The sequence below is a fragment of the Vibrio galatheae genome (genome assembly GCF_000967545.1).
Lineage (GTDB): Bacteria > Pseudomonadota > Gammaproteobacteria > Enterobacterales > Vibrionaceae > Vibrio > Vibrio galatheae.
This window is the reverse complement of record NZ_JXXV01000031.1, coordinates 1-48,292: the sequence shown is the minus strand read 5'-3', so window position 1 is coordinate 48,292 and position 48,292 is coordinate 1. Positions and strand designations below refer to the sequence as shown.

Sequence of the window (48,292 nt, the reverse complement as noted above, 5' to 3'; positions counted from 1 at the left end):
AGTCTCTCCTTCCGCACCATTTGGCTACGTAGCTCAGCTGGTTAGAGCACATCACTCATAATGATGGGGTCACAGGTTCGAATCCCGTCGTAGCCACCATATAATTCGATTAATAGCATTAAGCTAATAATCACGTAGTTTCAAGATGCGGAAGTGGCGGAATTGGTAGACGCACCAGATTTAGGTTCTGGCGCCGCAAGGTGTGAGAGTTCAAGTCTCTCCTTCCGCACCATCTCTTTTAAGTCTTTCTTTGGAAAGCACTGCAGGTCTATCGCCAAGCGGTAAGGCAGCGGCTTTTGATGCCGCCATTCCCTGGTTCGAATCCAGGTAGACCTGCCATATTGTTAGGTTCAGTGGATAACATCTTTTGATGCCTCGTCTATTGTCCCTGGTTCGAATCCAGGTAGACCTGCCATACAACTTCACACTGCTTTTACCAATTAGCATTGTGAATACAGATTATGTTGCGGAAGTGGCGGAATTGGTAGACGCACCAGATTTAGGTTCTGGCGCCGCAAGGTGTGAGAGTTCAAGTCTCTCCTTCCGCACCACTATTCAAAGAAAACCCAGCTTTTTAGCTGGGTTTTCTTTTATCTAGACCGCTCTCACAGTGACGTATTTAGCCCTATAATAGGATCTATATACAAGATTTGTGGTTACAAAAAACCCAGCCGTAGCTGGGTTTTTAATTAAGTCATGACTTTTGATTCCTAAAGATTAGCTCTTTAGCCTAAAAGCCCCAACGCTGAGTTGGGCGCTTGCTTTGCCTGTGCAAGAACTGAACTTGACGCTTGAGACAGGATCTGCGACTTAGTAAGCGCCGTCGTCTCTTTCGCGAAGTCTGTGTCTTTAATGCGGCTCTTAGATGCATTCACGTTTTCGTTAATGTTGTCTAAGTTATTGATAGCGTGGTTGAAGCGGTTTTGGAATGCACCCAGCTCCGCACGATGGCTATCAACAAATTTAAGCGCTGAGTCAACAATCGCTACCGCCTGCTGTGCACCGCCAACGTCTCTCACATCAATGGTGTCAACAGTCACTGCCTGAGCATCACCGATAGCAAGTTCGCCCGCTAAGCTGCCACTGAAAGCGGCTACGCCATCCACCTGATTATTGTCCGTGAATAACTGAAGCTTGCCGTCTTGGTCTACAGAAGCCGTTACTAAGTCTGTCTGACCATTAATGTAGGTAGCGAGCTCTTCGATATCATCACCTGTTTTCGCATTGATGGTAACTGTTTGCTCCTGGCCAAATTTATCAGTGAGCGCAATGGTCAGATCATTCGCGCCATCTTGTACAGCCCAATCTTTACCTTGACCATTGGCAGCAACATAGCTATTACCACCCATCATTGAGTTATCGCTACGCATATTGTTCATGGTTAGCATTACCGCTTCACCATTATCAGCACCGATCTGGAATGACTTAGTATCAAACGTGCCGTTAAGTAGCTTGTTACCACCAAATGAAGTGGTTTCTGCGATACGGTTTAGTTCGTCATTTAGAGCAGTGATCTCTTCTTGAATCGCAACACGCTCAGACTTAGAGTTAGAACCGTTGGCAGATTGAAGGGATAGATCACGCATACGTTGCAGAATGTTAGTCGTTTCGTTCATTGCACCTTCAGCAGTCTGTGCCATCGAAATACCATCATTTGCGTTACGTACTGCTACATCTAAACCACGGCTTTGTACGTTCAAGCGATTCGAGATTTGCAAACCCGCTGCATCATCTTTCGCGCTGTTGATCTTAAAGCCGGAGGATAGTCTTTCCATCGACGTTTGTTGGGCTGTTGTCGCACTGTTTAAATAACGCTGTGCTGTCATTGCCGAAACGTTTGTATTTACGTTAACCGCCATAGTGGTTTCTCCTATTGATTTTCGTACACCGGAGGTAAAGGTTTCCGACGTCTCGGCAAACCAATTAGTTCTCTCAAAGTAACCTTATTAGCGACGTAAAATTGATTAACTTTAGAGCAAATTGGAGATTAAATTCAAAAAGACAATGGAAATAGACAGATATTGATCGATACGACAGAGTTGACATGAATAGCTAAAGATTTGCTGATTTTGGTCGATAAAGCGCGCTGTTTAGACGTTTGCAAACAAACACAGCTATCACTGATACCAATCGGGATAAGTAGGTGCTCAGATAATTGCGCAGAAAAAATCCTTTAGATCGAGGCATAGATTGCAGCTAGCTATTTGACTTACCTACAAAATCTATAACGATTTTAACCAGCAAGAATGGCCAAGTATTTATTCTGAACGGCATTACATGTTGGGCGCGAAATTTAGATAAAGAAAAGCCCCTTTTCCTTTGAGAGAACCGGGGCTATTTGGTAGCCAATGCCTGTACGGAGATCGAGAGAAATGATCACAACCAGGCTACCGCGCTACATAAATGATTCCAGTGATGGAGCAGGTGTGAGAGAGAGCCCCAAAACCTTATCATTTATGTTTGCCGTCAAAACCGCACTGACCCTACGTCTAGGTTTATGTCAGTGAAGCGTTTGACTACTACTGCAATAGTGACATTGCAGAGTTTGGCAACTGTTTCGCTTGAGCAAGTATTGAAGTACCTGCTTGTTGCAGAATTTGTGCTTTCGTCATCGCTGTTGTCTCTTTCGCGAAATCAGTATCACGAATACGACTGTTCGATGCTTCAACGTTTTCTTGGATGTTAGCTAAGTTATTGATACTGTGGCTTAAACGGTTTTGTTTTGCACCAAGGTCAGCACGTTGTGAATCAACGTATTTCAGCGCAGCGTCAATGATACCTACCGCATTTTGTGCACCACCAACCGAGCGTACATCGATATTTTGCACTGTTGTTTGCACGCCAGGGCCACCGTTCAACCCAAGTTCACCAGCAAGGCCACCAGAAATATTCAGATTGCCTTCTAAGTTAGGTTCCGCGGCAAAAATTTGCAGCCTACCGTCTTGATCGACCGACGCTTTTAGTTTGTCAGTTTGACCATTGATGTAAGTGGCTAACTCTTCGATATCATCGCCTTCTTTAGCAATCACATCTAACGTTATCGCTTCGCCATCTTTGGTCGTGAACTCAAACTTCAAATCTTTGGCATTCGCAGGAACACCCCAATCTTTGTTCTTCGCCTGTTCAAGGTCAGAAATAAAGGTTTGGCCCCCCATACGAGGCTCATCCGCTCGAACACTGGTTAAACCCATGATGATCGCTTCACCTGAGCTCGCACCGATTTGGAAAGACGCTTCGCCAAACGAACCGTTAAGTAGCTTACGACCACCGAATGATGTGGTTTCAGCTATACGGTTTAATTCATCTTGAAGTGCCGCAACTTCTTCGTGCAGTGCTTGACGCTCTGACGTTGAGTTAGTGCCGTTCGCAGACTGCAAGGACAAGTCGCGGATACGTTGAAGAATCGACGTTGACTCATTCATCGCACCTTCGGCAGTTTGAGCGATAGAGATACCATCGTTTGCGTTACGCATTGCAACGTCAAGACCACGAGACTGAGCCGTTAATCGGTTCGAGATCTGCAAGCCCGCGGCATCATCTTTCGCACTGTTTATCTTTTGGCCTGACGATAAACGTTCCATGGAGGTGTTAAGTTCTCCAGTGGCCTTGTTCAAATAACGCTGAGCGGTCATCGCCGACACGTTAGTATTTACTGTAATGGTCATACTCTGCTCTCCTATTGAGTTCGCAAGTGCTTGCGAAGCGGCCAGCTTTGTCTCATTTGGAAGCACTGACCGTAATGACTTGCTAAGTAGCTCTATCGACTACTTAAAACGAATTTGTTTAACTCTGCACTAACCTAATTCAAGTTGTGTGCCAATTTTAAAACAGTTACCAAATAAATTAATTTCATCATATTTATTAGCAACTTATATAGTAAGTTTGTTTTTTGCTCATTTTGAGCAATTTACCTTCACGTACACCGGCAACCGCTTTGCCGCTCTTTTGCCACTCGATTGCCACTACTTATCAGAGATTGCTATCTCATCGGCAATATCTATCTCGCACTTATGGCATGGCACATAAGGCAGTGAGATTAGATATAGTTGAACAAAGTAAGATCTTTGGTTTTGCCAAATGCTTGCTGAGATGCCTGAAGCGCGCGTGAGTTTTCATTAAATTCAATGATCGCTTCTGCGTAATCTAGATCTTCAAAATTACTCTTGGATTTCGCCAACGTCATTTTGAAATCGTCATGCTGCTCTTCTTGAATATCCAGCGTATTTAAACGAGCACCAACATCGGTGCGAGCTTTGTTTAAATGAATAAATGCCGCATGAAATTCTTGGGTAATCTGATGTAACTGCGCGGTATTTGACACGTCAGAGACCGAACCCTTAGACAGTTCCATCGCATCTCTAAATGTTTCAAAAATGCTGTAAGTGCGCTTAGGTTCAAGGGTGATTTCATCCCCTTTATTGATTTGCCCTTTGACCTGAATTGACACGCCCTCATATTTGATGCCGACTGCGGGATCAAAGACATCGGCTTGCACTACAGAACCTTCACGCTCAAGTTGATAACCGTATTTACCTTCCGGCATATCAACAAAAGTCACTTTGTAAGTCGAGTCGTCATCGGGATCAATATTGATGGCTCTCTCAAGCAACAATTCTGATGCGTCCTGAAGGTTATAGTTAGGTTCAAAATCACCAAATGGGTTATCTATCTCCATGAACAATTTACTGCCAGGATCGTTAATCGGCATCTCTAAACTGTTCGAAATCTTCATTTTGCGTTGGTAATCATCACCGGCGTATACCACATCGCCATTTCTATCACGGAAAAATGGCTGGTTCTTCGGCTTAGTCCCCGCAAAGATGTAGTTCCCTGACTCGTCTTGAACATTAACCAGGTTCAAGAAATTACTTGCGAGTTCCTGAATTTCACGACTTTTTGCCTCACGGTCTTCGGGAGACAAAGCACCGTTAATCATCTCCATGACGGTACGCTTTGCTTCGTCTGTGAACGACTCTGCGTTAGAGATAATCACTTCATGGTGTTCTAGGCGGTTGCGTGAAAGCGTAATGGCATCAGTAAACTGGCGAAGCTGCTCTTTTTGCTGACCAATGTTTTGGATGTAGTGAGTGGCTAGTGGATCGTCACTCGCGCGCATCAGCTTTTTACCCGAAGCCAATTGAGCCTGGTTATGATGTACTTTCGCTTCAGAACGACGTAAATCATTCTGTACCGATTGATAATTATGGAAGCTAGAAATACGATTCATCATTTACGCCTCCTTATCTCAACGCAAGAATGGTGTTAAAGGTGTCATTCGCAGCCTGCATAATGCGAGATGAAGCCATATACGCTTGTTGAAACTTCATCATATTGGCGGCTTCTTCATCCAAGTTCACCCCGGCAATCGAAGCAACGCGTTCTTGTGCGGCTTCTTTCTCTAGACGTGAAACATCGGTGAGACGAGACGCCGTTGACATTTGCAGACCGACGTTGGTGTTGAGGTTGTGGTAAATATCGAGAACGGTCGACTCACCATCATTGAGCTTTTTATCGGTCTGGATATTTTGCATTTTCAGCAAGTTGCCGTTATCGCCTTCCGAGGGGACAAGGTTTGCCGTAAATTTATCATTCGCTAAAGCGCCATCGGTTAACTCAAACGAAGTCCCTTGCACGGTAACTAACCCTGACGGCGGATACGCTTGTGGCTCGAGCAGGATTTTGCCTTTGGTATCGGTAACGGCAAACTGAAGACCATCAGGAGAAATAATCACCTCAAACTCACGCAGGTCACCCGCTTTCTCGATATTGAACTTGGCACTCCCCTGTGCGAACGTAGTAGACGCCTCATAACTCTGTGCTGCAATGTCACTAGGATCGTTGGTCGCCATACGCATCTGAGCCGCGCCACTGCGAGTTGGTCGAATTAAAACGCGCTCTCCTGACTCGAGATCATTACGAATATCAATACGAATGCCATCTAAGGAAATCGAGTCATCGACAACAGGGACGATAAATTGTTCGCCTGACGGACGAGTAACATAATAATCACCGTCAACGTTCTGCAGTGAGTATTGCCCACCAACTAGCTGACTAGTGTCTTCAATGAACACGGCGAGATCTGCTTCTGAATTCGATGAGGTCACCACACGCGACTTGGCAACCACTTCCGAGTTCACATCGGTAAAAATCAAACCACCGATATTGCCTCTAAGATCTAAACCTTGAGATTGGAGCTTATTCACTTCAAAAGAAAAAGAGGTGGCAAGCTTGCCGAGCTCATCCATGATTTGCGGAATTTTCTCGTCGCGCATCGTCAGCATCGCGCCGATTTTGCCATCAATATCTTTGGTAGTGATCGCTTTAATGCCCTTACCTTCGATCATCGCCAAACGGCGTTGATGAACGTCTGGGTAGCCATCAATCATCTTCAGTTCACTCGCCTCAGTTCCTGAAACCAGTGTGTGACCATTACCGATGTGAATATTAAAGCCTTCGGCATTTTTTCGTGGCGTCACCGTAACCTTGGTGTACTCCGACAGTTCCGCCACTAATTTTTCATGGGTATCCATCAAATCGTTATGCGGCCCAGGAGTACGCATCATCAAGCGGTGCAAGTCACGAATCTCTAGAGCAAGTTGGTTCACTCGTTCAATACCCAAATCAAGTTTCTTGTTAGTCACATCAGACTGACGACGTACTGTTTCATGGAAGTCGTTGAGGTTTTGCGTGATCAAATTCGCTTTTTCAAGCACAACTTTGCGCGCCCCGACATCATTAGGACTGTCAGCAAGTGATTTAACTCCATCAAACCACTCGTTAAGATTTTCTGGTATTTTCTTGGATGCCACTGACGAAAGCATATTGGACAACATTTCCAAATTCGCCTCATCATCGACTTTATGCGCATAGCTGGTGGTGGAAACATTCAACTCGTTAACGGCAAACTGATCCCAAGAGCGGCGAACTTTTTCCACATGTACGCCCATACCATAGGTTTCCCCACCAAACTGGCGTGGCATATTTGTGCCTTGTATCACCGACTGACGGCTATAACCCTCTGTATTAACGTTAGAGATGTTATGACCGGTGGTGTTTAGTTGTCTCTGAGCTGTGAGAACGCTTTGCGAACCAAGATTCAGAAGATCAGACGACATATTGCCCCCAAGAAACCTTTAAAAATCAGTGTTACCTGAACATCTAAGTTAGGAATTGCAATATGTATGCCAATCGTGATTTTGGAAAGAATTTGATGCTAAGAAGAAAGCAAGACGAACTATTTTCCGTCTTACTTAGAAAAAGAAGCCGGTGAACTAGAGGGAAGTCGACAATCGATGAAGTCGTGCTATTCACTGGCTATAGATTGAAAAATTCACCGTTGCTTTAACATTCAAAAACTCACCCGGAGGTGAGTTTGTTTACATTTCATCAATTCGAGCTTTAACACTCAAAACCTTATCGGCATAGCTTGGGTCGGTCGCGTATCCCGCTTGGTGAATCCCTCGAATAAATTCTTCGTTGTTGCCACCGTGACGCAACGCCATGGTGTAGCGAGGATTCTCATTGAGGAAACGAACGTAATCGTTAAAGCTTTCTTCATAGTTTGAGTATGAACGGAATGCGGCATTCTCTTTAACGGGGACACCTTGGTGATACTCCAAGGTCTGAGTGGACACTTTGTTTCCCGCCCAGCTTCTATCCGCTTTGATATTGAATAGGTTATTACTGCTGCCGCGAGCGTTGTTCACCACCTTTTGCCCCCAGCCCGTTTCAAGCGCGGCTTGTGCGAGGAGTAACGAGGAATCAATACCTAACGCTCGTGCCGCTTTCTCGGCATAGGGTTTCATTGAAGTAACAAAAGTTTCAGGCGATTCAAAACGTGCAGGTTGTGTTTCAGTCGGCTTAGTGACGGTCGTCGAATCCGCGCGTTCATGACGAATACGATCAATTTTTTCCATCATGGTTTCAAAGTCATCATTGCGCGCTTTAGCACTTTGATTTTCCACGCCGCCAGTCGACAATTGTGCAACTATCATGTCGGCAAGACCTAACGATCCTGATGAGCTCAGTTCACTAGACATTTGCTCATCCATCATCTGGCGATAAAATTGCTGATTCTGGCTGTCCATCAGTCCCGACTCAAACGTTGCATTGGCATCGCGCATTGACTTAAATAGCATCGAAGTGAAGATCGCTTCAAACTGCTTAGCTGCTGCGGTTAGCGCCGCTTTTTCACTGCCTTCGTCGCCTTCAACTGCCTGCTTACGCAGTTTATCTAAGCCAGCTAGGTCGTGAATAAAACCAATGTCATTACCGTTGTTAATCATACTCGACTCCTTAGATAACGATCAGTTGGCCTTCAATTGCGCCAGCTTGTTTCAGCGCTTGTAAAATTGCCATCAAATCAGAAGGTGCAGCGCCGACTTCGTTCACAGCTCGAACAAGATCATCTAAGGTTAGACCCGGCTCAAATTTAAACATTTTGCCTTGTTCTTCGGTAATCTCAATGTCGGAATCAGGCACAACAACGGTTTCTCCGCCACTAAATGCATTGGGTTGGCTGACATTTAGACTCTCTTTAATTGCCACTGTCATACCACCATGCGTCACTGCGGCAGGTTTTAGTCTCACATGCTTGCCAACTACAATAGTTCCGGTGCGGGAGTTGACGATGATTTTTGCCGAACCTTCTGCTGGGTCAAACTCAATATTTTCGATAGCCGATAAAAATGCCACACGCTGAGTAATATCACGTGGCGCACGCACTTTAACGGAAGCGGCGTCAACCGCAGACGCCATTTGTGGGCCGAGGAAGTTGTTGACCGCATCAGCCATACGTTGGGCAGTGGTAAAATCGGATTCTAACAAGTTGAATGTGATGTAATCTCCACGGCTAAACGGGGTAGGAATTTCACGCTCAACCATAGCGCCACTTGAGATCATACCGGCAGTTGGGTTGTTACCGACAATTTTTGAACCATCGGCCCCTGTCGCACTAAAGCCGCTGACGACAAGGTTACCTTGTGCGACGGCATAAATTTGCCCATCGAGACCTTTCAGCATAGTTTGCATTAGGGTACCGCCACGTAGGCTTTTTGCAGAACCGATAGAAGAAACCGTCACATCAATGGTTTGACCTTGCTTTGAAAACGCAGGTAATTCAGCGGTAACAATCACAGCGGCAACGTTTTTACTCTTTGGCTTGGTACCCGGTGGCATTTGGATACCAAAATTTTGCAACATGGCATTAAAGCTCTGGTCGGTAAAAGGGGTCGATTCTCCTGTGCCCGGCAAACCTGTGACCAAACCGTAACCCACTAATTGGTTGCTACGTACCCCAGCAACCTGAGAAACGTCTTTGATACGTGCTGCCTGTGCTGATGCTGCCATCAACATCATACTGGTTAAAAGGAGAAACAACTTTTTCATGACCATACCCTTGTTCTAATCTTTATGCCCACTTTATGCGCTGCCAAAAAAGCGGCATCAGATGGATTTACAAAGAGACATTAAAGAATCGTGCCAAGAATCCAGGTTCTTGCATATCTTGGTTTGTTCCAGTGCCTGAATATTGAATTCTGGCGTTTGAAATACGATTAGAAGCAATCGTATTATCGTAATCAATATCGTCTGGGCGAATCGTACCACTGAGGCGAATATACTCATCACCCGTGTTCAACGTTAGCCATTTTTCGCCACGAATCACAAGGTTACCATTAGCCAACACTTCAATCACTTCGACCGTAATCGAACCTGATATGCTGTTACTTTGATTCGCTTCCGCACTACCGCTAAAGCTGTTGTCGTTGCTGAGATTGTAAGAGAAGTTGTAGTCTCCGACATTCAGTTGCTGACCACCGACTTCTAACGGATCCATAGAAGCATCATTATTTTTTGATAAGTCCGCATCTGAGCTTTTCGCTGCCTTGGTACTTTCATCAAGTGTGACGGTAATAATGTCACCAATTCCGTGTGGCTTTGAGTCATCATATAGGCTACTAGCACTGGCGCTATTGAATAGTGAACCTGTTTCCGCCGCATAATGCTCTGGCTTATGTTTAGGGTGAATAGGTGCCCAAGCCGGATCGCCTGCCACCGGGTCACTACGACCACGTAGTGTATCAATAATGCCGCTTTCGTCTTGATCGGCTTTATCCCCCTCAACAGCATCAACCGTGGTTGTGCCTTGAGTAATATCTGGCGTTTCAATCGGCGGCTCTAACATTGAACAGCCAGACATGGCAGCGACGGTAAGCAATGCAATTATTCGTTTCATTATGTTATCTCCAACCTAACCAGCGGCTACAATTGCTGATTAACGAAGCTCATCATCTTGTCTACGGCAGAGATGACTTTTGAATTCATTTCGTATACGCGTTGAGCTTCGATCATGTTGACCAGCTCTTCGGTTACGTTCACGTTTGATGTTTCGAGCATTGACTGTCTCACTTCACCAAAGCCATCAAACCCGGGAACGCCTTCTTGAGGGTCGCCACTTGCACCAGTCGGCAAGTATAAATTCTGACCAATCGGCTCTAAACCGCCAGGGTTGATGAAGTCGACCGTCGCGATCTGACCGACCACTTGGTTATCCTGCTGACCACGAACGCGTACTGATACTTCACCGTCTGTGCCGACAGTGATACTGATAGCATCTTCAGGAATCGCAATCTCAGGCTCTAGAGCGTAGCCCGCACCAGAGGTCACAATGACACCTTCATCGTTAACGGTGAACTGACCGTTGCGTGAGTAACCGATATTGCCGTCGGGCATTAAGATCTGGAAGAAACCATCACCTTCGATCATCATATCTAGGCTGTTGTTGGTGGTTTGCGTGTTACCTTGAGTGTGGATTTTTTGCGTCGCGACCACTTTCGAACCCGCACCAAGCATCAAACCACTTGGTAGCTCGGTGTTTTGCGAAGATTGGCCACCTGGCTGATTGATATTCTGGTAGAACAAATCCTCAAATACGGCACGGCTTTTTTTGTAGCCAACCGTTGATGCGTTTGCCAGGTTGTTTGAAATCGTTGAAATATTGGTTTGTTGGGCATCTAAACCCGTTTTACTCACCCATAGTGCCGGTTGCATAACTCTCTCCTGAAAATTGGTTAGCTCATACGAAGCAGAGAATCGGACGCTTTATCCATATCTTCTGCAGTGCTCATCATTTTTACTTGCATTTCGAATTGACGTTGCAAGTCAATCAAGTTGGTCATTTCGCCAATCGCGTTGACGTTACTTCCCTCGATTGCACCTGTGAGCAGTTTTACACTGGCATCCGCTTCGTATGCCGCATTAGGATCTTTAGCACGGAACAAGCCGTTGACATCTTTGAAAAGTGATTGGTTCGCGGTACGGGTGAGTTTGATACGGTCAACGACTTCGATCGCGTCTGCTGGAGCGCCTTGTGGAACAACGGAAATAGTACCGTCATTACCAATCTCAACTTTACTCACTGGAATGGGTAACGTAATCGGCGCACCAGTCTCCCCCAGCACCAAATTGCCGTTACCACTGGTCAGCAGACCATTAACATCAATCTTAAAGTTACCGTTGCGAGTCAGACCTTCAGCGCCAGTTTTATCCAATACTGAAATCCAGCCATCTCCCTGAATCGTAACATCCAAGTCTCGACCAGTTGTGATCACACTACCTTGTTGAAAATTATGTCCCGGACGCTCTGTCATGCTAAACACTCGGCTAGGAAGGCCATCACCATAGGCTTGCATCGAACGCGCTTGCGCCAAATCAGCACGGAAACCCGTGGTACTGACGTTTGCTAAGTTGTTAGCTCTGAGCTGCAATGCTTGCATATTTTGCTTAGCGCCGCTCATTGCGAGAAACAGTGCACGATCCATAATTTGCTCCAAAAATCACATTTCAGAACCAATAAAGCAATTGACGTGCCAATTTTTAAATTAATTTAATATCAAAAAGTTAGGAAGGAAACGGCAAGATGATTGCGGATTTTTAGATGGGTTTTGCCTCAGTGGCAACAATAGCAAGCTGATCATTGCCACCAGCTTGCTATTCAGACGATTGCGAAATGCGCGTTTGAAAACCGTACAAACCTTAACGGATTTGTAGGATGTTCTGCTGCGTTTGGTTATGAACTTCTAGAGAACGAGAGTTAGCTTGGAAGTTACGTTGTGCAGAGATCAAATCGACCAACTCTTGAGTCATATCGATATTGGACTGTTCAAGTGTACCGCTGTTAATAGTACCGAATGAACCTTTGTTCGACTCACCCCAAACTTTTGCGCCTGACATTTGAGTTGCATCCCACTGGGTGCCACCTTTTTTGTCGAGACCTTGCTCATTGGCAACACGTACCAAGCCGACACGGCCTAAAGTAATCGCTTCACCATTCGAGTAAGTGCCCAATACGCTACCGTTTTCATCGAAGTCAACTTTGGTCAAGAAGCCAGTCGTTGCACCGTCTTCATCAAACTTAGTTAGCTCAAATGGGGCGGCAAACTGAGTCGCGCTATCAAGGCCAAACGACAGAGTCTGAGTGACATCGGCACCGTTAAGATCAACAGGATTTGCCCCTGCACCTAACGCTTCTGAAACAATGTTTTGACCATTATTCAGACTTGCTAATGTACCGTCGTTATTGAATCTCATTGTGTGTCCAACATGACCCGTTGGCGCAGTCGCATCACCACCGACTATGTTTAAAGGTTTCTCACCCGCACTGTCAGTCACTGTGTAGTAGGTCTGCCAAGTGTTTGCCTGAGTTTGATCTTTAAGATAGTAAGTCGTCAGCTTGTACGACTGACCCATAGAGTCATAAATCGTTGATGACGTAGAACGGTTGTACGTTTCAGGGTCGGTATAGTCAAACAGAGCCGGATCTTTGAGATCGCCACCAGCTGGCAGGTTAACGCCAACATCGATGTTTGCAGTCTGTTTTGGTTTACCAAACTCTTTTGGAATGTTAATAGCAGAAGGCTCGTATGAAAGTACGTCTCCCGTGTCTGGGTTTACCTGATAGCCAAGCAAAAACTCATCATTTGCCGTTACCATGTAGTTATCTTTATTCAGGTGAAATGCACCGTTTCGAGTTAACTCATTGGATGTTGGTGTGAGCTTGTCTTTGGCTACAGCAAAAAAGCCAGTACCAGAGATGCGTAAGTCCATTGGGTTGTTGGTATAAATACTCGACCCCTCATGGAATTGCTGAGCAACTTGGGCGGCTTGCACACCTTGCCCTGGCGTTGTTTTCGCATGAGTAAAAAGTGAGTTCGAGTACACATCGCCAAACTCCGCACGAGACTCTTTAAAGCCGTATGTGTTCGCGTTCGCAATGTTGTTACTGGTTGTGTTCAGATCTAACTGAGCTGCGGACAGGCCGCTTAATGCAACATATGACATTCCAAAATCTCCTATCTAGCTAGCATATCTACTAAGAGTTACGCTTTGCCAACTTCTAGTACTTCAGCAAGTCGAACTGGCGACTCAAAGCCAGCCAGATTGAGTAGTACGTTACCATCGCCTTTACCTAAGAGAACGCTATTTACATTCGCGTAGGTCGAAACCTCAAACTCTTTAGGCTTACCATCTAGTAAACCCGATGCTTTCACATTGTATTTACCTGCCGGCAATGGATTACCGTTTTGATCTTTGCCGTCCCATACGACGCGACTGTCACCCGCAGGTTTCGAACCGACATCGAAGGTACGAATGAGCTGCCCCATTTGGTCTTCCACTCTCACCATCAAGTTATCGACAGATTGAGGGAGCTTGACCATTGCAGCCATTGCGCCGTCATCCGCTTTCACTCCTGAAGCACCTGGGACGAGTACGTCTCGGCCGACAAGAGAAGAAGCTTGAAGCGCTTGGTTAGATGTCATCGACGCATTCAGTGTTTCAAACTGATTGTTCATTTTGCCGATTCCGTCTACCGTGGCGAATGACGCCATTTGAGCAATCATCTGGTCATTGCTAACCGGCTTAAATGGATCTTGCTGGGCAAGTTGCTTAGTGAGCAATGATAAGAAGTCTTCTTGTTTAAGATCCTGCTTACCGGTTGTCTCATTTGGCTTGTTCTTGTCCTGAAGCTGTTTAAGCTGGTCTATATAGGACAAGCCGCTTTGACCAACATTATTAATGCCATCGGCCATACGTTACCTCCTATCCCTATTGACCCATCTGCAGCGTACGCAGCAGCATTTGTTTGCTTGCATCTGCTACTTGAACGTTCGTTTGATATGAACGTGAAGCAGAAATCATGTTAGCCATCTCTTCCATCACATTGACATTAGGCTTGTAGATATAGCCTTCGTCGTTTGCGAGAGGGTGATCTGGGTTGTACTCCGCATCAAGCGGCTTATCACTTTCAATAATACCCATCACTTTCACTGGCACAGTATGGTCGCGGCCATACTTTGCCTTACTTAACTCCGCACCGAACACGGCATGGCGAGCTTTGTATGTGTCTTTTGCTGAGCTTGAGACACTGTCCGCGTTTGCCAAGTTACTTGAGGTCGTATTTAGACGAACAGATTCAGCGCTCATTGCAGAACCAGTCACATTGAAAACATTGAATAAGCTCATCTAGTTACTCCCTTTAATTGCTTTAGTTAAGTTCTTGAATTTACTTCCTAAAAAGTCAAGTGAGGCTTGGTGTCTGATCTGATTTTGCATAAACAAATTACGTTCTAAATCCACATCAACCGTATTGCCATCACCCGTGTCAGGTTGTGTTGGAAGACGATATAAAACTTCCCCTGTTACCCTAGTAGAGGCAGGAATATGCCGACTATCGGTACGGCTAAGCCCGATGCTTGCCTCCGAGGTTGCCGCCTGCAATGCCTTTTGGAAGTCCATTCCTTTCGATTTGTAGCCAGGCGTGTTCGATTGAGCAATGTTGGTAGAAATCACCTCTGCATTGCGCTCACGTACGCCCACCGTATGTTGGTGGATGCCTAATGCGTTATCAAAAGAAATAGCCATGTTAACCTCTACTCAAGAACTGACTGTTACTATTAAATTAAAAGCAATTAGCGTACCAACTTTATAAAAAAAATTTCCACCATTACTTTCACTTGGATATTTAGCAATAAATACGCCAACTCGGTAACAAGGGCATTTTGCTAGAGAGTTTGGAATGACTCATAAAAAGTATACAAACAACTGACGTGAAGATACAAAAAAGCCCAGCGCAATGGCTGGGCATGATTTCATTCAATGTAGCTCTACTTGAGCTTATAGATAATACCTGGATTACATCGCACCATTTCAAACCGATCGGTAAGACCCGTTAATGATTCAGACGCCCCCAGTAGTAAGTAACCACCTGGGTTGAGGCTATTAGCCATTTGGTTGAGTACTTGAGACTTCATATCTGGAGAGAAGTAAATAAGTACGTTGCGACAAAAAATAATATCGAATTTACCGAGTAATGCGTAGCTATCCATTAAATTCTGCGGGCGGAAGTTAACCAAGCGCTTGACGTTATCTTTTACCTTCATACGCCCATCACCGGCATCTTCGAAGAAGTTGCGGCGACGCTCAGGAGAAAGCCCTCGACCTAAGGCCAAATTATCGTAAACCCCGGCACGACACATATCGAGCATGCTTGCCGAAATATCCGTTGCCGTAATAGCGACGCTTGAGAGCATCCCCGGCTTACGCTGCTGAGTTTCGAGAATGGTCATTGCCATTGAGTAGGGTTCTTGGCCCGATGAACTCGCTGCTGACCAAATTTTAATAGGTCGCTTATTTGCCGCAATTTCCGGCAACAACTTATTGGCCAGAACTTCAAACGGATAAGTATCACGGAACCAGAGAGTTTCATTTGTTGTCATGGCATCAACAGCGGCAACACGCAGTTCACGATTGCGTCCAGTCACCACATCTCTCAGCAAATCAGACAAAGTTGCTAGCTTGAACTTGGTGACAAGTGGGCTCAAGCGGCTTCTTACTAGGTACTGTTTGCTATCACCGAGCACAATACCACATTGTGACTCTAAGAATCGGCTGAAATCACGATACTCTTGATCGCTTATAGTTATCGCTGTCATTAACTTCTCTTTTATTTATTCTGTAAGTGCAGATTTCACCGCATTACCAAGCTCATCTGGGTTAAATTTGGCGATAAAGGCATTCGCACCAACACGCTCAACCATAGCTTGGTTAAATACACCACTGAGTGATGAGTGAAGAATAACATAAAGGTCTTTAAGGTCAGGATGACGCCTTACCTCTGCTGTAAGCGTATAACCATCCATTTCGGGCATCTCAATATCTGAGATTACCAGAGATATTTGTTCATAAATACTGCCTTCGGCTGCCATTTCAACCAATTTTTCGTAGGCTTCTTTACCGTCTTTAACAGCAACAACCTCAAACCCTAACGACGTAATGGCACGTTCAACTTGCTTACGAGCAACGGTTGAATCATCAGCGATCAAAATTCGGCGAACAATTTCTTTCTCTGTTTCTGCTTGAGCAATTTCTTCACCGATCGAAGAGTCCATCGTTTCATCGATTGGCGCGATTTCTGCTAGGATCTTTTCTACATCGAGAATCTCAACCAGCTCATTGTCGATATTAGTGACGGCTGTAAGATAGTTTCCTTTTCCCGCCCCTTCAGGTGGTGGCAGGATAGCCTCCCAGTGCATATTGATAATACGTTCTACAGACGTAACCAAGAATGCCTGAATGGTTCTATTGAATTCAGCAATGACGACAAATGCCTTCTCGACATCAGTGGTCGGGCGGCCACCGATAGCAAGGCTCAAGTCGATAACGGAAACCGTATGGCCACGGATATGCGCCACCCCTTTTACTAGGTGGTGTAAATTGGGCATAGAAGTAAGCTTAGGGCACTGAAGTACCTCTTTTACTTTAAATACGTTTATTCCGTAACGTTGACGCCCCATAAGGCGAAATGTTAAGAGTTCTAATCGGTTTTGACCGACGAGTTGCGTACGCTGATTCACAGAATCAAGAATACCCGACATAAGCTCATCTCCATCTCAAACTTTCGTGCTAAAAAAAATGGTAGTCTACTAGCGGCCATGTAAAACATTAGAGAAATAGAATGACATACCTTAAATCACACTTATGCTCATTTTCCATAACTAATTGTAGAGCTTTCTATAAAAAGTTTTATAAGTCTATCGGCTTTTTGTTCTTTTTCTTTAGTTTTTCAGCGACATCCGCAACAGAAAACCAAATCCAACTTATCCAACAAGCTGCAGAAGAGTACATTCTCGCAACAATTGAATGGCCATCAGGTGGCACTTTAGAAGCCACAGCAGCCAGTATTGATAGCCGTATTTTTGCCACTGACTGCCCTACTTCATTAACCAGTTCATCTTCTTCAATCAACCCAAACGCAAGCAATATTACGGTGTTAGTTGAATGCTCTGAAGAAAATTGGCACGTTTACGTCCCTGTTCGATTGACTCGAACCGGCCCGCAAGTCGTGTTAGTGACACCACTCTCTCGTGGACAGATAATCTCCGCTCAAGATGTCACTATTAACATGGTAGACTTACAACGCTTTAGGCGGCAAGGCTTTTCCACCATTGATGCAGTCATCGGCGCAAAAACAAAGAAAAACCTTCACTCTGGTGACATTATAGAAGCTAGAGACATTTGCGTTGTGTGCCGCAATGAAACCGTGACCATAAAAGCGGTAAATTCGGGGATGACGATCACCACAAAAGGCATCGCGCTCACAGATGGTTCACACGGTGAACATATAAGAGTGAAAAATAGTAAATCCAACCGTATAATTGAGGGACGTGTAACTGGAATTTCTGAAGTGACCGTTGTCTTTTAGCCAAATTAAAAAAAAGCTAAAGTTCTAATCGTGTTAGTCGATATTGACAGTACAAGTAGATAACTTTTCTAAAAGGCTCAACAATTATGGCAGGTATTGACAATATACGCTCAGGACAAACGCTTTCGACGACGACGCGTAGTTCTGTTCGTGGTGACAGCAGTCCAACTAGCAGCTCTGGCTCTGCAAAGAAATCGAGTGTCGCACAAGATGCCGTTTCACTGAGTTCACAAGGTAAAGCGGTGGGAGAAATGCACAATCAGATGGTAAGTCAGCCTAGCTTTGACAAAGCAAAAGTCGCTGCGATAAAAGAAGCTATTGCTAATGGCTCTTACAGTGTCGATCCTGAAAGACTGGCTGAAAATATGATGAAGTTCGAGAAAGAGTTCGGCGGATTATAATTCGCAAGGTAGTCAAGCATGGCCGCAATTCTAAGTTTGCTAGAGTTTCAATTAAACAATGCGCAAGAGCTGACCAAGGTTCTTGAGCAAGAGAGACTTGCCATAGCTAATCGCGTATCGAAAGACATTGAGTCTATCGCCAAACAAAAAATCACCTTGATTGAACAGTTGCAAAACACTGACGAACGAGTTCGTCGCCACCCTGATGTGGAGCGCCTATCGAATGACCCAGAGTTGAGCCCTCTGGTCACACAAATTCGTGCAATAGTCAGTGAGTGTCAACAAGCCAATGATATTAATGGTGAAGCTTTGCAGCGTGCCCAACTGAGCTTTAATAAACTCAATAATTTGATGCAGCAATCACAAGGCAAACTCGGCATGACCTATACCGCAGAAGGCCAAACCAAGAATGTGACGACATTGGGCACCAACATTAAAGCTTAGCCACACAGAGAAATGATCGGACATAAAAAAGCGGCAATCCATGATTGCCGCTTTTTTTATGTATCGGAGATAGAGAGTCTAGAATAAAGTTTGTTGACGCTTTTCCGGAACAGCTTGCACTTCCCCATAGTCACGCAGCTTGTTCATTTTCTGAATATCTAACCTAAGTTCAGTTACATAGCTGTCACCGACTTTGTAACTGCGAACGACTTCGGCACCACGGATCACACCATCGACAGCCCCAGAAGTCAGTTCTGTGCCCAGTCGTTGATCATTAAGATCGGCTCGGCCACTCACTCGCATACCATAAACTTGCTCAGCGAGCTCTCGATAGGCATCGATTTTAGACGCCCGCATTGCCCTAACTTGCTTTTCCTCGTCATTACGACCTTTCTGCTCACTGATGCTGGCGTAACCAACCGCAGTCAACCAATCATCTGGACGCATGGTATTGAGAGGCTGACAACCGACCATAGCGATAGCAACAATGAGGAGTAATAGCTTTTTCATCTTGTCTCCTATGGGCGCAGAATAACCGTATATGGCTGAGTGATTGTTGGGTCAGAACGGATCAATACACCATCTTGAGTACGAATGCTATTAAGGGTATCAAGATCTCGTCCAATACGATCGGCAGGCAAGAACCCTTGAGCGGTTGCAACAACAACGCGAGACTGCATACCAACGACACGAGCATTGACCAACACCCCTCCCTCTTGACGAAGCATGGTTCCGGTCAGTACATATTGGATATCTTGCTCTTGTGCCAAATCTTTCCAATCACGACTGAATGCAAAATCACCTTGATGGGTCACCTGGATAGACCCCGTGGTTTTAAAATCAACCACTTTAAAACCACGGCGCTGGAATTGGTGAATAAAGCCTTCTGATACCGAATTACCTAGCCAGTTGGTCGCATCCATATTTTGTAGATCCACAAACGAAGTGACAGCAATAGGTGTGCGAGCTGAAACACTAGTGTTCGATATCATCAGGTCTTCTGTCATGCTCTCAACAAAGAAGTCAAGAGTATGACGCGGGCTCTCCATCAGCATAAACTGGGAGCCAGAATACGGTTCTTTACCGTTGTATATTGGGGCATAGGCACATGCAGTTAAAAACACTGCAGGGACTAGCGATAGCCATTTTTTCATTCTCAAATCTCCGATACATTAAGGCTTTAAATGTAAGAACTTTTAGCTCTCTTCTAAAAGTGGAACATTCCTTGCTTTTCTATCATTGCAACTATTCAGAAAAACAAAGCCTAAATCAGTTAAGATTTAACAAGCAAAAAATGAACCAACTTGGTAAATAGATATGAAAAAATCGCTTCTTCTCTTCTTTTCCACACTGTGCCTCAGTTTAATGTCGCATACCGTATATTCGGCGTGGTTTGAAGTTACAGGGACCGCAACGATAGTGTCATCTGAAGAGGTCGCTCGTATTCATGCCCTAGAAGATGCTTTGTATAAAGCGGTCAGTTTTTCGGGAGCCGATATCGGTAGCATTGCCAATTTGCGCCCTTTACTTGAAAGTGAGAGAAAAGAATATCAGTTTACCAACAGCGAAGTACGCTACATCTTGGTCGACGAGCAAAGAAGTCGCAGCGGTGTCATGTCTGTTAGAGCACGTGTTGATATCTACCCATCGGCAACGGGTTGCCACGTCAGCCAGTACAAAAAGACGTTTCTCATCGGCAATGTTGATGTTGCCGATCCCCAGCAAGCGGTAATGGGACAGATTTATAGTGTGGGCGATGACTTTGCGAGTGTTATTAATCGTCAGATCGACCAACAATCCACCAGTTTTGTCTCTGTTGGTACAACTGACTACGAGATCAACAAACGCTATCCTGAGCGCCTAAAAATGATTGCGCAAGACACTGGTGCTCAATACATCATTGGCGGTGTGATAACCGATCTTACAGCCACCATTGAACAAGGTGGGTTGCTGACCGATGATGTTATCAATCGCCAGTTCGCATTAGAGATGAAGGTATTTGACGGCAAGACTGGTAACGAAGTATACAATCGTAACTATCGTGAAGTTGCGCGTTGGCCATTTGCAAAAACCAGCCAAGTAGATACGCGAAGTGCTCGCTTTTGGGCTTCTACCTACGGTGACATGATGTTGCGTGTCAGCCGTAATATTATGCTAGACCTCGAATCTGAAATCTCGTGCAAAATCACCTTACCTGAAGTTGTCGCCAAGTGGGACAACACGATAACCATCGACCTTGGCCGCATTCATGGAGTCACTGAGGGAGATAAGCTACAACTTTGGCATACAGGTTCCTTCATCGACCAACGTGGCTTACCGCGCAACAAAGTGACAGAAACCGAAATTACCCTTACCGTGTCGCGCGTTTATGAAAACGAAGCCGAGTTAACCGTAGATCAAGCTGAACTTGCAGGCAGCATCCAAATCGGCGACGTAATGCACAAGCTGTTGTAAATTCACAAGTAAAAACTTAACTTATGAATTGAAATCAGTATTATAGCGGCTAAGCTCCCGTGGCACAGCTGGATAGCGCGATCCCCTCCTAAGGGATAGGTCACAGGTTCGAATCCTGTCGGGAGCGCCAAAAATTCAGGGTCTGAAAGCATTCTCACTTTCAGACCCTTTTGCTTATCTCACTCATTGCATGTCAGTTTGGTTATGACCTCAGAAACATTAGCTAGACTTAGCGAAGAGAGAAACGACAAACAATGAAGACTCCCAAGGTGTAAGTACAAGGTTTTATATTTAACCCTTTGAATATAAGAGGTTTGCTTCGCCCGATAATGGCACATTAATCTTGCACTATGACTAGCCCCCCACTATATTAAAGCTTGATATTTACACGCCAGACATTTACCTCAACAATCATTGATGGGCGCTATTTGTGCAAACAAACTGCCTGCTCGACGATGAAAACCTGATCTAACGATTCAGTTTGAAATCAACTATTTGAATTAAAGGGATTTAGCTATGATCCAAACCAACCCTAAAGCGATATTGGACACGGAATTAGGCAGAGCAAGTAAAGTATTGAACGTACCTCAAGGATATGTAGGGTTTTGTTTTCAACCCAAAAAATTTCCTGACCAAGCAAAAACAGCGTTAATTACTACAGGTGTCGGTCCATGCCATTGCCTTGTGGTTGTAGAAAATGAAAGTGAGAGCGCATTTCTTTGCCACTTGGATGAGAGCTTTACCGCCAATGCCGTTAACCTAACTCGACAGCTAATGGAAATCCTACGAGACGGCAGTGGGGTTAAGCAGCCATACTACAGCGCCTCTTTGGTTACCTCTGGTAGCTCGACTGACACAACCGCTCGTGGCGCAAGTGTTGTTCAAGCGATCAATAACTTTTGTCAAGGTGGCAACTTAAACGGCAAGCTAGATGCGCCATTAAGAGTCGTCAACGTAAGCCGAACCGATCATATGCACATGATTGGTCAGAACAACCATTTAATGGGCAATATTAATCAGCAGAAATGGATTAACTCTTCCGATGGTGCGCCGGGTTGGTCAGATTGGCAACGCATTGGCGGTATGAGCCCTGGTTTTAGCGGACGCCGCTTACGTCACTTACTCAATCCAAACAACCCACCAAGAACTTTTATTCCCGCATAATTGCCGCTTTTCAGCCCCTAGTTAGTGACTAACTAGGGGCTCATCCAACTCGATCGCGTATTGATTGCAGCGATACCTCACTTCTCCCAGAATACCACCCGGCAAAGATCAACTCCCTACTCCACTAGTAGTATAAAAATCCACGAGTCATTTTCGCCTTGATACTGCTAGATTAAGTGCGACAAAAACAAATCTTCAACAATTGCATACATTCAACTAAAATAGCTATTAACAAAACTATTTATAATGAATAAATGAAAAAGAGTAACTTGACCACTAACACTGGTCACCGCTTTATTTCGAAAGCCAAGACCGCCTTCAAGATACACATCCACACACCAGATGATAAAGTTCTTCATCGTTCAGTGGGTTATGTTCGTATTGGGGAAAAGAAAGGATTGAAGAAGGCAATTAAACTTCGCAATGAGCTCGGCACTGAAATGTGGGGCAAATTTTGGCGAAAACTGCTTAAGGATCCCTACTTAATGACTCGCCTGCCACATTCGCTAGAACCCAAAATTATTTTTAAACCTCGGCCAACCAAAGATAACCCTACGGCAAAAGATGAATGCTACATTGCCGCTTGGCGCAACTACGATGAGACGGGTAAATTAATTTACCGCAGTGTCGTCTGTTCGATAAAAAAACATGGTCGATTAGCGGCCTACTCGAAAACTAAAAAAGCTTTGTTAGAAGCCAACAAAGAGAACCTCGAAATTCTGGAATTTATGGGGCGTTTGAACAGTATTGATTTGAAATAGTAACAACAAATTTAAGCCTTGGCTTACTGCCAAGGCTTTTTCGTGCGCTCTAATTACTCTTGGTATTCAAAAGCAGGTACAACAATTTCAACGCGACGGTTCTGAGCTCGACCTTCACGGGTCTCATTCGAAGCGATAGGATTATTTTCACCTTCACCCGTTGCGGTGATTCGTGAACTGTCTATTCCTTCTTTAACCAAAACATCTGCAACGGATTGGGCACGTTTTTCTGACAGAGTCTGGTTATAAGCTGCCGCCCCCCGTGAGTCCGTATAGCCAGTAATTTCAACATTCGATTGCGGATATTGCTTCATAAACTCGACTAACTCTTCAAGCATAGGTACGCTTTCCGTTTTTAGTTCAGTGCTGTTAACAGCAAACGCGCCCGAGTCAATCGCCTTCGCTTCAAACATCTTAACCACAGGGGTGACCACCACTTCTTCTACCACTTCCTCAGCAACCATCTCTTCTGCAACGTAAGGTTCAGGCTCTGTCTGAGCACCGTGGCCAAATTTATATATAAACCCTAACGTTGCACTATGCGCTGTGGCATCCGTCCAATTACCACCTACATCCGTCAGTTGTTGATATTCGAGACGAACCGTTATCGGATCAGTGGTAAAGAACTCAAAACCCACAGCACCTAAAAATGTAGTGTCATTGGCACTACCATAGTCAACACGAGCGGCACCAAGCTTTGCGTATACACCAGTACTGTCGTTAAAATGCCATGTAAACTTAGGCGCTAACGTCCAGGCCCCAATACTGTCGTCACTAACGCCATCGACCGTGTAATCACCCAAATAGTCATAGCCAGCTTCTAGAGCAAGCCAATCTAAAAACTCATAGCCACCTAACAGTCCTAGCGTCGCCGAGTCATCATCACAATTTACGGTAACCGATGTACAGGCATCATTCAGCCAAGCCTTACCAACCTTACCACCAAGATAAAAATTTGCATTCGCGTTCATTGAAGAGAGTACAAGTGCACCCGAAATTACCGCTGCTAACTTATTCATGAGATTTCCCCATTTATCATTATGTTTTCATTGCCTAGACACACCAGACAATTCATTCCAACTTGAGCCTCAGACAATAGCATCACTATTGCATATTCCAAACAAAACCATTTAAGAAAAAATAGCTGCGGTAATTATAGTTTGCTTAGTCGTATTAGAAATAAGACACTCACTCTGTGAACTGCAATACAATATACAAAAAAACCGCGACAAATTGCCGCGGTTTAACATGAGTATTGACTAGGATCTATTGAGCGTTTGTTTCACGCTCAGCGATGAACTCAAGCGCCATCTTGATACGAGCAACGCAGCGCTCTTTACCAATCAGTTCCATCACTGCATCAACAGAAGGAGACTGACCGCCACCAGTTACTGCTACACGTAACGGCATACCGATTTTGCCCATGCCGATTTCTAGCTCTTCACATACCGCAGCGATAACGCCATCTTTGATGTTCGCTGCTGTCCACTCAGTCAGTGCTTCTGCTTTCGCTAGTGCGAGTTCTAGAGGCTCTTTAGAAACGCCGCGTAGGTGTTTTTTCGCCGCGCCTGCTTCAAACTCAGCGAAATCTTCATAGAAGTAACGGATTTGCTCTGCTAGCTCGACGAGTGTGTTGCAACGCTCACCGACAAGCTTGATCACGTCAGTAATAGAAGGGCCATTTGTCACATCGAGCTTCTGCTGATCTAGGTGCCATTGTAGGTGCTCTGCAACGTACTCTGGATCTGAGTTTTTGATGTAGTGATTGTTCAACCATAGCAGTTTGTCAGTGTTGAATGCAGACGCTGACTTAGACACTGCGTTTAGGCTGAACAAGTTGATCATTTCTTCTTGAGTGAAGATCTCTTGGTCACCGTGAGACCAACCTAGACGCACTAGGTAGTTGTTTAAAGCTGCTGGCAGGTAGCCCATATCGCGGTACTGCATCACAGATACTGCTCCGTGACGCTTAGACAGTTTCGCACCGTCATCGCCTAAGATCATTGCACAGTGTGCAAACGTTGGTACTGGTGCACCTAGCGCTTCGTAGATGTTGATCTGACGAGGCGTGTTGTTAATGTGATCTTCACCGCGCACTACGTGAGTGATGCCCATATCCCAGTCGTCAACCACGACACAGAAGTTGTAGGTTGGAGAACCATCGGTACGACGGATGATCAGATCATCCATTTGTGTGTTGCTGATTTCGATGCGGCCACGGATTTGGTCATCAAATACTACGCTGCCTTCTTTCGGGTTACGGAAACGGATTACACATGGGTCACCATCTTTAGCCGCTTCGTTAGCCGCTTTAATTTTTGGATGGTTTGCGTCGTAACGAGGCATTTCTTTGTTTGCTTCTTGCTCTGCACGAACTTCGTCTAGCAGCTCTTTAGATGCGTAACATTTGTAGGCTTTATCTTCTGCTAGAAGCTTATCAACCATCTCGTTGTAACGATCAAAACGTTGAGTTTGGAAGTAAGGACCTTCGTTCCACTCAAGACCTAGCCATTCCATGCCTTCTAGGATCGCATCAACCGCTTCTTTAGAGTTACGTTCAAGATCAGTATCTTCGATACGTAGAACGAATTCACCACCTTGGTTTTTAGCGTATAGCCAAGAGTAAAGTGCAGTACGAGCACCACCAACGTGTAAGTAGCCAGTTGGGCTAGGAGCAAAACGAGTTTTAACCGTCATGTAAAATACCTTGATTGTCTAAATGACCGCACCGTCCATGATAAGTAGACTAGTGCCAAAATTGCGCGTTATTTTAGCACCGATATGCAAATCTACAATCCTTGCCGTTATTTAAATACTTGACCTTCCCCTTGAGGTAAGGTTTACGCTTATTCATAGATTCATTTTGCTAGGTGTCAATATGGCTAAGTTTGATATTCCATTGTCAGGTCTCAATTGCATGGGCTGCGCTCGCAAAGTGGAGCGAGCACTCAATGCAGAGCATCACGTTCACATTCATCAGTTAACGCCGACTTTTGTATCACTCGACGTTGATGAGACGTTTTCAACGGTTGCTGACACGATAGAGCAATTAGGTTACGTAGCGGGTAACCAGTATCGTTTCTTCTTGTCGGGGCTCAATTGCGCTAAATGTGTCGCCAAACTTGAACAAGCCCTAGTCAGTGATCCTTACAATGGTTCTTTTAGCGTATCTAAATCAGAGCTAACAATAACAACGTTGCGCTCCGTCGATGAGATCATCGAGACCGTTGATTCTCTCGGTTATCAAGCGGTTCAAGAAACTGAGGCGACAACGAATACTGAGCTAGAACAAGAACTCGTCTCCCCAACTTTTGACCAAGCAGAATCGCCTACTTCGACCACCTCGATCCACATGCTTATTTCTGGCATGACCTGCGCAAGCTGTGTCTCTTCTGTCGAAAAAGCTCTGAATTCTGTCTCTGGAGTAGATAAAGCTCAAGTTAACTTAGCTGAGCAAAATGCATTGGTGTTTACCTCAGTTGAGCACCAACAAATAGAAAACGAGTTGCTGAAAAGTATCATCAACGCTGGTTATCAAGCCCAAATCATTGCTGACCCTAAAACGCAGCAACAAAGGCAAATCGAACAGCAAGAGGCAATCAAGTCCCAACATCAGAAAAGCGCGCTGACAGGGATAGCGGTGGGTGCTCCCCTGATGTTTTGGGGCATCTTTGGTGGCAACATGATGATCCGCAATAGCGCAGACCAATTTATCTGGGGCATGGTGGGCGTAATTTGCTTCTGGTTGCTTGCCACTGCTGGCCGAGGTTTCTTTACCAATGCATGGCAAGCACTGACGCATAAAAGAGCGACAATGGACACCTTAGTTGCGCTTGGCACTGGTGCGGCTTGGCTATTTTCAATGCTAGTCGTCACCTTCCCTGAATGGTTTCCGCTTGCGTCACGTCATGTTTACTTTGAAGCCAGCGCCATGATTGTCGGTTTAATCTCTCTTGGTCACTACATCGAAGCCAAAGCAAAGGCGAAAACCACTCGTTCATTGCAAGCGCTGATTAATCTTCAGCCACAGGTTGCAACCTTAGTAACAGAATCAGGTGATCGTGAAATCCCACTTGAACAGATTGAGTTGGGGATGAGGCTGAGAGTTAGACCCGGAGAAAAAGTTCCGGTTGATGGCATTGTTGAGTCAGGAGAGTCATACCTTGATGAATCAATGTTGACTGGAGAGCCAGTCCCAGTTCACAAGCAACAGGGAGAAAGCGTCTCTGCGGGAACCATCAACCAAGATGGTAGCCTTATCATTAATGCCTCAGGCATTGGCAGCGACACTATGCTTGCGCGGATTATCACTATGGTACGTGAAGCGCAGAGCAGTAAACCTGCAATCGCTAAGCTCGCCGACCAAATATCTTCAGTATTCGTGCCTGTGGTTGTCGCAATTGCCTTAGCGTCTGCATTGGTGTGGTTCATGTTTGGCCCTGAACCCAAAGCGAGCTACATGCTAGTAGTAGCAACAACGGTATTAATCATTGCGTGTCCATGCGCGCTAGGGCTAGCGACACCTTTATCGGTAACCGTTGGCATGGGTAAAGCTGCTGAAATGGGTATCTTAATTAAGGATGCGGATGTTCTTCAATCAGCCAGTAAAATTGATACCGTTGTGTTTGATAAAACCGGTACGCTGACAAAAGGAAAGCCGCAAGTTCAATCTATTTATGCCATTGACCAACAGCAAGATGCACTACTGACCTTAGCGGCATCGATAGAAAAGCACTCGGAACATCCGCTCGCCAAAGCCATTGTGAATGCCGCATTGGAAAAAGAGCGAGAACTTTTTGAGATTGAAAACTTTGAAAATCGCCGCGGACAAGGGGTATTTGCCAAAGTGCAAAGCCAACGAATCGCGATAGTGTCACTTAACTATGCTCAAGCGCAATCTTGGGCTCTCTCAAGGGTCGAAGATGAAATTAAACGCTATCTCGACAATGCTTGGACACCGATCATTATCTCGGCTGACGACACAATTCTAGGAACCATAGCTATTGCCGATCCAATTAAAGAAGATGCATTAGCGGCTGTTGCAACATTAAAGGCGGCCAACATTCTTACCGTGATGCTTACAGGTGACAACCAATCGGTCGCCAATTCCATTGCTAACAAGCTTGGCATAGAGCGAGTTATCGCACAAGTAATGCCTGATGAAAAAGCCAACCATATTGCAACACTGCAAAGTGAAGGACGGCAAGTCGCCATGATTGGCGATGGTGTAAACGACGCCCCCGCCCTTGCACTGGCTGATATTGGTATTGCGATGGGCAGCGGGAGTGACGTTGCCATTGAAAGTGCGCAAATAACCCTACTCAACTCGTCGCCAATGTCTGTTATTAAAGCGATTGAGTTGTCAAAAGCAACGCTACGCAACATGAAACAGAACTTGTTTGGTGCGTTTATCTACAACTCACTTGGCATTCCAATTGCCGCTGGCGTGTTGTATCCAACCTTTGGCTTTTTGCTCAGCCCTGTTGTAGCAGGTGCAGCAATGGCCCTCTCATCCATCACGGTTGTCAGCAACGCTAACCGTCTACGACTATTCAAAACTTCACAGGGGTAATTATGAAAACTAAAGCTCTTACACTCGCGGTACTCGCACTACTTTCAGGACAAGCTCTTGCTGCCGATGTTCTCAATCACAAATCACCTTACTGTGGTTGCTGTAGTGAATGGACTAAGCATATGCAAGACGCCGGATTCAAGGTTGATGAAAAACTGCACGAGAACATGAATCCAATTAAGAAAAAGCTTGGTATTACGCCTGAACTGGCGTCTTGTCATACCGCTGAGATTGATGGATATGTTTTTGAAGGCCACATTCCAGCGGCGGATATCAAAGCATTCTTAGAGAACCCACCACGTAACGCGAAAGGTCTTGCCGTTCCGGGAATGCCAATGGGCTCTCCAGGCATGGAGTATGGTGATAAAAAAGATGAGTTCACCGTGTACGCGTTTAATGAACAAGGACAAGTGTTCACCTACCGCCACTACCAAGGCAATTAAAACACAGTTCTTAGTAGACAACGGAAGCATGTTACTCAGCTCTAATACAATGAAGCCCAGCAGTGCTGGGCTTTGTCGTTTCGTTGCTAAGTCAAGATGGATTAAAACCCGTAAGAAGCACCAAATACAAATGCATTGTTCTGAATGCTTGAACCTGTTGCATCGTCTGCACCATTTGCTTGGCTGCGGAACTCAAAGTACGGCTGCACACCTTGGCGAGTCCAAGTTACACGTAACTCATGGTCCATAGTATCTTGTTTCTTCATTTCGCCTGATGGGCTGTACTGTGACTCATTGCCCGCAATGACATACACATTATTGTACGCGATTGAAATATCTTTATTTACTACATAGCCAATGCGGTTGTCGAAACGAATATCGTTGTTTAGGCTACTGTCTTCATTGATATGAGCACGAGTACGGTTGCTGATAGACAGACCATTGTCAAAGTTGTAGCCAATCTTAACTAAAGGACGGTATTGCGCAGTATCGCCATCTACAAGCAGGTGCTGGTAACCCACGCCTACCCAGAAGTTATCGGTAATATTGAATGCTTGCTCACCGCCGACAGTCACACCAATTGAATTGTTCTTACCATCAACCACTGGGTCACCGATAGAGATACCGTCAAACTCGGCGTATACCGTGAAACCACCTAAAGAGTTAGTAAACGTGTGACCAGCTTCAAGCGTTGATGTCGCACTGTTACCATGAAGATCGCCATCATGGAACTGAACGTTACCTGTTACGTAAGAGTTTTTCGCTGTGCTTTGCTCTGCTAGTTGAACATTTTCATCAAACTCGTTCGCCATAGCCGGAGCTGCGATAACAGAAGCAAGTGCTGTCAGTACAAATAGTTTTTTCATTATAGTCTGCCTTATTACTAAAATGTGCTGCGGCTGTTCACGTGGTAGTTCTTCACCTAAAACCGCTGAAATGATTTGCCTCCCTGGCTTGGCACCATAATGTCCCATTTAATTTATGATAAAAAATTAATCCTAACTTAGTGCGACACAGTTCAACGTAAAAAACCAAAAATTAATTTAATACCTAAATTTCATATAGTTAACAAAAAACAAAAAATAACATAAAATAAAAAATGTGAAGAACATAACACACGCTTTTTCTTTTCGGCCGCAGGGACTCTTTAGCTCACAGTGCATTTAGGTTCCTTTAACTTTCCACTCCGCATAACTAGATCTTGATCACTAAATACACTGAGTTATCCCCCATTCCAAAAACACACCCTTGCCACGATTTTGCCGAAAACTGATGGTTTAGAAAGTAAAAAAGGCCGCATAAGCGACCTTGGTTTAAAGCAATGATTGACTGGTTTATCAGTCAGAAATTAAATCTATCATCATTCGAATATGCAGCTCGTCATCGTTAAGGCATGGAATGTAGGTAAATTTCTCGCCGCCATTTTCCATAAACAGTTCGCGGCACTGATCGGATATTTCTTCAAGCGTCTCAATACAATCAGCCGAGAAAGCAGGAGCCAAGATGTCGAGCTTTTTAATACCTTTGCCAGGCAAGGTTTCGATGGTTTTATCCGTGTACGGCTGTAACCACTCTTCGCGACCAAAACGTGATTGAAACGTCATCCCAATCTGATTTGGCGCTAAGCCAAGCTCACGCGCAAGAAGCGTTGTAGTTCTATCACAATGCTGAGGATAAATATCGCCATTGTCTGCGTAACGCTTTGGAATTCCGTGGTACGAACAAAGCAAGTAGTCACCTTGACCATTTTCTTGCCATGAGCGCTTAACACTCTCGGCTAGTGCTTTGATGTATAGCGGGTGATCATGATAGTCACGAATAAAACGAAATGCGGGCATGACAGAGATATTCTGAAATGCTTTCGTCAAGCCGTCAGATACCGCAGCCGTCGTCGTTCCTGAATATTGAGGATAAAGTGGTAACACAATCACCTCGTTAACACCTTGGGTTAACAAAGATTCAATACCCGACTGCAAACTCGGATTACCATAGGTCATGCCCAGCTCAACTGGCATCTCCACCAGCGTGCGCAATTTCTCTACCTGCTTTTTTGAATAAACCAATAATGGAGAGCCATCATCCAACCAAACCGATTGATACAACTTAGCCACTTTAGGGGCACGGATAGGCAAAATAGCCCCGTGCAAAATTGGGCACCACAACCAACGCGTCATATCCACAACGCGTTTATCATGAAGAAACTGGCTTAAAAAGCGCTTAACCGCAGGTGCGGTGGCTTCGTCTGGCGTACCTAAGTTGACTAATAGCACACCTTGTTTTTTATCGTTTTGCATAGCTTCCCATCGACACTCAAACAGCTCTCTACGTACTGATCACCACATAGGATCAAACTCGGAGCAAAAAAAAAGCGATCCCAAAAGGATCGCTTTACTATAACAAATTTTAAAAATCGACGGTGAGCAAATTATGCTAGCGCTTTCTCGATATCTGCACTAACTTCAGCAACTTTCTTAGTACCATCAAATTTAAGGTACTTAGTATTGCCCGCTTCTGCCTCTTTACCGTAGTAAGAGATTAGTGGCGCTGTTTGATCATGGTAAACACCGAGACGAGCACGAACGGTTTCTTCTTTATCGTCATCACGAACAACCAGATCTTCGCCAGTAACGTCATCTTTGCCTTCCACTTTAGGTGGGTTGTAAACAACGTGGTACGTGCGACCTGACGGAAGGTGCGCACGGCGACCGGCCATACGTTCAACGATCACATCATCCGCTACTTCAAATTCGATAACGTAGTCTACATCTACGCCCATCTCTTTCAGGCCATCAGCTTGAGGAATTGTGCGTGGGAAACCATCAAGTAGGAAACCTTTTTCGCAGTCTTGTTGAGCAATACGCTCTTTGATTAGACCAAGAATGATTTCATCAGAAACTAGCTGACCAGCATCGATAACAGCTTTAGCTTGTTTGCCAAGTTCTGTACCTGCTTTGATAGCAGCACGTAGCATGTCACCAGTAGAGATCTGCGGAACCCCGTATTTTTCCATGATGAAATTAGCCTGTGTGCCTTTACCTGCACCTGGAGCACCTAGAAGAATGATGCGCATGTTGAATCCTCTTAAGATAATGATGATTTATACCGAAGCTCACTATGTGCTATCGAGTGCGACAACCTGAGTTCACGGTAAGTTTCGGTATAACTATTTATAGTTAACAATAAAGCAGGCGTGCACATTACACGCCTGCTCATTTGGTTTCAAGATTGCATTCTATCATACAATTAAAAACCAAAGCGCGAATTACGACTAAAGAATGCTTAAACACTCACACAAGTGTGCAACTTCGCGCGGTTTTATTCACGATTAACGCAAATAAATCAAAAAGCCCGCAAGATGCGAGCTTTTTGATGTTTTTAGGTTATTAGCCCTTAGTCAAAAGGGAGTTAATTGCCCCTAAGAATTGAGACGGGTCTTCCATAGAGCCACGCTCAGCGAGCATTGCCTGACCAAGTAGCACTTCGACCCAACGACCAAAGGATTCTTCATCGGCTTCATCAGCCATTTGCTTCACAAGCGCATGCTCTGGGTTAAGCTCAAAAATGTACTTCACTTCTGGTGCAGCCTGACCTGCCGCTTCTAAAAGCTTAGCCATCTGCGTACCCATTTCGAAGTCATCAGTGACAACCACCGCTGGGGTAGTCGCGAGCTTAAAGGTCGTGCGAACTTCTTTAACTCGATCGCCTAAGTACTCTTTGGTGCGCTCAACAACAGATTTGAACTCTTCTTCCGTCTCTTTCTGTTTCTCTTTTTCTGCTTCGTCTTCAAACTTACTCAGATCAAGACCCGCTTTCGTGATCGATTGGAACTGTTTTCCATCGAACTCCGTGAGGTAGTTCATCAACCACTCATCGATGCGATCGTACATCAGAATAACTTCAATACCTTTCGCCTTGAACTGCTCTAAGTGCGGGCTATTTTTAGCTGCCGCATAACTGTCTGCAGTGAGGTAATAGATCTTATCCTGCCCCTCTTTCATGCGCTCAACGTATGAAGCGAGATCCACCGTTTGCTCTGCCGAATCAACTTCAGTGGAGGCGAAGCGCAACAACGCGGCAACTTTCTCTTTGTTACTCATGTCTTCCGCAGGGCCTTCTTTCAACACTAGGCCGAACTCTTTCCAAAATGACTGATATTTCTCTTGGTCATTTTTTGCTAGACGCTCGAGCATAGTAAGAACACGCTTTGTACAAGCGTTGCGCAAAGATTGAGTCACTTTGTTATCTTGCAGGATTTCACGCGAGACGTTAAGCGGCAGATCGTTAGAGTCAATCAAGCCACGAACAAAACGTAGATACGACGGCATAAACTGCTCTGCGTCATCCATAATGAAAACGCGCTGAACGTACAGTTTAAGACCTGACTTATGATCGCGGTTCATCATATCCCAAGGCGCTTTAGAAGGGATGTAAAGCAGACTGGTGTAGTCGTTTTTACCTTCTACGCGGTTGTGACTCCAGACAAGAGGATCAGCAAAGTCGTGTGAAACATGCTTATAAAATTCTTGATACTCTTCTTCTGTGATATCTGATTTGTTGCGTGTCCAAAGTGCTTGAGCTTTGTTGATTTGCTCCCACTTCTTCTCGCCTGTCTCTTTACCTTCTTCGTCACGCTCAACGGTTTGAATCGAGACAGGAATGCCAATGTGATCAGAGTATTTACTGATCACTTCACGAAGGCGCCATTCACTTAAGAACTCTTTACCCTCATCACGCATGTGAAGAATAATATCGGTACCACGAGACTCTTTATTGATAGTCTCAATGGTGTACTCACCTTCTCCTGCTGAATGCCATTGCACAGCGTCTTGTGCAGGGAGGGCTGCAGCGCGAGTACGAACCGTCACCGCATCGGCAACAATAAATGCCGAGTAGAAGCCGACACCAAACTGACCTATCAGTTGAGAGTCTTTAGACTGGTCTTCCGATAACTTAGAGAAGAATTCAGCGGTACCTGATTTGGCAATCGTTCCGAGATGCTCAATAACATCATCACGACTCATACCGATACCGTTATCTGAAATAGTCAAGGTATTGGCTTGCTCATCGAATGAAAGTTTGACACCAAGATCAGCGTCACCTTGATACAGTTCTGGGTTTGACAGTGCTTGAAAACGCAGTTTGTCAGAAGCGTCAGACGCATTCGAAATAAGCTCGCGCAGGAAAATCTCTTTGTTGGAATAAAGAGAATGAATCATTAAGTGAAGTAATTGTTTTACTTCAGACTGAAAGCCACGAGTTTCTTTGTTTTGTGTTGCTGTTTCGCTCATGATAACTCCATAAGTTCTATACTTATCAAACCAATAGATTCATAATACTAATATGTATTTGGCTTGATTCTGCCAATTAACATGAGGGTGACAAATGTAAATTCAAGGTAAAGAATCATAAAAACAGTGTTTTTTTTGTTTTATTTTGACTATCCTTCGCCCGACAAAAAAATCAAAACATATAAACTGATTTTTCTTACATTGGATGTATTTAGCGCTTTAATAATTTAACTATTTGAAACCTATAATATAGTGGCCACAATTCATGAGTAACATAGGTACTAAGTTTAATCTCGACAACAGATTTACCTTTGACCCAAACACCAACTCTCTCATCGACAAAGAGCATGACAACGAACTCATTCGTTTAGGTAGTAACGAAAGTCGTATTCTATTGTTGTTATGTGAGCAACCAAGTGAAGTTGTTTCTCGTAACGAACTGCATGACTTTGTTTGGCGTCAACAGGGCTTTGAAGTTGATGATTCGAGCCTAACTCAAGCCATTTCAACTTTAAGAAAGCTACTCAAAGACTCGACTAAGTCGCCAATTTTTGTCAAAACCGTGCCTAAGCGAGGCTACCAACTTATCTGTTCGGTCGAGCGAGTCACACCGTTGTTGAGCGGTGAAAGCCCGAGCGAACAAAACTTAGTAGATCAAGATATCGAGTCTCAAGAACAACCAGTAGCAGAAGAATCGGTCTACAGCTTGAATACAACAGAATCATTAAACAACTCTTTTACAACAAACACTCAAGCGGCGAAAGAAAGTAAAGCCCTTCCACTACAAGCTAAGATCATGCTTGTTTTGACACTTTTACTACCTTTATGCGTGATATTATTTACCTCACCTTCTGAGTCGAAATTCAGGCAACTCGGAGTGTTCGATAACGTTATGGTAAAAACCCCGATTAATCACCCTGAACTGGGCGATTGGTACCCTTCAATTGAGCAATGCATTAAAAAATATAACTTAACGCATCAAGACGAACTCGCCCCCGTCGAAGTCATTGCCACGGGTGGACAGAACAACCAACTCGTTCTCAACTACATCCACTCATTGGATTATTCGGGTGAAAACATAACACTACGTATTCTTGCCGATCAGCAAGATCTTAGTAACACGTGCCAGTAGGAGTGACATCATGAATCAAAAAATTGCCGCCAGCCTACTTGCTCTATCTGCTCTATTTAGTGCCTGGTTATATTGGGGAAGCGATATTAAACTGGAACAGGCACTGACTGCTCAAGAGTGGCAATCTAAAATGGTCACGGTAATATCAGAGCCTATGCAGGAAGAATCTGTGGGTTCACTGCGTAAGGTTGAAGTCACCTCTAATGTAAAGTACTTGCCAAATAGCAGCTATATTAGGGTGTCAACCGTTCGTCTCTACCCAACCAATTCAAAGACAGAAAGCGTGATCAATATTTCTGAAACTGGCGAGTGGGATATTAGTGATAACTACCTGTTGGTGTCCCCTATTGAGTTTAAAGATGTCTCTGCCGCACAAAGCAAAGATTTCACTGAAGAACAGATAACTTTGATTAAACAGTTTTTTAGAATGGACGCTCAACAAAGCCGTCGTATCGATATTGTTAATGGAAAAACACTCCTACTGACAAGTCTCAGCCACGGCTCGACGGTTCTGTTTTCTAACTAATACTCACTATAAGGGGCATGATGCCCCTTTTTTCTATTATGGATTGGATAAATACATTCGGCCTCTTTCTTGGCTCACTGCTTGCGAACACACTCGCTTCTCTGTCTGGCGGTGGCGCGGGCTTATTACAGTTTCCTTTGCTGATATTCTTTGGCCTGCCATTCTCTATTGCTTTAGCAACCCATAAAATTGCCAGTGTTGCCCTTGGTCTGGGTGCTGCTTACACTCACATTAAGCATAAGAGTTTTTCTTTCAACGTAGCTTTATATCTGATTATTGTTGGTAGCTTAGGCGTCGTTATCGGCGCTAATCTTGTTCTACTCATCCCAGAACAAATTGCCCAAAAGCTGCTCGGAGTAATGATATTATGCCTTGGCGTTTATTCTCGATTAAAGAAGCAATTAGGACAGCAGGAAGAACAGCGAAATCGAGATGCTAAAGGTTGGGTCATTGTTGGCTTAGGGCTGATGTTGATTGGGATAATTAATGGGTCACTCACTGCGGGCTCAGGATTATTGGTCACGCTATTTCTGGTTCGTTGGTTTGGCTATAGTTACAAGCAAGCCGTCGCTCTAACCATGTTATGTGTGGGTTTGTTTTGGAATGGGATTGGTGGCATTGCCATTGTTCAGGCAGGTGCTCCTATCTATTGGCCATGGCTGCCCGCGTTACTATTGGGTTCCTTCATTGGTGGCAGTATCGGAGCCTACTTAACCACTCGTTACAGCAATCAGGTAATCAAAGTCTGTTTTGAAATCCTAACTTTCTTCGTTGGTATCAAACTGTTGTTTTAAAGGAACACTTATGGATAAAGCCATTATCAATATCTATTACTGCCGCCAGTGCAATTGGATGTTACGCTCAACATGGTTATCTCAAGAGCTGCTGCATACTTTTAGCGAAGAGATAGAAACCATTTCTCTTCATCCAGACACCGGGGGTCGCTTCGAAATTCTCTGCAATGGCGAGCTCATTTGGGAAAGAAAGCGCGATGGCGGCTTCCCCGAAGCCAAAGTGCTCAAACAGAAAGTGCGCGATGTTATCGATCCGGAGAGAGATTTAGGTCACTCAGACTCAAAGTAAAAACAAGGCAGCCTCGTGGGCTGCCTTATAGTATTGATTAGCTGATTGACGTTGAAGCTAATATTTCGTCTTCAAACGTGACGACTTTAAGCTCACTCTGATCGAGCACACCATAACTTGCACTGAACCCATCGCGTGGAAAAGTAATCGAGCCAGGATTAAAGATGTACTGCTGACCGTCCAGTTTGGCAACTGGGATATGAGTATGACCATGTGCAATGATGTCACCTTGCTTGAGAGCAGGACGATGGCCGGAGTGGTACAAGTGGCCATGAGTTAAAAATAGTCGCTGCCCCGATTCAAGTAAAACCCATGCGTAATCCATCATCATTGGAAACGAAAGCAGCATTTGATCGACTTCACTATCGCAGTTTCCGCGAACAGCAATTATTTTTTCACCATATTGGTTGAGCAACTCACTGACCGCTGGCGGATTGTAACCTTCAGGTACCGGGTTGCGAGGATCGTGATTGAGAATATCTCCCAGTAACACCAATGTCTGAGCACCAGACCGCTCAAACTCAGCAAGCATACGTTGAGTTGCAGGTAAACTACCGTGCAGATCAGAGGCAAAAAAGAGTTTCATGACATCATCTCCTCAAAAATATTGAGGAGATTCTACGCACGTGATCACGACTAGTCATCACGAACCATGCCGTTAATTACAATATTGTTATAACTCACCATACCTATGATCTTTCCTCCTTCAATGACGGGAGCACGACTGATACCAAATCGCTCAAATAAACGTGCGCAATATTTGACGTTCATATCAGGATCAACCGATAAGGCAGGCTTGGTCATAATTTCATAGATATTGGTTCTTTCTGGGGAACGGTTTTGTGCGAGAACCTTTTTCGCGATATCGTTCATTAGCACAACACCATACTCGTCTTCCTGATTGCGTTTATTGACCACCAGCGCTTTGACTTCATGTTTACGAGCGAGTTGAATGCCCTCTTTCACGGTTGTTAGCCCATCGACAATCACATAGTTACTCGTCATCACATCGCGTACGCGAATCTTGCTATGGGAATTCATAATTCGTCCTCCACGACCTTAGTTAACGTCTCGACTTGGTGTGCTACACCAACGGCATCTTCAATATCAATCTGAATAGCAATACCTTGTCCCGATTCCTGATCAAACTCACCCACCTCTCCTATCGTCTCAAGAATATGCCTAGATAGATGCTCTTCGACCACAAACAGTAAGACGTCTTTTTGTACATCAAGGGTTAGGCCAAAGAAGGTTTTCTTTTGATTCAGGCCTTCCCCCCTAGCGTTATTGATCACTGTGGCACCAGTTGCTCCCGCCTTACGCGCTGCATCTAACACCACATCTGTTTTGCTGTCTTCAACAAAAGCCAATAGCAATTTAAAGCGCATTTTCTTTATCCTCCCGCTCAGCATCTTTATTTAACCACTGAGTGATTTGTGCATACCCCATCACCGAAATCATGGGGAATAAACTCGCGAATGCAATCAACCCAAAACCATCTATCATTGGATTGCGTCCCGGAACCGTCGAAGCAAGCCCTAAACCCAATGCCGCAACAAGTGGTACCGTCACCGTAGAGGTAGTGACGCCTCCTGAATCATAGGCCAAGGGAATAATCAGTTTAGGTGCGTAGAAGGTTTGTATGACGACGATAACGTAACCGACGATGATGTAGTAATGAATCGGGTCACCAACCACGATGCGATAGCTTCCTAAAGAAATGCCAACCGCAACGCCAATCGCCACTGCAATACGTAAACCGTTAACACTAATACTCCCACCAGAGACCTGATTGGCTTTAATCGCCACCGCAATTAAAGATGGCTCGGCAATGGTGGTACTAAAGCCAATAAAAAAAGCAAACAGGTAGACCCAGTAGTAGTCAATCCACTCGAAATCAGCCCCTAGAGACACCTTAAATTGCTCAATAAAACTTGGGGCGGTTAATTGTGTTGCCATTGCTTCACCTAGTGGAAACAAGGCCAGATCGAGACCAATAAGAAAGAGAGAAAGACCAAGAATGACATAGAAAAAGCCAGTGATAACTTTAGGTAAGTTGGCTACTGGGCGTTTGAGTACTGCAAACTGAAAGCCAAAAATGATAGTGGCAATCGGTAACACGTCACTAATCGTGCCAATGAAGGTGTCGACGAAATGGCTCCATTCAATCATGCCACCACCATCCCAAAGATCATGACAAACATCATCGGCAGTAGAGAAGCAAACGCGATAAGTCCAAAGCCATCGATCATGGGGTTACGACCTTTTATCGCAGAAGCTAATCCAACCCCGAGTGCAGTTACGAGTGGAACCGTAATTGTCGACGTTGTTACGCCACCAGAATCATACGCCACACCGATAATACTTTGAGGAGCAAACATAGTCAGAATAACCACGCCGACATAACCGCCAATAATCATATATTGGATGGGCCAGCCTTTAAGAATTCTGAGCACCCCGAGTAAGATCGCAATACCAACAGATAACGCTACCGTATAGCGCAATCCATTGGCGTAGGATTCCATAGACTGCTCATTGTGTTGAATCATTCCACCTTCTGCGGCTACCTCAGCGGCTTCGTCCGCGACCGCTGTCAAAGCAGGCTCAGCAACTGTGGTGCCAAACCCCAGACAAAAAGCGAAGGTGAGCAACCAAAACACACTCCCTTTGCGCGCAAAAGCTTGAGCCATTGTTTCGCCGATGGGAAACAGGCCCATTTCAAGACCAAAGATAAAAAACGTCAGACCAAAAATCACTAGGACAAGGCCAAACAGTATCGACAATAAATTCGGAAGCGGTTCTTGTAATACAACCAGTTGAAAGAAAGCGATTACAATAATGATGGGCATAAGATCACGTAGGCTTCCCAATAGCGCCTTGATAAGCGCAGTCACTGCTTCCACTGAGCCTCCTTGCGACTTCAATAGGTTGTTGTCTTTGTAGAATGGCAAACATTTTGTCTTTCTGATGTGATATCAGCAACGTAGGCCATGATAAAGGTAACAAAATGTGAATTTTGTGATATTGCCACATGTGATCACATTTACTGCTAAGTAACTATAATTAGTAACAATAGTTGACTAAGGTTACTGTTGGTTTGGCAGATTTGCATCGCTTAAGAGGATTGAAATGAAGGTATTGCTCACGGGTGGAACCGGCTTTATTGGTCGAGAGCTGCTTAAACATTTAACCACGCATGAAGTCGTACTGCTGACTCGCAATCCTAGACAGGCAAAAACCACCCTTAGCCATACAGATATGGGTAACGTCAGCTATATATCCTCACTGGATGGCTTTCACCATCTCAACGATTTTGATGCGGTCATCAACCTTGCTGGCGAGCCAATTGCAGAAAGGCGTTGGACAAAGAAACAGAAAAAAATCATTTGTGACAGTCGCTGGAAATTGACCGAAACACTTGTCGAATTAATCCACGCTAGCACCACACCACCGAGCGTATTTATCAGTGGCTCGGCGGTTGGCTATTATGGCGATCAACAAAACCACCCTTTCGATGAAAGCCTGCAGGTAAATAACCAAGATTTTCCTCATTATGTCTGTAGTCAATGGGAACAAATAGCCAATCGAGCTCGGTCTGACATGACCCGAGTGTGCATTCTACGCACGGGCTTCGTTCTCGCCCCCGAAGGCGGGGCGTTAAAGAAAATGTTGCCTCCATATCGGTTCGGATTCGGTGGACCTTTAGGCAGCGGGCGGCAGTATATTCCGTGGATTCACATGCTTGATATGGTTCGTGGCATCATCTATTTAATGCAGACAACACATGCTCATGGCGAATTTAACTTCTCTGCACCGCATCCTGTTACCAATCTGTTGTTTAGCCAGACATTAGCTAAAACCTTGAAACGTCCGCATATCCTGCGTACACCTAAATGGATTATGTCGCTCGCCATGGGCGAAAGCTCAGTCTTACTGTTTGACAGTATTAGAGCTAAACCGAAAAAATTAACCGAGCTAGGATTTCATTTTAGCTATTCGCGTATCGAACCCGCCCTTAAGAACCTGTTACAACACCATGAGTAATTCGCTACTCTTGCTACAACAAAATATATGAATGATTTGAAATGAAAAAATCGATTTTAATCACCGGTTGTTCAACTGGGATAGGTTATGTCTGCGCACACGCTCTACACAAAAGAGGTTATCAAGTTATCGCCTCTTGCCGCCAATTAGCAGACGTAAAACGGCTACAAGATGAAGGTCTCACCTGCATTCAGCTCGATCTCGCAGATAGTAACAGCATCAACAATGCGGTTAGACAGACTTTAGAACTTACCAACGGCAAACTCGACGCATTATTTAACAATGGTGCGTATGGGCAACCCGGAGCATTGGAAGACCTCCCAACTGACGGCTTGAGAGAGCAGTTTGAAACAAACTTTTTTGGTTGGCATCAACTAGTGCGCGCGGTGCTGCCAATAATGCGCAAGCAAGGTTATGGGCGCATTGTACAAAATAGCTCTGTACTAGGCTTTGCCGCTATGAAATATCGCGGCGCCTATAATGCCTCTAAATTTGCTATTGAAGGTTGGAGTGATACCTTGAGGTTAGAGCTTATGGGAAGCGATATTCATATCAGCTTGATCGAACCTGGGCCAATAGAAACACAATTTCGCGCCAATGCCCTAAATGCCTTTAAACGTTGGATAACTATTGAAGGTAGCGCTCATGAACAGCAGTATCGACGCCAGATGGACAGACTTAATAGTGACACCTCAAGCAACGCATTTGTCTTACCAGCAGAGTCTTGTATCACACCTTTAATTCACGCTCTTGAGGCTAATAAACCTAAAATTCGCTATCGAATCACTACACCTACAAAAGTTTTTGCGGTGTTAAAACGAGTACTACCAGCTCGGGCATTAGATAAAATTTTGCGACGCGCTGCATGATAAATTATGTAAGCTTGTAATTATTCCGTAACACTAAGACGCTAGATTAATAGTCAGGGTATAGCCCTATCAATAAATTCAAGCGCTACATTCGGAATATAATATGACTTTAAACCAGTTAAACTGGCTGAGTGTGGGTGTTGCGCTAACCTTGTTTATGGTTTTATAGACACCTTCGCTTGCCCTTTCGGGACAACAAATACACCGCCTTTTTGGCGGTGTATTTGTTTTAGGCCGTGATATCAACACTAATTCAAACTCTTACCTTGAACTCTTGGTTATCAACCCATATCTTTGCCTTACAGACTTTGTTGCAAGGAATTCATTGATGCAGTCCCCATTTATTGTTGAGCTAAACGAACAAAACTTCCGTCAGGTGCTGGAAGGGTCAATGCAAACCCCGGTACTTATCCACTTTTGGGCACCGATGAGTGAAGAAAGTGCGCAAGTTATCCCTGAGCTACAAATGCTCGCACAACAATACAACGGCGCCTTTACCCTCGCTCTACTGAACTGTGAACAAGAACAGATGATTGCGAGCCAGTTTGGAGTTCAAGCATTACCAACTATCGCCCTGTTTATTAATGGACAAGCTGTCGATGGAATGGGTGGCCCACAATCGCTCACTGCTATTCAACAAATGCTAATCAAACACCTGCCAAGCCAAGACGAACTGAATTTGAAACAGGCTATTGAGCTTATTCAAAGTGGGCAGCACAGCCAAGCACTGCCGTTACTTGAGGGATTAACAGATGAACTGAAACAAAAGGGGGACGTAAAGCTTGCGCTCACTGATTGCTACCTTGAAACACAAAATTTTGATCAAGCGAAGAAAGTACTAGAACACATCCCGCTAGAATATCAAGATAACTATTACAAAGGTCTAGTAGCGAAATTAGAGCTCCATGCACAAGCGGCAAATAGTCCTGAAATTCAATCTCTTGAGGAAGCATTGGCGCAAGACCCAAGCGATCTAAAACTGAGCAACGAGCTCGCACTTCAATACCATCAGGTTAATCGTGATGAAGAGGCACTTGAACTATTGTGGAATATTGTGCGAGGTGATTTAAATGCCCTCGACGGAGAAATTAGGAAATCCTTTATGGATATTCTATCTGCCTTAGGCCAGGGCAACCCAGTAGCAGGAAAATACCGACGCCAACTTTATTCCATTCTCTACTAAGGCTTGCTAAATCAATGACTAAAAGCCGGTTTTTACCGGCTTTTTTACTTGTCATCTGTTTAGGCCTATCAGTTTGGGCAATAGGTTTCTTGCTCACGGTTATTCCAATGCGCTGGCAACTCTAGTAAACAACATATGCAACGTTTGTGTCGATAAGCAGTTGGTTGTGGTCGAGGAAACAGGTTTAACAGACCCCCTTAAAAAACTAGAGGGCGGCTAAATAACAAACTATCTGGTATTTTCAGCTAGCTATCAACTTGTTGACATATGTGTAGGTTCTTAATTTGTCATATGAAAAAACGCTTTAAGAAATATGTTTTGATCTTTATAACGCTGCGCACATACTAGATATATCACGGTAGTGATATCAGCTTCAAATATAGGAGATAGGTTATGAAACGCTTGTTAACAGTACTGATGGCTGGGCTATTTTCTTCCTCATTATTTGCTGGGGCTATAGGAAGTGGAGAAATGGGGCCCTTTGTAGATTGTGAGTATCCAGATGGTAAAAGGGACTATGTACCGAGAGAAGTGTGTAAAATGCAAAATGGTAAGATAATTTACTGAAACAATAACCGCACTCAACAAGTTTTGAGTGCGATTCGTTATAGATTACAAGCTAATCAAGTATGCTAGGATCTTCTTTTTTTCCTCAACACTAGCTTTGTTAAACCAATAACCTAGCATTTGCACAGGTTGAGATGCATCATTCGGAATAGTGAGAGCTGACATTTTTCTTCCTTCAAGGGCAATATCTGCAAACTGTTCAACCTCAGAATTGCTGGCTTGTTTTACCCAATATTCAAACATATTAGGCTCATTATTACCTAGCGACTGTTCTTTTTGTTTTTGTTGTACAGGTTCAGATTCACTTGCCGTTGCTATGGTCGCTGAAGCTACTGCTAATTCTGGATAATGTTTTTTATTATATTTTGCGAGCTCTTTTTCGTAGTCTCTACTGATCCCACCCAGGCTAGGTAATTCGTCCAATATAAACTTAATACTTTGGCCTTGCTTGTTTTTAATTGAGAAGCTCGGCTCAACCTCAAATGCTTCTGCCTGCTCTAACCTAGTAATCTTTACATCAGGTTCAATAAAGAGCTCCTGGTTCGTTTCATCAAACGTTACTACATATGCTTTTGAATTGAATTTCTCTTTTTCGCCAAGTTTATCTACAAGCTTGGATATTCTGAAGACGATTTGACCTTTACCATCGTCCATGGTGTAAACTGACTTATCAAAAAAGGAATACCCTACAATGTCACCTCCAACCAATAACGGTGAGATGTCGCTATGAAAATCTATATTTACTTCCGCTCTCGGAGCAAATGAAGCAACCATAGCACCAACAACAAACAACGTTTTTATCACTTTCATTTATTTTCTCCTTGAGTAAAAAGAGCATCCCCTGAAGAATGCTCTTTGACTAGTCATAATAACTTAACTTCGATTAGAAGTAGTATTCCATACCTAGTAGTACACGGTGTCCCCAATCACCACCATCGAACTCATAGTTACGTGAGTCAATGTACCAGTATGAACTTGGTAGTAGGTAACCAAATCGAGCAGTAATAGCTTGGTCGGCAGTGTTTGTAGTGCCATCAGCATCATCTGTCGCAGCATAGCCCGCTTTCAGTACATATTTGCTATTGATAACATATTGTGCTGTAGCCGAGTATGCATTTTGACCAATACTGCCAACTTCCATTGCTTTGTAAGCACCAGTTAACGTGAAGTCACCTAGATAAATAGAAGCACCCAAAATGGCATAATTGCGACTTTCAACCGTTTCTTTATCCATTGCACCCGAGTTATTCCACTCAGTCCACTCATCGCTAATAACTACGTTGCCGTTAGAGTCAAATGTATACTTTGTAGGCTCATCTACTGACTGCTCGTATGAGCCTTGGTGATAATAGCCACCGTGAATGCTGAATGTCTCTTTGGAGAAAGATGCACCTACACTTGACACCATTTGATCTGTATCTTGAGTCATACCACTTAAGGTAGCTTGGAAGTTGAAGCCGCCCCATGTTGCAGAGTCAAATCTGATAACACTGTCAGCACGATCTTGGTAACCACCACTAATATCGTTGTTCCAGTCAAATACATTACCTAGACCTGGATTTGAGTGTGGCCAGTCTACATAGTTGTATGCGGCAACTAACTGACGACCATACTTCAATTGACCTACACCTTCAAACTCTAGACCAAGATAAGTATCACGCGCACCAAGGCCGCCTGTTTTATCACCATTGTTAGCGTTACCGCCTTCCATCTGCCAAATAAAGTTCGGCGCAATGTCATCAAACTCAACAACACCGCGGAAACCAATACGAGATTCAAGATCAGCACCAACGCTCTGAGTGTTGTTAGCGTCGATTAGAGTGATGTTACCTGCAGCTTGGCCGTAAAATTGAACCGCTTTACCTGCTAGTTCAATCGCTGCGTTTGCAGAACCAGACATTGCAGCTGTTGCCACTGCCGCGCCTAAAAGTGTACGTTTAAACATTTTGTCCATGGAAAAACTCCTAAAAATGGATATAGCTGTCTTATTGTTTTTCTCACCTTAAGTTGGCCGCCGAAGGGAGAAATCATTTCCTATGTGAAAACCTTGAATTAGTCATTAACACTTAGTTTTCTATTTCCTGCATACACACCGTGTATCCATGTGGTTCAGACTAACTTCGCGACAAAAAACATCAACCAGAACTTAATTTTCATGTAAAAAAATATGACCAGCCACAAATTTTTATAATTCTAGTGATCTAGATCGCCCCACCTATCAACAAAAAACACAAAAGAAAATAAATTCATAAAAAACAATTAGATATAAAAATTCAACTCAAATTCAATTTGAAGTGCGTCGCATAGACAGACCTGAACTCATGTCGATTACATTGAACAAGATCAGCTTCACAGAAGGAAAGTAAGGATTATGAAGGGGGATAATTCAATTTTATTTTCGATATAAAAAAAGCCACCTACATTGAGGTGGCTCATTAGCAGTGAGCTTTTACATCAACGAAATCAAATCTTGCTCAGTGCGAATTTCGACGCCCAGCTCTTGTGCTTTTGCAAGCTTCGAACCTGCGTTTTCACCGGCAAAAAGGATGTCGGTTTTCTTTGAAACACTGCCTGTGACTTTAGCCCCTAAAGCTTGTAAAGCGGCTTTGGCATCTGCTCGTGTCAGCTGAGACAGCGATCCCGTTAACACCACCGTCTTACCGGCTAATGGCTGGGGTTCATCTTCAGCTATATCTTCAATATCTGGCCAAGCAACACCTTGCTCAATAAGCTCATCAATGACTTTTTGATTTCTATCTTGCGCAAAAAATGTCGTGATATGGCTGGCAACGATAGCACCAATATCCTGAACTTCGATCAACTGATCGTGACTGGCGACTTTCACCGCATCCAAAGACTTAAAATGCTGTGCTAAATTAGCCGCGGTCGCCTCACCAACTTCACGAATCCCCAATGAATATAGGAACCGAGGTAATGTTGTCTGCTTGGCTTTATTTAACGCATCAACAACGTTTTGCGCAGATTTAGGCCCCATACGATCAAGAACGGTAATGATCCCAGCAGAAAGCTTAAATAGATCGGCAGGAGTGGTAACCATTTCCCGATCAACAAGCTGTTCAATCACTTTGTCGCCTAAACCGTCGACATCCAAGGCTTTGCGCGATACAAAATGCTTTAGTGCTTCTTTACGTTGTGCCTGACACACCAAACCTCCCGTACAGCGAGCCACCGCTTCACCTTCAACACGCTCAATTTGGGAGTGACATACAGGGCAGTTTTGCGGAAAGACAATGTCTCGTGCCGATTCAGGGCGGCGGTCCTCTACCACTGAAACGATCTGCGGAATAACATCACCGGCTCTGCGGACCACGACGGTATCACCCACCTTGACACCCAGACGCTCAATTTCATCAGCATTGTGTAAAGTCGCATTGCTTACCGTCACTCCACCAACAAATACTGGCTCCAGCTTGGCGACTGGGGTGATAGCTCCTGTGCGACCAACTTGGAACTCGACATCATTGAGCGTAGTGATTTCTTCTTGCGCTGGGAACTTGTAGGCAATAGCCCAGCGAGGTGCTCTTGCAACAAAGCCAAGCTGCTCTTGAAGTGCGATGTCATCCACTTTGATCACAACACCATCGATCTCATAGGCCAAAGCGTCACGACGTTGAAGGATATCTAGATAGTACTGTTTGACTTCTTCTAAGCTGTTGACGCGTTTGGTTTCTGGACACATAGGTAGTCCCCAGCCTTTAAGCTCAAGGAAGCGCTCGTAGTGACTCGTTGATAACCTCGCGCCTTCAACTACGCCCACACTGTAAGCATAGAAACTGAGAGGTCGCTTAGCGGTGATTCTTGAATCTAGCTGACGTAGGCTACCTGCTGCTGCATTTCGTGGATTAACAAAAACCTTTTCACCTTTTTTAAGCGCTTGTTCGTTGAGTTTTTCAAACCCAGCTTTGGGCATGAAAACTTCACCACGAACTTCAATGCGTGCAGGCCAACCTTCTCCCTGCAGTTTTAAAGGTATGGCTTTAATGGTACGAACGTTTTCGGTAATGTTTTCGCCTGTCGTGCCGTCACCACGTGTCGCCGCTTGGACCAATATGCCATTTTCATACAACAGACTGACGGCAAGACCATCCAATTTTGGCTCACAGCAGAAGAGATCAAACTGGGCACCAGAAATGCGATCGCCCATTCGCTTATGAAAACTGGTTAATTCGCTATCGTCAAACGCGTTATCGAGCGACAACATTGGTATTTCGTGCTTAACCGATTCAAAGCTTCCAAGAGGTTTCCCACCAACGCGTTGACTTGGGGAATCGACACTTATTAACTCAGGATGCTGAGATTCAAGTTCGATAAGCTCCCGCATTAGTCGGTCATATTCCGCATCTGGGATTTGAGGACTGTCCTCCACGTAATACTTCACGCCGTGGTAATGAAGTGTTTGACGCAATTGATTAAGCTGTTCTTGAATCTCTTTGGACATAGCTAACTCTATTGTTATTTCTTTTTAACGGTGGAATAGACCTGTCGGCCATAACGTTTGATACGGAATTATACCCTTTCACACTGCTTGCCACTAACAAAGCAACCAAAAAAGGCTCCAAATGGAGTAATGCCAGTCAGTTAA

47 protein-coding genes and 5 tRNA genes are annotated in these 48,292 nt (G+C 44.5%); 21 read left to right on the top strand and 31 right to left on the bottom strand.

The window, feature by feature from the left end:
- Positions 1-22 precede the first annotated feature (22 nt).
- The 4 genes from TW81_RS17035 (at position 23) to TW81_RS17020 (ending at position 551) form a co-directional block, all read left to right on the top strand.
- Positions 23-99 (top strand) — tRNA-Met (locus TW81_RS17035).
- 48 nt (positions 100-147) lie between these two features.
- Positions 148-232 (top strand) — tRNA-Leu (locus TW81_RS17030).
- 32 nt (positions 233-264) lie between these two features.
- Positions 265-339 (top strand) — tRNA-Gln (locus tag TW81_RS17025).
- Between the two features lie 127 nt (positions 340-466).
- A tRNA-Leu gene (locus TW81_RS17020) sits at positions 467-551 on the top strand.
- A gap of 174 nt (positions 552-725) precedes the next feature.
- Here TW81_RS17020 and TW81_RS17015 read toward each other — a convergent pair.
- From TW81_RS17015 to TW81_RS16945, 15 genes are all read right to left on the bottom strand, one after another.
- Complete coding sequence (locus tag TW81_RS17015; RefSeq protein ID WP_045956941.1) at positions 726-1,859, bottom strand: flagellin; 1,134 nt, start codon at positions 1,857-1,859, stop codon at positions 726-728.
- Between the two features lie 660 nt (positions 1,860-2,519).
- Positions 2,520-3,665, bottom strand: coding sequence for a flagellin (locus TW81_RS17010; protein ID WP_045956940.1), 1,146 nt, complete (start codon positions 3,663-3,665; stop codon positions 2,520-2,522).
- A 371-nt stretch (positions 3,666-4,036) separates the two neighbouring features.
- Positions 4,037-5,230: a flagellar hook-associated protein FlgL gene (gene flgL, locus TW81_RS17005; RefSeq protein ID WP_045956939.1), complete on the bottom strand. Its 1,194-nt coding sequence runs from the start codon at positions 5,228-5,230 to the stop codon at positions 4,037-4,039.
- A gap of 10 nt (positions 5,231-5,240) precedes the next feature.
- Complete coding sequence (gene flgK, locus TW81_RS17000) at positions 5,241-7,115, bottom strand: flagellar hook-associated protein FlgK (RefSeq protein ID WP_045956938.1); 1,875 nt, start codon at positions 7,113-7,115, stop codon at positions 5,241-5,243.
- A 261-nt stretch (positions 7,116-7,376) separates the two neighbouring features.
- Positions 7,377-8,285 (bottom strand): flagellar assembly peptidoglycan hydrolase FlgJ, encoded by a 909-nt coding sequence (flgJ, locus tag TW81_RS16995; protein ID WP_045956937.1) that lies wholly within the window; start codon positions 8,283-8,285, stop codon positions 7,377-7,379.
- A 10-nt stretch (positions 8,286-8,295) separates the two neighbouring features.
- A complete protein-coding gene (locus tag TW81_RS16990) occupies positions 8,296-9,387 on the bottom strand; it encodes a flagellar basal body P-ring protein FlgI (RefSeq protein WP_045956942.1) in 1,092 nt (363 codons plus the stop codon).
- Between the two features lie 67 nt (positions 9,388-9,454).
- A complete protein-coding gene (flgH, locus tag TW81_RS16985) occupies positions 9,455-10,234 on the bottom strand; it encodes a flagellar basal body L-ring protein FlgH (RefSeq protein ID WP_045956936.1) in 780 nt (259 codons plus the stop codon).
- A gap of 26 nt (positions 10,235-10,260) precedes the next feature.
- Positions 10,261-11,049: a flagellar basal-body rod protein FlgG gene (flgG, locus tag TW81_RS16980; RefSeq protein ID WP_045956935.1), complete on the bottom strand. Its 789-nt coding sequence runs from the start codon at positions 11,047-11,049 to the stop codon at positions 10,261-10,263.
- 20 nt (positions 11,050-11,069) lie between these two features.
- Entirely contained in the window at positions 11,070-11,819 is a 750-nt protein-coding gene (gene flgF, locus TW81_RS16975) for a flagellar basal-body rod protein FlgF (protein ID WP_045956934.1), read from the bottom strand.
- 214 nt (positions 11,820-12,033) lie between these two features.
- Positions 12,034-13,338, bottom strand: a complete 1,305-nt coding sequence (gene flgE, locus TW81_RS16970; protein ID WP_045956933.1) for a flagellar hook protein FlgE — start codon at positions 13,336-13,338, stop codon at positions 12,034-12,036.
- Between the two features lie 38 nt (positions 13,339-13,376).
- Complete coding sequence (gene flgD, locus TW81_RS16965) at positions 13,377-14,087, bottom strand: flagellar hook assembly protein FlgD (RefSeq protein ID WP_045956932.1); 711 nt, start codon at positions 14,085-14,087, stop codon at positions 13,377-13,379.
- Positions 14,088-14,103: 16 nt separating this feature from the next.
- Complete coding sequence (gene flgC, locus TW81_RS16960; protein WP_045956931.1) at positions 14,104-14,520, bottom strand: flagellar basal body rod protein FlgC; 417 nt, start codon at positions 14,518-14,520, stop codon at positions 14,104-14,106.
- The gene (gene flgB, locus TW81_RS16955; RefSeq protein ID WP_045956930.1) at positions 14,521-14,919 is read right to left on the bottom strand and encodes a flagellar basal body rod protein FlgB; all 399 of its coding nucleotides are present in this window, start codon (positions 14,917-14,919) and stop codon (positions 14,521-14,523) included. It lies immediately after the preceding gene.
- A 242-nt stretch (positions 14,920-15,161) separates the two neighbouring features.
- Positions 15,162-15,989 (bottom strand): protein-glutamate O-methyltransferase, encoded by an 828-nt coding sequence (locus TW81_RS16950; protein ID WP_045956929.1) that lies wholly within the window; start codon positions 15,987-15,989, stop codon positions 15,162-15,164.
- 15 nt (positions 15,990-16,004) lie between these two features.
- On the bottom strand, positions 16,005-16,931 hold the full coding sequence (locus TW81_RS16945) for a chemotaxis protein CheV (RefSeq protein ID WP_045956928.1): 927 nt from the start codon (positions 16,929-16,931) through the stop codon (positions 16,005-16,007).
- Positions 16,932-17,011: 80 nt separating this feature from the next.
- On the opposite strand from TW81_RS16945, the gene flgA reads away from it, so the two are divergent.
- The 3 genes from flgA (at position 17,012) to TW81_RS16930 (ending at position 18,603) form a co-directional block, all read left to right on the top strand.
- Positions 17,012-17,758: a flagellar basal body P-ring formation chaperone FlgA gene (gene flgA / locus TW81_RS16940; protein ID WP_045956927.1), complete on the top strand. Its 747-nt coding sequence runs from the start codon at positions 17,012-17,014 to the stop codon at positions 17,756-17,758.
- A gap of 86 nt (positions 17,759-17,844) precedes the next feature.
- Positions 17,845-18,159: a flagellar biosynthesis anti-sigma factor FlgM gene (gene flgM / locus TW81_RS16935; RefSeq protein ID WP_045956926.1), complete on the top strand. Its 315-nt coding sequence runs from the start codon at positions 17,845-17,847 to the stop codon at positions 18,157-18,159.
- Positions 18,160-18,177: 18 nt separating this feature from the next.
- Positions 18,178-18,603, top strand: coding sequence for a flagella synthesis protein FlgN (locus TW81_RS16930; protein WP_045956925.1), 426 nt, complete (start codon positions 18,178-18,180; stop codon positions 18,601-18,603).
- Positions 18,604-18,681: 78 nt separating this feature from the next.
- On the opposite strand, the gene flgP is transcribed toward TW81_RS16930, so the two are convergent.
- Together flgP and TW81_RS16920 are read right to left on the bottom strand one after the other, a co-directional pair.
- Positions 18,682-19,113, bottom strand: a complete 432-nt coding sequence (flgP, locus tag TW81_RS16925) for a flagellar assembly lipoprotein FlgP (RefSeq protein WP_045956924.1) — start codon at positions 19,111-19,113, stop codon at positions 18,682-18,684.
- Between the two features lie 8 nt (positions 19,114-19,121).
- Positions 19,122-19,757, bottom strand: coding sequence for a FlgO family outer membrane protein (locus tag TW81_RS16920; RefSeq protein WP_045956923.1), 636 nt, complete (start codon positions 19,755-19,757; stop codon positions 19,122-19,124).
- Between the two features lie 163 nt (positions 19,758-19,920).
- On the opposite strand from TW81_RS16920, the gene TW81_RS16915 reads away from it, so the two are divergent.
- The 4 genes from TW81_RS16915 (at position 19,921) to TW81_RS16900 (ending at position 22,982) form a co-directional block, all read left to right on the top strand.
- The gene (locus TW81_RS16915; RefSeq protein WP_045956922.1) at positions 19,921-21,057 is read left to right on the top strand and encodes a flagellar assembly protein FlgT; all 1,137 of its coding nucleotides are present in this window, start codon (positions 19,921-19,923) and stop codon (positions 21,055-21,057) included.
- Positions 21,058-21,110: 53 nt separating this feature from the next.
- A tRNA-Arg gene (locus TW81_RS16910) sits at positions 21,111-21,187 on the top strand.
- 386 nt (positions 21,188-21,573) lie between these two features.
- On the top strand, positions 21,574-22,221 hold the full coding sequence (locus tag TW81_RS16905; RefSeq protein WP_045956921.1) for a hypothetical protein: 648 nt from the start codon (positions 21,574-21,576) through the stop codon (positions 22,219-22,221).
- Between the two features lie 254 nt (positions 22,222-22,475).
- Entirely contained in the window at positions 22,476-22,982 is a 507-nt protein-coding gene (locus TW81_RS16900; protein ID WP_045956920.1) for a hypothetical protein, read from the top strand.
- Positions 22,983-23,035: 53 nt separating this feature from the next.
- Here the strand turns inward: TW81_RS16900 and TW81_RS16895 are convergent, their stop codons facing one another.
- On the bottom strand, positions 23,036-24,001 hold the full coding sequence (locus tag TW81_RS16895; protein WP_045956919.1) for an OmpA family protein: 966 nt from the start codon (positions 23,999-24,001) through the stop codon (positions 23,036-23,038).
- A gap of 247 nt (positions 24,002-24,248) precedes the next feature.
- Positions 24,249-25,679 carry a glutamate--tRNA ligase gene (gene gltX / locus TW81_RS16890; protein WP_045956918.1) on the bottom strand — a complete coding sequence of 477 codons (1,431 nt, stop codon included), beginning with the start codon at positions 25,677-25,679 and terminating at the stop codon, positions 24,249-24,251.
- A 181-nt stretch (positions 25,680-25,860) separates the two neighbouring features.
- Here gltX and TW81_RS16885 point away from each other — a divergent pair, with 181 nt between their 5' ends.
- Positions 25,861-28,554: a heavy metal translocating P-type ATPase gene (locus tag TW81_RS16885; protein WP_045956917.1), complete on the top strand. Its 2,694-nt coding sequence runs from the start codon at positions 25,861-25,863 to the stop codon at positions 28,552-28,554.
- A gap of 2 nt (positions 28,555-28,556) precedes the next feature.
- Positions 28,557-28,997 (top strand): DUF411 domain-containing protein, encoded by a 441-nt coding sequence (locus TW81_RS16880; RefSeq protein WP_045956916.1) that lies wholly within the window; start codon positions 28,557-28,559, stop codon positions 28,995-28,997.
- Between the two features lie 101 nt (positions 28,998-29,098).
- Here TW81_RS16880 and TW81_RS16875 read toward each other — a convergent pair whose 3' ends face one another.
- From TW81_RS16875 to htpG, 4 genes are all read right to left on the bottom strand, one after another.
- A complete protein-coding gene (locus TW81_RS16875) occupies positions 29,099-29,863 on the bottom strand; it encodes an oligogalacturonate-specific porin KdgM family protein (protein ID WP_045956915.1) in 765 nt (254 codons plus the stop codon).
- Positions 29,864-30,334: 471 nt separating this feature from the next.
- The gene (gene hemH, locus TW81_RS16870) at positions 30,335-31,291 is read right to left on the bottom strand and encodes a ferrochelatase (RefSeq protein ID WP_045956914.1); all 957 of its coding nucleotides are present in this window, start codon (positions 31,289-31,291) and stop codon (positions 30,335-30,337) included.
- Positions 31,292-31,422: 131 nt separating this feature from the next.
- Positions 31,423-32,067 carry an adenylate kinase gene (gene adk, locus TW81_RS16865; protein ID WP_045956913.1) on the bottom strand — a complete coding sequence of 215 codons (645 nt, stop codon included), beginning with the start codon at positions 32,065-32,067 and terminating at the stop codon, positions 31,423-31,425.
- Positions 32,068-32,380: 313 nt separating this feature from the next.
- A complete protein-coding gene (gene htpG, locus TW81_RS16860) occupies positions 32,381-34,285 on the bottom strand; it encodes a molecular chaperone HtpG (protein ID WP_045956912.1) in 1,905 nt (634 codons plus the stop codon).
- A 265-nt stretch (positions 34,286-34,550) separates the two neighbouring features.
- Here htpG and TW81_RS16855 point away from each other — a divergent pair, with 265 nt between their 5' ends.
- The 4 genes from TW81_RS16855 to TW81_RS16840 are packed head-to-tail and all read left to right on the top strand — an operon-like array spanning position 34,551 to position 37,026.
- The gene (locus TW81_RS16855; RefSeq protein ID WP_045956911.1) at positions 34,551-35,417 is read left to right on the top strand and encodes a winged helix-turn-helix domain-containing protein; all 867 of its coding nucleotides are present in this window, start codon (positions 34,551-34,553) and stop codon (positions 35,415-35,417) included.
- 10 nt (positions 35,418-35,427) lie between these two features.
- Positions 35,428-35,943 (top strand): regulatory protein ToxS, encoded by a 516-nt coding sequence (locus tag TW81_RS16850; protein WP_045956910.1) that lies wholly within the window; start codon positions 35,428-35,430, stop codon positions 35,941-35,943.
- Positions 35,944-35,981: 38 nt separating this feature from the next.
- Positions 35,982-36,737, top strand: coding sequence for a sulfite exporter TauE/SafE family protein (locus tag TW81_RS16845; RefSeq protein ID WP_045956909.1), 756 nt, complete (start codon positions 35,982-35,984; stop codon positions 36,735-36,737).
- Between the two features lie 10 nt (positions 36,738-36,747).
- Positions 36,748-37,026, top strand: a complete 279-nt coding sequence (locus TW81_RS16840) for an Rdx family protein (protein ID WP_045956908.1) — start codon at positions 36,748-36,750, stop codon at positions 37,024-37,026.
- Between the two features lie 37 nt (positions 37,027-37,063).
- On the opposite strand, the gene yfcE is transcribed toward TW81_RS16840, so the two are convergent.
- From yfcE to TW81_RS16815, 5 genes are read right to left on the bottom strand one after another with little or no spacing between them, the layout of a single operon-like run.
- The gene (gene yfcE / locus TW81_RS16835) at positions 37,064-37,612 is read right to left on the bottom strand and encodes a phosphodiesterase (RefSeq protein WP_045956907.1); all 549 of its coding nucleotides are present in this window, start codon (positions 37,610-37,612) and stop codon (positions 37,064-37,066) included.
- Between the two features lie 50 nt (positions 37,613-37,662).
- Positions 37,663-38,067 carry a CBS domain-containing protein gene (locus TW81_RS16830; protein WP_045956906.1) on the bottom strand — a complete coding sequence of 135 codons (405 nt, stop codon included), beginning with the start codon at positions 38,065-38,067 and terminating at the stop codon, positions 37,663-37,665.
- On the bottom strand, positions 38,064-38,414 hold the full coding sequence (locus TW81_RS16825; protein ID WP_045956905.1) for a P-II family nitrogen regulator: 351 nt from the start codon (positions 38,412-38,414) through the stop codon (positions 38,064-38,066). The genes TW81_RS16830 and TW81_RS16825 overlap by 4 nt, the downstream gene beginning before the upstream one ends.
- Complete coding sequence (locus tag TW81_RS16820) at positions 38,404-39,198, bottom strand: DUF1538 domain-containing protein (RefSeq protein WP_045956904.1); 795 nt, start codon at positions 39,196-39,198, stop codon at positions 38,404-38,406. The genes TW81_RS16825 and TW81_RS16820 overlap by 11 nt, the downstream gene beginning before the upstream one ends.
- Positions 39,195-39,929 (bottom strand): DUF1538 domain-containing protein, encoded by a 735-nt coding sequence (locus TW81_RS16815; protein WP_045956903.1) that lies wholly within the window; start codon positions 39,927-39,929, stop codon positions 39,195-39,197. Before TW81_RS16815 ends, TW81_RS16820 begins: the two co-directional genes overlap by 4 nt.
- A gap of 226 nt (positions 39,930-40,155) precedes the next feature.
- Here TW81_RS16815 and TW81_RS16810 point away from each other — a divergent pair, with 226 nt between their 5' ends.
- From TW81_RS16810 to TW81_RS19465, 4 genes are all read left to right on the top strand, one after another.
- Positions 40,156-41,070 carry a TIGR01777 family oxidoreductase gene (locus TW81_RS16810; protein WP_045956902.1) on the top strand — a complete coding sequence of 305 codons (915 nt, stop codon included), beginning with the start codon at positions 40,156-40,158 and terminating at the stop codon, positions 41,068-41,070.
- A 41-nt stretch (positions 41,071-41,111) separates the two neighbouring features.
- On the top strand, positions 41,112-41,939 hold the full coding sequence (locus TW81_RS16805; protein ID WP_045956901.1) for an SDR family oxidoreductase: 828 nt from the start codon (positions 41,112-41,114) through the stop codon (positions 41,937-41,939).
- A gap of 280 nt (positions 41,940-42,219) precedes the next feature.
- On the top strand, positions 42,220-43,122 hold the full coding sequence (locus tag TW81_RS16800) for a co-chaperone YbbN (RefSeq protein WP_275041442.1): 903 nt from the start codon (positions 42,220-42,222) through the stop codon (positions 43,120-43,122).
- A gap of 393 nt (positions 43,123-43,515) precedes the next feature.
- The gene (locus TW81_RS19465; protein ID WP_204244011.1) at positions 43,516-43,689 is read left to right on the top strand and encodes a hypothetical protein; all 174 of its coding nucleotides are present in this window, start codon (positions 43,516-43,518) and stop codon (positions 43,687-43,689) included.
- Between the two features lie 45 nt (positions 43,690-43,734).
- Here the strand turns inward: TW81_RS19465 and TW81_RS16795 are convergent, their stop codons facing one another.
- From TW81_RS16795 to ligA, 3 genes are all read right to left on the bottom strand, one after another.
- Positions 43,735-44,499, bottom strand: coding sequence for a YccT family protein (locus TW81_RS16795; protein ID WP_045956899.1), 765 nt, complete (start codon positions 44,497-44,499; stop codon positions 43,735-43,737).
- Between the two features lie 73 nt (positions 44,500-44,572).
- The gene (locus tag TW81_RS16790; RefSeq protein ID WP_045956898.1) at positions 44,573-45,643 is read right to left on the bottom strand and encodes a porin; all 1,071 of its coding nucleotides are present in this window, start codon (positions 45,641-45,643) and stop codon (positions 44,573-44,575) included.
- 495 nt (positions 45,644-46,138) lie between these two features.
- Positions 46,139-48,148, bottom strand: coding sequence for an NAD-dependent DNA ligase LigA (gene ligA, locus TW81_RS16785; RefSeq protein WP_045956897.1), 2,010 nt, complete (start codon positions 48,146-48,148; stop codon positions 46,139-46,141).
- Between the last annotated feature and the right edge of the window lie 144 nt (positions 48,149-48,292).

Excerpts from the sequence above, each read along its gene's own strand:
- TW81_RS16990 (WP_045956942.1), bottom strand. The coding sequence starts at position 9,387 with ATGAAAAAGTTGTTTCTCCTTTTAACCAGTATGATGTTGATGGCAGCA.
- TW81_RS16845 (WP_045956909.1), top strand. The coding sequence starts at position 35,982 with ATGGATTGGATAAATACATTCGGCCTCTTTCTTGGCTCACTGCTTGCG.
- htpG (WP_045956912.1), bottom strand. The coding sequence starts at position 34,285 with ATGAGCGAAACAGCAACACAAAACAAAGAAACTCGTGGCTTTCAGTCT.
- flgH (WP_045956936.1), bottom strand. The coding sequence starts at position 10,234 with ATGAAACGAATAATTGCATTGCTTACCGTCGCTGCCATGTCTGGCTGT.
- TW81_RS16875 (WP_045956915.1), bottom strand. The coding sequence starts at position 29,863 with ATGAAAAAACTATTTGTACTGACAGCACTTGCTTCTGTTATCGCAGCT.
- TW81_RS19465 (WP_204244011.1), top strand. The coding sequence starts at position 43,516 with ATGAAACGCTTGTTAACAGTACTGATGGCTGGGCTATTTTCTTCCTCA.
- TW81_RS16885 (WP_045956917.1), top strand. The coding sequence starts at position 25,861 with ATGGCTAAGTTTGATATTCCATTGTCAGGTCTCAATTGCATGGGCTGC.
- TW81_RS16905 (WP_045956921.1), top strand. The coding sequence starts at position 21,574 with ATGATCCAAACCAACCCTAAAGCGATATTGGACACGGAATTAGGCAGA.
- TW81_RS16820 (WP_045956904.1), bottom strand. The coding sequence starts at position 39,198 with ATGATTGAATGGAGCCATTTCGTCGACACCTTCATTGGCACGATTAGT.
- TW81_RS16915 (WP_045956922.1), top strand. The coding sequence starts at position 19,921 with ATGAAAAAATCGCTTCTTCTCTTCTTTTCCACACTGTGCCTCAGTTTA.
- flgL (WP_045956939.1), bottom strand. The coding sequence starts at position 5,230 with ATGATGAATCGTATTTCTAGCTTCCATAATTATCAATCGGTACAGAAT.
- flgK (WP_045956938.1), bottom strand. The coding sequence starts at position 7,115 with ATGTCGTCTGATCTTCTGAATCTTGGTTCGCAAAGCGTTCTCACAGCT.
- TW81_RS16850 (WP_045956910.1), top strand. The coding sequence starts at position 35,428 with ATGAATCAAAAAATTGCCGCCAGCCTACTTGCTCTATCTGCTCTATTT.
- hemH (WP_045956914.1), bottom strand. The coding sequence starts at position 31,291 with ATGCAAAACGATAAAAAACAAGGTGTGCTATTAGTCAACTTAGGTACG.
- flgD (WP_045956932.1), bottom strand. The coding sequence starts at position 14,087 with ATGGCCGATGGCATTAATAATGTTGGTCAAAGCGGCTTGTCCTATATA.
- TW81_RS16880 (WP_045956916.1), top strand. The coding sequence starts at position 28,557 with ATGAAAACTAAAGCTCTTACACTCGCGGTACTCGCACTACTTTCAGGA.
- TW81_RS16805 (WP_045956901.1), top strand. The coding sequence starts at position 41,112 with ATGAAAAAATCGATTTTAATCACCGGTTGTTCAACTGGGATAGGTTAT.
- flgE (WP_045956933.1), bottom strand. The coding sequence starts at position 13,338 with ATGTCATATGTTGCATTAAGCGGCCTGTCCGCAGCTCAGTTAGATCTG.
- TW81_RS16945 (WP_045956928.1), bottom strand. The coding sequence starts at position 16,931 with ATGTCGGGTATTCTTGATTCTGTGAATCAGCGTACGCAACTCGTCGGT.
- flgC (WP_045956931.1), bottom strand. The coding sequence starts at position 14,520 with ATGAGCTTATTCAATGTTTTCAATGTGACTGGTTCTGCAATGAGCGCT.
- TW81_RS16790 (WP_045956898.1), bottom strand. The coding sequence starts at position 45,643 with ATGGACAAAATGTTTAAACGTACACTTTTAGGCGCGGCAGTGGCAACA.
- flgJ (WP_045956937.1), bottom strand. The coding sequence starts at position 8,285 with ATGATTAACAACGGTAATGACATTGGTTTTATTCACGACCTAGCTGGC.
- flgM (WP_045956926.1), top strand. The coding sequence starts at position 17,845 with ATGGCAGGTATTGACAATATACGCTCAGGACAAACGCTTTCGACGACG.
- adk (WP_045956913.1), bottom strand. The coding sequence starts at position 32,067 with ATGCGCATCATTCTTCTAGGTGCTCCAGGTGCAGGTAAAGGCACACAG.
- yfcE (WP_045956907.1), bottom strand. The coding sequence starts at position 37,612 with ATGAAACTCTTTTTTGCCTCTGATCTGCACGGTAGTTTACCTGCAACT.
- TW81_RS16825 (WP_045956905.1), bottom strand. The coding sequence starts at position 38,414 with ATGCGCTTTAAATTGCTATTGGCTTTTGTTGAAGACAGCAAAACAGAT.
- TW81_RS16930 (WP_045956925.1), top strand. The coding sequence starts at position 18,178 with ATGGCCGCAATTCTAAGTTTGCTAGAGTTTCAATTAAACAATGCGCAA.
- gltX (WP_045956918.1), bottom strand. The coding sequence starts at position 25,679 with ATGACGGTTAAAACTCGTTTTGCTCCTAGCCCAACTGGCTACTTACAC.
- TW81_RS17010 (WP_045956940.1), bottom strand. The coding sequence starts at position 3,665 with ATGACCATTACAGTAAATACTAACGTGTCGGCGATGACCGCTCAGCGT.
- TW81_RS16795 (WP_045956899.1), bottom strand. The coding sequence starts at position 44,499 with ATGAAAGTGATAAAAACGTTGTTTGTTGTTGGTGCTATGGTTGCTTCA.
- TW81_RS16895 (WP_045956919.1), bottom strand. The coding sequence starts at position 24,001 with ATGAATAAGTTAGCAGCGGTAATTTCGGGTGCACTTGTACTCTCTTCA.
- TW81_RS16830 (WP_045956906.1), bottom strand. The coding sequence starts at position 38,067 with ATGAATTCCCATAGCAAGATTCGCGTACGCGATGTGATGACGAGTAAC.
- flgG (WP_045956935.1), bottom strand. The coding sequence starts at position 11,049 with ATGCAACCGGCACTATGGGTGAGTAAAACGGGTTTAGATGCCCAACAA.
- TW81_RS16840 (WP_045956908.1), top strand. The coding sequence starts at position 36,748 with ATGGATAAAGCCATTATCAATATCTATTACTGCCGCCAGTGCAATTGG.
- flgB (WP_045956930.1), bottom strand. The coding sequence starts at position 14,919 with ATGGCTATTTCTTTTGATAACGCATTAGGCATCCACCAACATACGGTG.
- TW81_RS17015 (WP_045956941.1), bottom strand. The coding sequence starts at position 1,859 with ATGGCGGTTAACGTAAATACAAACGTTTCGGCAATGACAGCACAGCGT.
- TW81_RS16855 (WP_045956911.1), top strand. The coding sequence starts at position 34,551 with ATGAGTAACATAGGTACTAAGTTTAATCTCGACAACAGATTTACCTTT.
- flgA (WP_045956927.1), top strand. The coding sequence starts at position 17,012 with ATGACATACCTTAAATCACACTTATGCTCATTTTCCATAACTAATTGT.
- TW81_RS16920 (WP_045956923.1), bottom strand. The coding sequence starts at position 19,757 with ATGAAAAAATGGCTATCGCTAGTCCCTGCAGTGTTTTTAACTGCATGT.
- TW81_RS16810 (WP_045956902.1), top strand. The coding sequence starts at position 40,156 with ATGAAGGTATTGCTCACGGGTGGAACCGGCTTTATTGGTCGAGAGCTG.
- ligA (WP_045956897.1), bottom strand. The coding sequence starts at position 48,148 with ATGTCCAAAGAGATTCAAGAACAGCTTAATCAATTGCGTCAAACACTT.
- TW81_RS16950 (WP_045956929.1), bottom strand. The coding sequence starts at position 15,989 with ATGACAGCGATAACTATAAGCGATCAAGAGTATCGTGATTTCAGCCGA.
- TW81_RS16900 (WP_045956920.1), top strand. The coding sequence starts at position 22,476 with ATGAAAAAGAGTAACTTGACCACTAACACTGGTCACCGCTTTATTTCG.
- flgF (WP_045956934.1), bottom strand. The coding sequence starts at position 11,819 with ATGGATCGTGCACTGTTTCTCGCAATGAGCGGCGCTAAGCAAAATATG.
- flgP (WP_045956924.1), bottom strand. The coding sequence starts at position 19,113 with ATGAAAAAGCTATTACTCCTCATTGTTGCTATCGCTATGGTCGGTTGT.